Origin of the sequence: Bacillus sp. USDA818B3_A, assembly GCF_009928415.1 — a bacterium.
In the GTDB taxonomy this organism is placed as follows: domain Bacteria; phylum Bacillota; class Bacilli; order Bacillales; family Cytobacillaceae; genus Neobacillus.
Window position 1 is genome coordinate 1 of sequence record NZ_JAABNN010000023.1, and the last position, 55,916, is coordinate 55,916.

The window sequence follows — 55,916 nt, forward strand, 5'->3', positions numbered from 1 at the left end:
TAAGAAATGAATAATTATTGTTTGTTGACGTTTTTGTTTGTTTAGTTTTCAAAGAACAAGTTTATCTCCGTCGCTCAAAAGCGACTTTATTAATGTATCACCTTCAAACTATAAAGTCAATAACTTTTTCAAATTATTTTCTTAACGCAATCAGCGACGTTTATTAATATACCAAGGCTATTAGCAAATGTCAACGCATTTGATAAAAAAAATTAAGATTATCCTTTCTTTCGATCCTTCTTGCCTCTACGCATATATTTAAAGCACTCTTGGGGAGATGCCACTCTCTTAAATAAAGAAAATAGAATTTTATATCGTTCTTCCATTGATCTCTTTACAATATGGTCGATTCGATCATCTTTCAAATCAAATAATATTTCATCCATTTCTCTTTTAATAAGGTATTCCATTTCTTTTACTTCTTTTTCATTGATGAGAAGTCCAAACATTGAAAAACCTCCAGCGAAGTGTGTTGTATAGTAGTCTTTTCCAAATTTAGAAATTTTATAATTAAAAAGTTAATCATATTCTTAAATTTAAACGCATAGGTTGAGACAAGGATAGTTTGGACGAGGTGGGAAGGATGAATTTCTTTTTTGTATTAAACGGTAAGGCGTTAAAAAATGTATCACTTATTCTCATTGCGGCTTTTTTCACAGCATGGTTTCTCTACATGGAAAATCTAGTACAGATCCCTGTTTTTTCAACTAAAGACAGCTCTAATGCCATTTATCGAGGGGAAAAGGACTTAGCCCTCACGTTTAATATTGGCTGGGGGGATGAAAAGGCTGAACCTATTTTAGATGTGTTAAAGAAGGAAAATGTAAAATCCGCAACTTTCTTCCTGTCTGGTTCATGGGCCGAACGGCACCCAGATATTGTCAGCCGCATAGTAAAGGAAGGATATGAAATTGGTCTTCTTGGGTATGATTATGTCGAATACCTAGATGTAGAAGACGCTAAAATTGCTAGGGATATTTCAAAAGCACAAGAATCCTTTACTAAACTCAATCTTAAAAACATTAAGCTATTACGAGCACCGACTGGTCACTTCGATGAGCGTACATTAAAAATCGCTAAGCGATATGGTTATACGGTTGTACATTGGAAGGTAGATTCTAAGGATTGGCAAAACCCTGGTGTAGAAAAAATTGTTGAAAATGTTAGTAAAGTAGATAATGGGGATATAGTGCTGCTCCATGCTTCAGATGGAGCAAAACAAACAGCAAAGGCACTGCCACTTATTCTTGCTGAAATTCGACAAAAAGGATTAAAACTTGTTACTGTATCAGAAATGATTGCCAATGGCGAAGTACACTCTAAGGAAATTAATTAAATGTAATTTATTTTCAATAATCAAGCAAAAAACCGTCCTAAATGGACGGTTTTTTGTTCAGCTTTTTACTTTTATTAGTTGATTTAGGCTTGTCTTGTTTTGTCCGACTTTGTCTTTCCTGCACGGATTGAGCGTTCAATTTATGAAGGATTAATATTTGATAAGCATTACATGCTAATAATGAAATCATCATAAGGTAGAACCAGTTCATTTCATTCTCACGCAATACAGGAACCCATTCTACCAAAGTAGCCACAATCATAAAAAACATAGCAGGAATAAAGGCTCCGCCGTTTGTTTGTTTCACTTTATACCAAGCAACCACAAGTCCAGCAGCCAAAAGGATTACTGCAGGTCCAAAATACGGGAGAATCGATTCCCCTGGTTTAGCGAAGTTCTCATAACGCAGGTAGACTAAATCAAATAAACCAAAAAGAATGAGAACAACCTGAACAGAATTCCATAAAGATACTGATTTAAAAATTCCTAATCCAAAGCGGTGGATTGTTAAATAAGAAAAGAAACCCATCTGGCTAATGACACTAAAAAGAAAACCCATAACAATTAACCAAATTAATGTGGATAAAATATCAATAATCTTAAAATTAATAAAGTAGGGCTGAAATTCATCCCAACGGATGATAAAACCCACAATAGCTGTCGTGACCCCGCCAACTGCCAGTGTGGACATAAATAGTCTTACCCAATTACGGCTTGTCACACTTTAAACCCCCATAAATAAATCAAATCATTACCATTCTGATTTTACCAAGCAAGCCTCAAAAAATCCATTATTTCATTTATCTGCGAATAATCTGCGCTGACTTTCTTCATCCTAAAATTAAGGATTTTTATGTGAAAGGAGCTTAAAGAATGAAAGCTAAGAACATGGTGCTCCTCCTGCCCATCACGCTATTCCTTACAAGTTGCGGATCCTCAAGTGATTCAAGCGGCGGGGGGCAACTCGATTATGACCAAACCAAGAAAATGGTGGTGGATATACTTAAGACTGACGATGGTAAGAAAGCCATTCAGGATGTCATGACCTCGGATGCAATGAAAGAAAAACTCGTCATGGATCAAAAAGTTGTGGCCGACACCATTCAAACCACTCTTACATCCGATAAAGCCATTGATTTTTGGAAAAAAGCCTTTAGTGATCCTGCTTTTGCTCAGAGCGTAGCAAAAAACATGAAAAATGAACAAAAAACATTATTAAAGGAATTAATGAATGACCCTCAATACCGGACCATGATGGTTCAAGTGTTTAAAGAGCCTGAAATTCAAAAACAAATGACAGACACTCTAAAAAGCAAAGATTATCGGCAGCATCTTCAAGATGTTATTACAGAAACCCTTAATAGCCCTCTTTATAAAGCTAAAATACAAGAATTATTGTTAAAGGCAGCCGAAGAAGCAGCCGACAAGTAATTAACATGAAAAAAAAGCCTCTTCCAATTAAGGCAGAGGCTCCATTCTTATTTTTTCAAAAGGCTTGTTACTTTTTCAGCTATTTCTAAATAAATTTTGCCGATTTGATGATCTTCCTGATAAACAGATGGGGCAAAATCTTCCTCATTCCAATCAGGCTGATTAAGAGGCAAACGTCCGAGTAAAACCGTGTTTAATTCTTCAGCCAGCTTATCACCGCCGCCACGGCCAAACACATATTCCTTTTCACCTGTCAGCTTACTTTCAAAATAGGCCATATTTTCAATAACACCCAGTACTTCATGCTCTGTCTTTAACGCCATTGCACCCGCCCGTGCTGCTACAAATGCAGCCGTTGGATGCGGGGTCGTCACAATGATTTCCTTACAAGATGGCAGCATAGTATGAACGTCTAAAGCAACGTCTCCTGTACCTGGAGGCAAATCTAATAATAAATAATCAAGTTCTCCCCATTCAACTTCACTGAAGAAACTGTTAAGCATCTTTCCTAGCATTGGTCCGCGCCAGATAATAGGAGCATTGTCTTCAACAAAGAATCCCATTGAAATAACTTGAACCCCAAACCGTTCAACCGGGATAATCTTTTCGCCCCGAACTACAGGGCGATTTGTAATGCCCATCATATCAGGGACACTAAATCCGTAGATATCAGCGTCAATTAAGCCTACCTTTTTACCTAAACGCGCCAAAGCTACCGCAAGGTTTACAGAAACCGTAGATTTACCAACGCCGCCCTTTCCACTTGCAATGGCAATAAAGGTTGTATTCTTAGATTGAAGAAGGTTTTGGGCCTCTTGTTCCACATTACGATGTTGTGCCAATAGCTCTTCCGGCAGCTCAGAAAAACGAATTCCAACAGTCGCTGCACCAGCTTCTTTCAATTTATTAACGATTTGTGTTTGAAGTTGAAGCTGTTCGCTTGTACCTGTTTTAGCGATCAATACCTTAACACTAACATGGTTCTTTTCTTCTTTAATTTTTATTTCCTCGATGGCATCTAATTCTGCTAAAGTTTTATGTAAAAAAGGCTCTTTAAGGCCTCCCAGAACGTCACGAACTAATTTTTCTGTTAACATAGAATGCACCTCACCTAAGAATTCTTTTCCATTTTTAGTATACCATAATCAAAATAAGAAACAGTTATTTCAATCACACGTTAGCATAAATCTCATAAAAAAAAGCGGAAGATGCTGACATCCTCCTTAATCTGTTTCTTTTAATTCCTTTTCATTCGTAAAATAACGCAGGATCCCATGATTAATGGAGGCCGCTACTTTTTCCTGGTAGGACGCCTTTTTTAATAGTGCCTTTTCTCTTGGGTTGGAGAGAAAACCTACCTCGACGAGTACGCCAGGTTTCTTTGCATTTTCTAAAATATAGACATGATTAATTGGCTTGGCCTTCCGCTCTGTGTTTTCGAGATTTCTGCGGAGTTCTTCCTGGATAAACTTTGCTGCTCTCGCATTTTCCTCATGATGCGGAGCAAAAAAGGTTTGGGCACCGCTCCACCTAGAGGATGGAATAGCATTTAAATGAATACTGACAAATAGGTCAATATCAGTCTTATTGATCATTTTCAATCTCTTTTTGAGATCTTCAACCTTCCTGCGGCTATATCCTCGTGTATCAGAATCGGCTAAATCCTCATCTTTCTCTCTTGTCATAATGACTAGAGCTCCTTGCTCTTGGAGATAATCACGGACACTTTTAGTAATTTCTAGAGCAATATCCTTTTCGAGTGTTTCTCCTGTTCCTGCCCCGCCATCTGGTCCGCCATGCCCTGCATCCAATAAGATAATTTTTCCTGATAACGGGAGATTCCAGGTTTTCCAAGAATTATTTTCATTAAAATCATGTTGAAGTATAAAAAATAATACAATTAAACCTGTTATAAAGCTAATTATTTTTATATTTCGCTTAGTCACCCCTACCATCCTTCCCGCTCGTCCCTGTTCAGTTAACTATATGGGACAAGGGGAAGTTTTAGAACCGAAAAAGCACCCTTAAGCAATGCACTTGGATGCTCCGTCTCTTTTTAAAAAGGACTGGTGCATTAAGTACAATGCAGGATGCTTTAGGGTTTAATGTAATCTTAGCTTAAGTCGTCTCTGCCCCTTTTCAAACCCTTCATTCCACCAGACAAAGATATACTGTTCACAAAGATAGTATAGTGACTCACTCATAGTGCCTTCTTGTCCATGCCCCCAATAGAGCAAAAAGTTATAAAGTGTATCAATTAGATGTTTTTCTTCCCTGAGGCACCGTTTTCGTACTTCTTCGGGATTCTCACCATGATATCCAAATTTACTAAATTTCGCCCCCAAAAGGAAGGCCTCAAGGGCGACATCATAACATGCTTCTTCTATTCCTGAATTCATTACAAAGTTATTAGCAAGATTCGTGGATCCAAAATATTGTTTTACTCTTTCCTTCAATGTATTAATCGATAACTCCCTTAGTACGGAACGTTCATATTTAATCTGCTTTTCCCGTCGTTTTTCTTTGAAGGTTGTTATTACAGTCACTGCTTTTCACCTCTTAGAACTATTCTTTATCCCTTAGGTCTAAGAAATGCAAAGTCCTCATTTCCAATTTTTAATATCACCTTTTGAGTACAATTGCGGTCATAAAACAAGATTAGCCCGGAGTGAAATTTACTCCCTTTTGACAAAAAGTCACACTGCAGCCATATATTTATAAAGAACAGTAAAGTAGCAGCATTCTTGAAATTTGAACCAACGAGTCCATGGCCTTTATCCCGATGCAGCATCCCTGTAAAGGAGGGAAATTATGTTTGGATTTTTTTCTTTGCGTAAAAAACAAAAAGGAACAGAAAAGGCTGAAGAGATGAGAATCAACTCTCACATATTGAATAAATTGGATCAAATTATTGAGTTATTGGAGCAGCAGCAAAGGGACGGGAACAAGCGGCACATCCAATTCGAGAAGGTTCAAATCGAAAATATAGAAAATATCGTTTATCGTTTAGATAATATTGAAATCGACGAATTAAGCGGAAAGCTAATTATAGGCAATAATATAAGCACTTCAAATGATTTAGCTGAGTCCATTCAAATGCAATTGAATGGAGATAAAATGAAAAAGGAAACCATGGCTGACTCATCATCTGCTGATCAAGACAATATCATAAAGACTTCAAAAGGATTTCGTTTTCATTATGATTCCTAGACAGCATTGGTAACCCCAAAAGCACTTGATAGGTATGAATCATTCAAATCAGCGCTCTTTTTCAAGGCTGGCTATTTTTATGTCCCGGTCGTCAATAATGGCATCTATCATATCTTGATCATAATTTAAGTTCAGATTACTCACTTGTTGATTGTTTTTCCCCAATACGGCCCCCTGGATGGTATTTGACTTTTGGTTGGCGTCCATCCCATTTACACGGCCTTTACCAAGGAATATAGAACTGTTTTGCTCGATTCTATTGACATTAATGCCATCAAGGTTAATATTGGTTACTTTATTCTCATCACTTGGATTTTCAAAGGATAGGTTGATATCGCGGTCATCGATGGGTGTATCAATCAGGTCAGGATCATTTAAGATCGATATATTGTTAAGAAGGAGATTGGATTGACCGCTAATATTACCTATCACGCTATTCTCCTTACCATGTGAACTCCATCCAATAGCAACATTTTTCTCTCCTATAAATATGCCGGATTGCCTTTGCATCATTTGAATATGAATACCACCTGAAAGATTGAGATTTAAATACTTTACCATCTTTGTCACCACTTTTTTATCTTCATTTAGTTAGTTTACCTTATGTTAGTGATACAGGTCTGGTGCCGTATTAAAAATAACTGTGTCATCCGCCCATACATTGAATAGACTATTGTATTAAATGGAGTGCAACAATCCGAAAAATTGTAGTTAAATAACGATTAAGAAAGGTTAGCTCATTTATGATTAACTTAAAGTTAGGAAATATATTTGTAACCAGTATCGGTCAATCATCAGGATTTTTCATGGGTGGAACTAATACACATAAAAAGTTTCGTTCTAGTCAAGTTATGAATGAAGTGCTCGGAGTATTGTCCGGCGATGAAAATAAGGTCACCGAAAACAAGTGGCTGGAAAACACTCAAAAGGAACGGAGTGAATAGTTATGGGGTCTCCTATTCTTTCCCCAACCTTTCATATCGGTACAATTAAAATCGGTACCATTGAGGGTGCCTCCTGTTTCAGTATCGGAAACAATTTTATTGAGGATTTTAAAAACAGTAAACAACACAGCCAAGGCTTAGGCAATATTCATGGTGATCGAAATGACTTTGCACATATGACTGCCTCATTAACCAATCATGAAAAAGAGAGCCAAGGAAATTTAGAGCCTCAGGAAAGGCAAAAGCAAAAAACCCTTGACTAATCAGAGGGTTTTATTGTTTTTCTCTTATTCACTTAAATATTTCCCCCGCCCCCGATATTCGGCTTTAGGTCTTGGTCAAAAATAACTCCATCTAACATTTCAAAGCTGTCTGCAATATTGTTTACATTCCCTGCCGTTGCATTATTAAAACCGTAGACTCCCCCCATGTTTAGATTATATTTCCTGTTAGCATCCATACCATTTACAACACCTTCGCCAATAAAAATAGCCGAACTTGCTTGAGGCGAATTTACGTTAAAAACCCCTAGATTTATAACAGAAGGCATTCTAATTTCCTCCTATTCTCCCTTCAATGCGTACACTATTTTATGTATAAACTATAGTCTATGTGAGGAAATAACCTAAATGCAGGATTTATTAATCAATGTGACATTTTCCTCCTATGAACAGTCCAATTTGAAGTACCATTTTAATCAGGTAAAAAAGACCCCCAACCAAAGGGTTAGGCGTCTTCTGAAATATTGTGTTTAGTTCGTAACGAAAGTTTTTCCTAGCTGTGTAAACTCCCTTTTAGCCAGGCACGAGGATGGTATGGACCGGTCGGGATCTGAATCAGACTTGTTTTTTGCTTCGAATGGGTCCTGTAAAGTTCATCACATTGGTTCGCATCAAATCCTAATAGCGGATGCCCCCCCATCCCTAATGCGCTCGTTACCAAGAGCAGTCTTTGCAAAAGTATCCCGGTTTCCATTTGTTGAATGCGGTATCCTCTATATCCCAATTCCTTTTTTTGATGGTCCCTGTCCCCTACAATATGCAGTACTAGTGGAACTTGAAACAGATTTACAGTGGGCATTGTTAATCCATATTGTAAATACTCCCGAAAATCCCCCTTTGTTATTCCCCGAAGTGCATGCGCTCTTTCGTCATAAGCGTAAGCACCATTGGGAATTCCCTCCACATTATAAAAACTGCCATACAAACTGACACGATTCTCCGCATTCTCATGTGTGTCATCAAGGTCATTCTGATACGATGTAGAAAATGTTTCTTTTAACAATGTGGATAACTGCATCTGACTGATTTTACCTATCATAAAGTCAAAATTAGGGGAACGCCTCTCCCTGCAAACAGATGCAAAATCATACGTCAGTTGCTCGGTAAATGGAAGCATGATTGCCTCCATACCTAAGGAAGGTTTTACACGATTATCGTTTCTTCTTTTAAAAAATGAACTGGTTGTTTCCAGCATCGAGGCTTCATTCATTTTTCTCAGCAGCGGATAATCGATCACGCTCTTTGATCGATTATAGGTCTCATGGGAAAGAGAGGGAACTTCCTTGGACAATTGTGTATCAGAGACCATTTCTCCGCCATTATGATCTTTGTCAACATAATGGATAGATGAATGAATGGAGAGCGGAATCATCGCATATACGCTTTCATCCTGTTCTGTTAGTCCAAGTAAATGATTGATCGACCGATCAAGAAATTGATAGCAGACGCGTGAAGAGAATCCCATCTGATTAGCCGCTTCTAACGCTTGCCCTATTATCACACCAGCATCTAATCCTTGGAGCCTATAGGAGAAATTATTATATTTATAGAAGTTTTTCCAAAAAACAGTCGAGACAAAAACAGTACAGAAACAATCGGACAGATCATAACTATTTCCAAGACTTCTGGATAAGTAAGAATCATAATTTCCTTCTCGCAGCAAAAGAAGGCGGTGATGGGCCACATCGTAATGGTAAATTCCCGTCGGTACGTCTTCAAGCTTTATATACACGTATAATTCATTGGGGTACAATGCCCCACCAGAGGGAACAAATCTTCGTAATAACTGGGCATAGCTTACATCGGCTTTTTCACCGGTGTCCTCCATGAAGGCAGTCTGAGCATATTGAGTAATTCCATATACATACCATAAGAAATGGCCCAGTTCCTCTAGTGCAGGTTGTGCATGAGCTTCTTTTCCCTCAAGGGTTAACGGTACATCTCCGGATAGTGAGTACTCTTGCAGGCCGCGGTACAGTTTATAGGGAAGCGGTGCGTCCTCCCAATCCACTTGCCAATCTGGAGGAGCGCACTTTTCCGTATCAAAGTGAAGATGATGCAGGAAAGTTTCAAGATTCACTTTTACACCTCCTATTCTTCATTATGGGAATGGGTGAGGATATGGATTAAGCTGTTCATACGATAACGGCTGTTTGGTAAATCCTAGTTTCATCGGCACTTGAAGGACCCGCTCCAGCCCCCTGACACGAGTAAGGTGATGTCCGAATGTCATCGGCAGCATACCAGGGATTAACACCTTAACACAGAATAATCCATTCCGTTTGGTTATTGGAGTTGTTTGGTCCACCACAATGACCTCGAGGTCTAATTGTCGAAACCTATCAAGAATAGCCAGAAGATCATCCTTCAAATCGGTATTCTCCGGAGGCTGTTTGAATTCCTCCGCAAATGAGCGTAAAGGACGATTATCATCTAATAAAAAGTTCAACCGTTCCTCTGCTTCTGGCAGGCCGTAAAGCAGGCCATGATCCGCCATAGTACGGACCGCAAATGGGTCCTTTAGCATTTCTTCATATTTTTTCCGGTCTTCCTCCAATATTTTGTCATGCCTAACCATCATTCCGGCAAGCTCGTAAATCGCGCTTTTTACCGCTCTTACAGGATCCGGATTAGCGCCTGCTGCGCAAATAAGGTTCACACCCTTTGATTGTTTGTTTTTTGCCACTGCCCAAACACTGGGAATCCCATGTTCCATGGTCGAATTGTAAAAATGAACGTCATACCCCTGAACCTCACGTATCCTATCAACCATAAGCTCTAATTCTTTATCGTTTGCTGAATGGAGATCAAGAGGCGGGATAGGCAGCCGTGCATACCACGTTATCAAAAAGGAATCCCTCTCAACGATCTCCATAATGCCATGGAATATGGCTTCTTCCATACTTCCTCCTAATGCACATCCGTTGGAGGTTTCATAAACAAAGCCCTCCCCAGTAATGCCCAAACTGTAATAGGCGAGTAACTCAGGAACCAGAATAGGGCGCTCTTGTAAAAACGAATAACCCCAGACCCAATCCATTGGGGCATCAGGATGAAACGGTTTAAACGGAAAATGAGGTTTTACATATTGTTCCTGATCATGTAAACCAACTCTAGCCGGATTCAATGCGAAATCCTTTATATGTCGATAACTATCACGAACTTTCTTAGCTTTACCTTGAGGCTCAATTCCGCAATATCGCTCCAACCCCTCCAATATGGCGGTTAACTCACTCATTTCATAAGAATTAGTACGGCCAGCAACTCCCTCGTCAGCACCAAACAACGGCATGTTAATCAAAACATCGGCAAATGGCAGCCTGAAATCCGCCATTTTTCCATTCATGATGCCTGTACGTTCATCCAGATAGTCTTCGACCAGCACTGTTTTCAATTCATCCATCGAGCGGCAGCGATAACCAGTACCATTTAATTTAGGGCTGGACTCTAATCTAATTCGAGCCAATTCTGGCGTGTCTTCAGGTATTGGACTGCAAATCGAGCACAATGGATCAGGCAAGAAAACGTGACTAGAGATCGTTAACGTTCTCAGATTGGTAATGAACATCCTTTCTTCTAAGGAAGAGGGATCCCCTTGAAGAACTTTCTTCACTTCGTTACTGATGAAGGTTGCCATTTGCGATAGTCCCGTTCTAGAAGCCCATGCATCACGCTGGATACCCGCCCCTGCTGTCAATACCCTCTGAATCTCCCACATTTCGTAGCGATCAGGACCGGCTATCAAGCGCCGTTTGTCAGCACAGAGAGAACATCCTGGTTTGTCGTGCCGTACTAATGGACCAATGATCCCCTCACCTAACGAAACGAAACCTCGAAACCAAGGGATACCCGAGGTCCTAAATATCTCCTCCGCTTTTTGATGGATGGATGGATGCCAGGCATCGCTAAGTACCAGGGCTAATGCTGTTTCTTCAGGAATTCCTTCAAAAATGCCTTGACGTCTTACTAGATAGTTGGTGGACAATTGGTCACTGACATAATCCGCTAATAGGCCGTCTCCAGTAATGAGGATATGGGCAGTCATTAGGAATCCCCCTCTCGCACCTGCACACCATACACCCCTGCCAGCACTTGTTTTAAAAAAGGCTCGATCGAGAGGTCATAGACAACTAGCTTTTTGTTGTTTCTATTCAAGACCTGTATGGAGGATTGTAATAGCTCTAATTGTCTCATTTCATCATAAGAAGGGATTTCAAGTTTTACTCCCTTTTTTTCCAGATAAATCATCGACTCCGTCGGTTTCCTTTCTTCGGTTTTTATCTGGTTTTGAGCGTCCAAAAGTGCTTGCTGTAATGTACTTCGCAATGCCAAAGTTGTATTTAAACCAACCCCAGTGTACCAACACCCCTTCGACCTGACCCATACAACAGGGAAGCCTAATACATCCTCTTTTAAACCAATTGACGGTGATCCGTTCAAAGTGGTCAACGCACTTAAATAAAATCGGCATCGTTTATCTTCTATCGCTCCTATAGGCACACGAAATAGCGTATTCTGGTGATTCCCCTTACCATTTTTCGATTCTTCATCAAGATAGGCCTGCAGTCCGCGGCAGATGGCCTCAGCGATTGTTTCCCCTGATCCGATGCCCAGAAATCCCTCTGGAAGATTCGCACCCAGCTTCTCGGTTTGACCTTTGTATCCCTGGATAGGAGAATTTATCATTTTAGTCACATACATTTCAATGCCCTTTAAACCGGCATTCGTTCTTGCCTCTTCATGTGTCAGCCCCGAACAGATCACTTCCGGCAACAGTTTTGCTGGTCCCTCTGACACAGGGTCAACGGCCTGAACATAGCATTGGGGCATAGGGAGCTGTATCAAATCCCTTTCCTCCCAAGTATGGAAAATACCTAATTCTTTTGAAGTTAAGCGATCGAAATATTCCAAAAGCAATCCCTGCTGTTCATTCCTGTCTGATTCTTGTTTTAGTTTTAAATCAAGATCTTCAACCAGTTCAGGAGTAAGACTCATAGACATTTCCGATGGATGCGTGATGAATGAAAGCCAGTCTCCTTCCAACGTTTCAAGATCAAGCATGTAAATTTGATTACTTTGATTTGAATCTGCTATTCCTGTTACCTTCTTGAAAAATTCGAATGCAGAGACATTTGCCAAAATCGCTCCTGGGGTCGAAGAAAAGTCTAGAGACTGCCTATCTGCTTGTACGGAAGATTGATGAATCCTAAGCCATGCAGACTCGAAGCTTCCCTCTGAGTCTGGATGAGTTAACGGGCCAGAGAATCCAACCTCTTCTAAATAGATGGCGGGAAGAAATGCCTTTTTTTCTTCTTTGCAAATTTGATTCAGATTCCTTAATTCATTTACATTTCCATCCTGTGAGACATATAGAATCCAGTCATAGGGCTGAAGGACATCTTTCCAAACATTTTTCCCCTCCTCTTTAGGATAAGGTACTTCCACCACCTCGACATCGGAATCTATTTTCCTCGCATTCTGCACAAGCAAATTAAGCCGCTGCCTATTGGTTGGAACCGTATCTTTGATCATGATATTTAATTTGGGCAGCCCTGAATCCATTAATGAGGAAACCAACGATATAAGGAAAGGTCCAGAGCCTACAGCCAAGACGCTTGCCTGACGATACTTTTGAAAATGGTATGCACCTGATTCAACAAAGTTCTCGATAAATTCAATTTGTGAAGCATACTTTTCTAGAACTTGACGATTTAATTGATGGGGAATATCTTTACTTAAATCTCGAACAAATCCATTATTGTACAACGTTTCTCCGATTTCATATACCCTGTCACGGTACGGTCCCGTTAACCCCTGCGTCAAATCTCCCATGGTTTGCTCCCCATTGAACAATGGCAGCAATTTCTCAATCCATGGATAAATGGTTTTTCCCTCCATCCGGAAGGAATGAACGTTATTCCTAAAATAGACACCCCCCTTTTGATCTGGAAGAAAAAATGTATCCCTTTTGGCCTTCAATCGTGAGGACGAGGTAAGGTTTGTCATGCAGAGCCTCCTATTCCTTATCATTACAACTTATGCACTATAAGTTTATGTACGATTTTTTGTCCAATATGATAAATAGAATAAAGAAGTGCCCCCGCGGCACAAATAGTGCGGGAGCACCTCCTTCATAAAACAACTTCTCTTTTTGTAATTCACAATAGACAAGATTAAATAAAACCGATGCCAAAGCCAAAACAACTAAATCCAATGCCCACGCAACTAAAGCCGAAGCAGCCGCCACATCCGCCACAACCACCGCAGCCGAAACAACCGCCGCATCGGAAGCCGAAACCTCCACAACGACCGAAACCTCCACAACGACCAAACCCTCCACAACCATGGAAACAACCACCACAACGCCTAAACATGTGCTCATCCTGGAATTGCGGAGTATATGAAACTAACTCCCCAGTTTGGTAAGGGTCAAGTGTCAACCCTTGTAAATCATTATGAAAATTTTGCATATTTTTTTCCTCCCCTTTGTATTTAATCACCAGGTGAAACAGAAACCTGAAGAGAGCATAGGTTAATTTATCAAATTGTGTAAAAGAGGTTTCTCGTGGTGATGTACTCTCTTCAACAAAATATGGTTTTATCTGGGACGTTGTTACTAATGTAAAAGCCTATTTTACTTTTGGGGTAAATAATGAAGTTACAAGGATACAAATGATTGTTATTTGTAAAGTCATATAAAGGAAGTTCCTCTTTTGGGACATAAAAAAAACCCCCAACCAGATGGTTGAGAGTCTTTGTAGTCCTGCAAAAATTAACGTTTTGAGAACTGAGGCGCACGACGAGCACCTTTAAGACCGTATTTCTTACGCTCTTTCATACGTGCATCACGAGTTAATAAACCTGCGCGCTTTAATGTTGGACGGAATTCTGGATCAGCTTGAAGTAATGCACGAGCAATACCGTGGCGGATTGCGCCAGCTTGACCAGTGTATCCACCGCCGCTTACGTTTACAAGAACATCATAGCTGCCAACTGTTTCAGTTGCAACTAGAGGTTGTCTTACAACAACACGTAATGCTTCGAATGGGATATAATCTTCGATTTCACGACCATTAACTACAATTTTGCCTGTGCCAGGAACTAAGCGCACACGTGCGACAGAGCTCTTACGGCGACCAGTACCGATATATTGAACTTGTGCCATAGTTTTTGTCCCTCCCTCTTAATTAACCGCGAAGTTCGTAAACTTCAGGTTTTTGTGCTTGATGTGGATGCTCATTGCCAGCATACACGTGCAATTTTTTGAACATTTGACGACCAAGAGAATTCTTTGGAAGCATGCCTTTAACAGCAAGCTCGATCATTTTCTCAGCGTAGTTTGTACGCATTTCAAGAGCAGTTCTAGTTTTTAAACCACCTGGATGCATTGTGTGACGATAGTAGATCTTGTCAGTTAATTTCTTACCAGTTAGTTCTACTTTAGAAGCGTTAAGAATGATTACATTATCACCAGTGTCAACATGTGGTGTAAAAGTTGGTTTGTTTTTACCGCGTAAGATTGAAGCTACTTCAGAAGCAAGACGACCAAGAGTTTTGCCTTCTGCATCAATCACATACCATTTACGCTCGATATTGTTGGCATTTGCCATAAACGTTGAACGCATGAGTTTCCCTCCTATTAAATCCATGAAAGATTATTATTTTCGCACCTTTAAAGCTATCAGCGTTATATTCTGTTCCGGGAATAAACATCCTAAGCCCTTGTGCAGTTATTTTTCAAAATCATATATTTTCAATCACGATGAAGACTTTCCGGGGCTTTATCGTGGGATTAAAAACACGCACATCTAATATAATAAATTCTCCCAGTCTAAATGTCAAGAAAATGTTACACCAGGAAAAGTTGTTTTAGAAATTTTATTCATAAAATACTTTCATCAGATAAAGACCTTGAGCCGGGGCAGTTTTCCCAGCAAAACGCCGGTCCTTTTTTTCTAGAATATGAAGCATTTCCTCAGGTGTCCGCTTGCCTATCCCTACTTCTAAGAGAGTGCCTGTAAGGATTCGAACCATATTATATAAAAAGCCATTTCCAAAAAACTTGAGCGTCAAACTATTTTTATCGATAATAAAATCAATCTTTTCGATGGTTCGGACTCGGTCCTTTACCTCCGTTTTAGCTGAGCAAAAACTGGTAAAATCATGGGTGCCTAAGAAAAAGCGACTTGCCTCTTTCATTGCCTCGATATTTAATTCATATGGGTAATGACAAGCAAAGTACCGCATGAATGGATCTCTTATCTTAGAAAGCTGAAGGACATAGTGATATTCCTTTCCAATGGCGTCAAACCGGGCGTGAAACGATGAATTCACTTTAAGTACTGAAAGAACAGATAGGTCCTCCGGCAAAAGCGAATTCAGAGCATTTGCCCACTTTTCTTCTGAAATAGGCAGGGACGAATCAAAATGAATAACCTGACCCTTTGCATGAACGCCAGCATCCGTTCTGCCAGAGGCTGAAACTTTAATATGTTCACCCTTATGCATTTTGGTCAGCACTGCTTCGAGTTCAGATTGGACGGTTCGCTTATTGGGCTGTACTTGATATCCGGAAAATCCTGAGCCATCATAAGAAATAATACACTTATACCTTTTCATCGTTTCGCTCCATTATGAACGTAATAGGAATAGTAAAATAGTTAAAATAACTAATAAAAGGATTTGAAGGGTATCGACTTTACTCCAGCTAAGCTGGCGGAATTTGGTTCTCCCTTCGCCGCCGCGATATCCGCGTGCCTCCATTGCAATAGCAAGTTCCTCCGCCCGTTTAAAAGCACTGACAAATAAAGGAATCAATAAAGGAACAACCGCTTTTATCCGCTCTTTTAGCGGTCCGCTGTCAAACTCAACCCCACGGGCCATTTGTGCCTTCATAATCTTGTCCGTTTCCTGCATAAGAGTAGGAATAAAGCGTAAAGAAATAGACATCATGAGTGCCATCTCATGAACCGGAAACCGTACCTTTTTTAAAGGATTTAAAAGAGTTTCCATTCCATCCGTTATCTCAATAGGACTAGTCGTTAGTGTTAGTAAAGATGTCATAAGGATTAAAAAGAAGAATCTCAATGCAATATAAATCCCCTGTCTAACCCCTTCTTCATATATCTCTACTGGACCGAATTTAAAGAGAAGATCACCCTGTTTTGTAAAAAACAGCTGCATCACTAATGTAAACAATACAAGCCAAAGAACAGGCTTAAGCCCCCCATATAAAAAGCGGGCGGGAATCTTCGACATGCCTAGCATATAAAAAGTATAAATACCAATAAGTGCATAAGTAATCCAGTTATTAGCAAGAAAGATGATGCAGACAAAAAGAAAAATAATCAAAAGCTTCGATCGAGGATCCATTTTGTGAACAGTTGAATCTGCAGGAACATAACGTCCGAAGATCATTTTTTCCATCATGAGCGGACACCCCTGCTTATTACCTCTGTGACTTTCGATGATAACTCATCAATCGTGAGATAGATTTTATCTAATTTGATACCTGTTTCATTCTCCAATTTCAACTGAAAACGAACTACTTCTGGAACATCGAGACCCATTTGTAATAATTCTACTGGTGCAGAGAAAATCTCTTCAGGAGTCCCTTTTTTAGTAACTTTACCTTGCTGAAGGATGACAATTTCGTCAGCATACCTTGCTGCATCTTCCATACTATGTGTAACAAGAATCGTAGAAAGCCTTCTTTCCTTATGGAGGGAATAAAACATATCCATAATCTCTTTGCGGCCTCTCGGGTCTAAACCTGCAGTAGGTTCGTCCAAGACGATAACGTCTGGTTCCATCGCAAGCACACCAGCAATCGCCACACGTCTCATTTGGCCTCCTGAAAGGTCAAACGGTGATTTAACTAAAATCTCCTCTGCAAGACCCACATGTTTTAGGGCAAGATGGGCCCTCTCCTTTGCCTCAGTTTCGGAAACACCAAAATTCATCGGGCCAAAGATTATATCCTTTTCGACGGTTTCTTCAAATAACTGATGTTCAGGGAATTGAAACACAATCCCAACCTTTTGCCGCACAGGTTTTAACTGTTTATTTTTTTGTCCGGCTTTTACTTCATATTCACCAATCTTAACCGTTCCATTCGATGGCTGCAGGAGCGCATTTAAATGCTGCAGGACCGTTGATTTGCCCGAGCCTGTGTGACCAATAATCGCCAGGTATGTTCCCTCTGGGATATCAATGGAGACATCTTGGATAGCCAGCCGCTCAAAAGGAGTGTTTGCTTGATATTTGTAGTCTACATGTTGAAGCGAGATGTCCATAGCTCTGTCACCAACTCTTCTTCTGATAAATAATGCTTTGATAGTTTAATCCCATTTTGACGAAAGGCTTTGCTCATTTTCACAGAAAAAGGAATATCCAGTCCTAATTGTACCAATTGCTCATCCATTGTAAAAATCTCTTCAGGTGTTCCCTCCCGAAATACTTCTCCACGATTCATTACAATAATGCGATCTGCTTTCGCTGCCTCGTCCAGATCATGCGTAATGGAGATTACAGTTAACGCCTTTTCTTGTTTCAACAATCGGACTGTCTCCAATACCTCTTCACGTCCCCTGGGATCGAGCATAGAAGTTGCTTCATCAAGAATAATGATAGATGGCCTTAAAGCTAGTACACCTGCAATGGCTACACGCTGCTTCTGCCCGCCTGATAGATGGTGCGGCTCTTGATATAGAAATTGATTCATCTTTACTTTTCTTAAAGAATCCTCCACTCGCTGCACCATTTCTTCCCGAGGCACCCCATTATTTTCTAAACCAAAAGCCACATCATCCTGTACAGTTGTACCTACAAATTGGTTATCAGGATTTTGAAAAACCATCCCGACCCTTTTTCGGACGTCCCATATGGTTTCTTCACTCAAGCTTATGCTATCAATGATGATCTCACCTTCCATAGGAAACTGGAGACCGTTTAGTAATTTCGCCATTGTTGATTTACCAGAACCGTTATGACCAACAATAGCAAGCCATTCTCCCTCATAAATATCAAAGCTGACATTTTTAAGGGCATATCGTTCTTGGGTGTCATACTGATAAGATACTTCCTTAAGAGAAACAATCGACTTTTTCATTGTGCCATTCTCCCTAGCTAGACTATACTCTGCTCATTAATAAAATGTCTTAGATACAACAAAAAAAGCCCGCACCTCGTCCCTAGGCAGCATGTAGTTCACTGCAAGTAAGGATTTCTAAAGAGAAATGGGAGGAGGTGCATGAGCTAGACGAGTCGTGAAAGAGAAAACATATTTTCTGAACCGTTTTCAATTAAGGGATAAATTAAGCCCTTTAGGCTCCAAGTTTTGGAGTCACGCTCATCATAACACTCGTTTGGCTTGTGTCGGACTATTATAAAAATTTCCTTTACAGAACAAGGGCAAAGAACAAGTTTGATTGTAAACTGTCCAGCGCCCTTGTTGTCTGTAAAAGTGTATTAAACTAACTCGATAATAACCATTGGCGCAGCGTCACCGCGGCGAGGTCCAAGTTTCATAATACGAGTGTATCCACCTTGACGCTCTTGGTAACGTGGAGCGATATCAGCGAAAAGTTTTTGAACAGCATCTTGACCAGTTTCAGCATTAGCAACTTCATTACGAACGTAAGAAGCAGCTTGACGGCGAGCATGTAAATCTCCGCGCTTACCAAGTGTGATCATTTTTTCAACAGTTGAGCGAATTTCTTTCGCACGAGTTTCTGTTGTTTCGATGCGCTCGTTGATAATTAAATCTGTAGTTAAATCACGTAGCATAGCTTTACGCTGTGCGCTAGTGCGTCCTAACTTTCTGTATGCCATGAAGGGTTCCCTCCTTTGTTGAAGTCATAAAACAGATTAAAGTACGATTAGACTAGTCGTCCTTACGTAAACCTAATCCAAGCTCTTCTAGTTTTGCCTTCACTTCTTCGAGTGATTTACGGCCTAAGTTACGAACTTTCATCATATCTTCTTCAGTCTTATTTGCTAATTCCTGAACAGTGTTGATTCCAGCACGCTTTAAACAGTTGTAAGAACGAACAGAAAGGTCTAGTTCTTCAATAGTCATTTCAAGAACTTTTTCTTTTTGATCTTCTTCTTTTTCAATCATAATTTCAGCATTTTGAGCTTCGTCGGTTAAACCTACGAATATATTCAAATGCTCGGTCAAAATTTTCGAACCAAGAGCAATCGCTTCTTTTGGCCCAGTGCTTCCATCTGTCCAAACATCAAGCGTTAGCTTATCAAAATTTGATAATTGACCTACACGGGTGTTTTCTACCTGATAAGACACGCGGGAAACAGGCGTAAAAATAGAGTCGATAGGAATGACACCAATCGGTTGATCTTCTCTTTTGTTATTCTCAGCCGGTGTATATCCGCGACCACGTTTAGCCGTTAAACGCATACGAAGATGACCATTTGAAGCTAATGTAGCAATATGAAGGTCTGGATTTAAAATCTCAACATCACTGTCATGAGTAATATTACCCGCAGAAACAGGACCTTCACCCTGCAAATCAATTTCAAGGGTTTTTTCTTCATCAGAGTAAATTTTCAAAGCCAATTTTTTAATGTTTAAAATGATGGATGTTACATCCTCTACGACGCCTTCAATTGTTGAGAACTCATGAAGTACCCCATCGATTTGAATCGATGTAACAGCGGCACCTGGGAGTGAAGATAATAGGATACGACGTAAGGAGTTACCCAAAGTGGTACCATATCCACGCTCAAGTGGCTCTACGACGAACTTACCGTACTTGGCATCATCGTTGATCTCAATCGTTTCGATTTTTGGTTTTTCTATTTCGATCATCAAATAACCCTCCTTCAAAACGTCGAAACTTCATTAGGTATTCCTAACTGAAATTCCCCCATGTATACGTTCCCGTTTTGTGCACAACAACTGGAATAAATTCTCTTGTATAGTGCAAATAATTAATATCATATCCCATTATGGACATATGATACGAATTCTATACAGAAAAATTAAACACGACGACGTTTTGGTGGGCGGCATCCATTATGAGGAACAGGTGTAACGTCTTTAATAGCAGTTACTTCAAGACCAGCAGCTTGAAGAGCACGGATAGCAGCTTCACGGCCAGCACCAGGTCCCTTTACAGTAACTTCAAGAGTTTTCATACCATGTTCGATGGAAGTTTTAGCTGCAGTTTCAGCTGCCATTTGAGCTGCGAATGGAGTAGATTTACGAGAACCTCTAAATCCAAGCGCACCTGCACTTGACCAAGAAATTGCATTACCATGAACATCAGTGATAGTTACAATCGTATTGTTAAAAGTTGAACGAATATGAGCGATACCAGCTTCAATATTCTTTTTAACACGACGTTTACGTGTATTAGTTTTACGTGCCATTTAAATTAACCTCCTTTGCCGATTACTTCTTCTTGTTCGCAACAGTCTTACGAGGACCTTTGCGTGTACGAGCGTTGTTTTTCGTATTTTGTCCGCGAACCGGTAAACCACGACGATGACGTAATCCGCGGTAGCAGCCGATTTCCATTAATCGCTTAATGTTAAGAGAAATTTCACGGCGAAGATCACCTTCGACTTTTAATTTGTCGATGATTTCACGGATTTTATTTAATTCATCTTCAGTTAAATCACGTACACGAGTATTTTCTGAAACACCAGCTTCAGCTAATACTTTTTGTGCAGTAGCTTTACCAATACCATAAATGTAAGTCAAAGAGATAACTACACGCTTTTCACGTGGAATATCTACACCAGCAATACGTGCCATAATGAGCGCACCTCCTTAAAATTAACCTTGTTTTTGTTTGTGTTTAGGGTTTTCACAGATAACCATGACTTTTCCGCGTCTACGGATAACTTTGCACTTTTCGCAGATCGGTTTGACAGATGGTCTTACTTTCATTATCCTAACCTCCTTAATAGTACGGAGTGCAAGCAAGCAGTTTATTTGAAGCGGTAGGTAATTCTTCCGCGTGTTAAGTCATATGGAGAAAGCTCAACTGTTACTTTGTCACCAGGAAGAATTCGAATAAAATGCATACGAATTTTACCGGAAACATGAGCCAGCACTGTATGACCATTTTCTAATTCTACCTTAAACATCGCATTCGGCAAAGTTTCTAGTACTTTACCTTCAATTTCAATAACATCGTCTTTGGCCATTGTCTCGTCTCCCTTCTTATAATCAAAAATAGTGTTCGAAAATATCATGCAAACCTACTAATCGTACAACAATAGCAACCTTTTAATATTACCATATTGTTCGTCATCTGTCCTCAAGTTTTTTTACATAAGGAATTTTACCAATTTCTCATGTAAGTCTTGCCCAACTCTCGGTTCTACATACTCCGTATTATAGAAAAGCAATTTTCTAGCACATACTTTTGACATTTATTAAAGAGTTGTCGAGAGTCGCTCGCACGGTTTTACAAATGACCATTAACGTAAGCCTTCTAGTAACTGTTCGATGTCAGCAAATACTTTTCTAATATCCTGCTGTCCATCAATCGTGCGAAGATATCCTTTTGTTTCATAGAATGTTAATAATGGCTCTTGTTGTTTAATATTAACGTCTAAACGATTTTGAACCGTCTCAGCATTATCATCCGCTCTTTGGTACAGTTCTCCGCCACATTTGTCGCAGACACCCTCTTTTGCAGGAGGATTAAAGATTAAATGATAAGTTGAGCCGCATTCTTTACAAATCCGACGTCCTGTCAGACGATCCATAAGAATGCTCTTATCAACATTGATATTGATAACATAATCTATCTTTTTGTTTAATTCAGTGAGCAGATTTTCCAAAGCCTCAGCTTGAGGTACAGTTCTAGGGAAGCCGTCTAAAAGGAAACCCTTTTGACAATCATTCTTGCTAAGTCGCTCACGCACAATGCCGATTGTTACCTCATCTGGAACAAGTTCGCCTTTATCCATAAATGACTTTGCTTGTAAACCTAGTTCTGTTCCTTCTTTCATCGCAGCACGGAACATATCTCCAGTAGAGATATGAGGGATGCCGTATCCTTCGACGATTCTTTCGGCTTGTGTGCCTTTACCAGCACCTGGAAGCCCCATTAATACTAAATTCACACGTGTTCCCCCCTCGTGCAATAAGTGGGTTTTAAGGGGCTTTGAAGCTCCCTAAAACCTATTATTTTATAAAGCCTTTATAATGACGTTTAACCAATTGAGCCTCAAGCTGTTTGTACGTATCCAGTGCAACACCGACAACGATTAACAAACTTGTTCCACCTATTTGGGCAGATTGCGGTAGATTCGCCAATTTAATAAAAATGGTTGGAAGTATCGCAATAATGGTTAGGAATAAGGCACCGACAAAGGTTAATCGGTAAAGAACGCGAGTTAAATATTCCTGTGTGCTCTTTCCTGGGCGGATCCCAGGGATATAGCCGCTTTGCTTTTGTAAGTTTTCCGCCGCTTGTTCAGGGTTAACTTGTATGAAAGCATAAAAATAAGTAAACGCGATAATTAAAATAGCATATAGTGTCATCCCGATAGGATGAGTATAGTCAAGATATTTTGTAATCCAGAGCGTGACTTCATTTGTTGGAAAGAATGAAGCGATCGTTCTTGGAGTGACAATAAAGGACACCGCAAAGATAACTGGGATAACACCCGCAGCATTAACTTTTAACGGCATATGGGTGGACTGCCCGCCAACAGGATTACGTCCTACTGCCATGCGTTTTGCATATTGAATAGGTATTTTACGATTAGCTTGTTGAATGAAAATTACACCAACAACAATTGCAATTATCGCAATAACGATTAGGATAACCGTTACAATACGTAAGAATAATGCTTCACCGGCATTTTCAAATTGCTGAACATAGATCTGGTTAACCGTAGATGGGATACCAGAGGCAATTCCTGCAAAGATGATGATGGAAATACCATTTCCTACACCTTTTTCAGTAATTTGCTCGCCCAGCCACATCAAGAACGAAGTGCCCGCTGTAAGCGTAACAGCAATTAATAAATACGTACCAATACCAGGTTTCTCAATCAATTGTCCGCTGGCTAGGTTATTAAAACCATAGGACATGCCTAATGCTTGGATAAATCCAAGCACAACAGTAAAGTATCGTGTGAATTGAGCAATCTTACGACGGCCAGATTCACCTTGCTTGGACCATTCCGTAAATTTTGGAACAACGTCCATTTGTAAAAGCTGAATGATAATCGAAGCAGTAATATAAGGCATAATACCCATTGCAAAGATGGAGAATTGTTTTAATGCTCCACCTCCGAAGGTATTAAGGATACCGAATACACTTAGCTTATCTTGATTAGCAAGAACATCAGCATTTACGTTCGGTACTGGAATAAATGTACCTAGTCGAAAAACGACTAACATTAAAAGGGTGAATACTATTTTACGTCTTATCTCACCCACGCGCATAAAATTGGAGATTGTCTGGAACATTAGATCACCTCAGTAGTTCCACCAGCAGCTTCGATAGCTTCCTTAGCAGCAGAGGAGAATTTGTGAGCTTTAACAGTCAACTTTTTCTCTACGTTCCCTTTAGCAAGGATTTTGATCCCTGCTTTTTCGTTACTTACAACGCCTGTTTCGATAAGAAGTTCTGGAGTAACTTCTGTACCTTCTTCAAAGCGGTTTAAAGCATCAAGGTTAACAACTGCGTATTCTTTACGGCTGATATTGGTAAAACCACGTTTTGGTAAACGGCGATATAAAGGTGTTTGACCACCCTCGAATCCAACGCGTACACCGCCGCCAGAACGAGCATTTTGACCTTTATGACCTTTACCTGCTGTTTTACCTTGACCAGAACCGATACCACGACCTAGACGCTTGGTCTCTTTACGAGAACCTTCTGCAGGTTTTAATTCATGAAGTTTCATATTGGCACCTCCTTATGAAAGAAAACAATTGATTATTGTTCTTTTACTGTTACAAGGTGAGCAACTTTATTGATCATACCGCGGATCGCAGCATTATCTTGATGCTCAACTGTTTGATTTACTTTACGTAATCCTAATGCAGTTACTGTTGCACGTTGGTCTTCAGGGCGACCAATAACACTGCGGCTAAGGGTAACTAATAGTTTGTTCGCCATTTGAATTCCCCCCTTATCCTAACAGTTCTTCTACTGATTTACCGCGTAGTTTTGCTACGTCTTCAGCACGTTTTAATTGTTTTAAACCATCAATTGTTGCACGAACCATGTTAATTGGTGTGTTAGTTCCAAGTGATTTAGAAAGGATGTCAGCAACACCAGCTAATTCTAAAACAGCACGAACTGGACCACCAGCGATAACTCCAGTACCTTCAGAAGCAGGTTTTAATAGGATTTCGCCAGCACCAAAGCGTCCAAGTACTTGGTGAGGAACAGTAGTTCCAACCATTGGTACTTCCACTAAATTTTTCTTAGCATCTTCGATGGCTTTACGGATTGCATCTGGCACTTCTTGCGCTTTACCAGTTCCGAAACCTACATGACCGTTTTTATCCCCAACTACTACAAGAGCAGTGAAACGGAAACGACGTCCACCTTTAACAACTTTCGCAACACGGTTAACCGTAACTACGCGTTCTTCTAGTTCAAGTTTGTTTGGATCAATACGACGCATCTTTTTGTGTCCCTCCTTTGTCTATTAAAATTGTAAGCCGTTCTCACGAGCAGCATCAGCTAAAGCTTGCACACGTCCGTGATATAGGTATCCTCCACGGTCAAAGACAACAGCAGTGATACCTTTTTCAACCGCACGTTTAGCAACTAATTCACCGATCGCTTTTGCAGCTTCAATATTACTAGTCGATTCAAGACCGAAATCTTTTTCCATTGTTGAAGCACTTGCTAAAGTAACTCCATTCATGTCATCGATCAATTGAGCATAAATGTGTTTGTTTGAACGGAACACATTTAGACGTGGACGAGCAGAAGTACCGCTAAGTTTCGCACGAACACGAGCGTGTCTTTTCTTGCGAGTAGCGTTCTTATCTTGCTTCGTAATCATTTACGTCACTCCTTTCGTTTACTTATGCGGCATTACTTACCGGTTTTACCTTCTTTACGACGAACGAATTCGCCTTCGTAACGGATTCCTTTGCCTTTATAAGGCTCTGGAGGACGAACTTGACGGATGTTTGCTGCTAATGCACCAACACGTTCCTTGTCAGTACCTTTTACAATAACTTTAGTATTAGCAGGTACTTCGATTTCAAGGCCAGCTTCTGGTTCAATTTCAACTGGGTGTGAATAACCAACGTTTAATACAAGTTTGTTACCTTGCTTTTGGGCACGATAACCAACCCCGATTAACTCTAAGCCTCTAGTAAAGCCAGTAGATACACCTTCAACCATGTTTGCGATTACCGCACGAGTTGTACCGTGCAAAGCGCGGTGTTCTTTCACATCAGATGGACGAGAGATTGTAACAGTGTTTTCTTCTACGTTAATTGTGATATCAGGATTAAAAGTACGAGTAAGTTCGCCCTTAGGTCCTTTAACAGTAACTGTATTATTGTTTAATGTAACCGTAACTCCTGCTGGAATTTCGATTGGTTTTTTTCCTACGCGAGACATTTAGGTAGCACCTCCATTCATTCAAAAACTAATTACCAAACGTAAGCTAAAACTTCGCCGCCAATTTGTTTTGCGCGGGCTTCTTTATCTGTAACAACACCAGTCGATGTTGAAACTAATGCAATACCAAGTCCGTTTAGTACACGTGGTACCTCATTTGATTTTGCGTAAACACGTAGTCCAGGCTTACTAATGCGCTTTAGACCAGTAATAACACGTTCGTTATTTGCACCGTACTTAAGGAAGATACGGATAATACCTTGTTTGTTATCTTCGATAAACTCGACGTCGCGTACGAAACCTTCACGCTTTAGGATTTCAGCGATTTCTTTCTTTAAATTAGAAGCAGGCACTTCTAATTTTTCGTGACGTACCATGTTCGCATTACGAATGCGAGTAAGCATATCTGCAATTGGATCTGTCATGACCATTATTCTTACCTCCTTCCTAACTTCTAGTTTTACCAGCTAGCTTTTTTAACACCAGGAATTTGTCCTTTGTATGCTAATTCACGGAAACAAATACGGCAAAGCTTAAATTTACGGTATACAGAGTGTGGACGTCCACAACGTTCGCAGCGTGTGTACTCTTGTACTTTGAATTTAGGCGTGCGTTGTTGTTTCGCAATCATTGACTTTTTAGCCACGTTTTCGCCTCCCTTATTTATCGATTACTTTTGGAATGGCATTCCAAATTGAGTTAAAAGTTCACGTGATTCTTCATCAGTATTTGCAGTAGTTACGATAACGATATCCATACCACGAACTTTGCTTACTTTATCATAATCAATTTCAGGGAAGATTAATTGTTCTTTAATACCTAGTGTATAGTTACCGCGACCATCAAATGCTTTTTTAGAAACACCACGGAAGTCACGAACACGTGGTAAAGAAACGGAAACTAATTTATCCAAGAATTCGTACATGCGCTCACCGCGAAGAGTAACCTTTGCACCGATCGGCATACCTTCACGAAGACGGAAGCCTGCAATAGATTTTTTCGCACGAGTTACAACAGGTTTTTGACCAGTAATAGTCGCAAGCTCTTCAACAGCATTGTCAAGTGCTTTTGCATTAGCAACAGCGTCACCAACACCCATGTTGATTACGATCTTTTCAAGTTTAGGAACTTCCATGATTGATTTATAATTGAACTTGCTCATAAGAGCAGGAGTAACTTCTTTAACAAATTTTTCTTTTAGGCGGTTCATTCATTGTACCTCCCTTCTTTTATAAACTATTTATCTAATACTTCACCGGATTTTGCTACGCGTACTTTTTTGCCATCAACCGTTGTGTAACCTACACGAGTTGGGTTACCTGTTTTAGGATCGATAGGCATTACGTTTGATACATGGATAGGAGCCTCAAAGTTAATGATTCCGCCTTGTGGGTTCACTTGTGAAGGCTTAGAGTGTTTTTTCACAACATTAACACCTTCAACCACTACGCGGCTTTCTTTTGGATAGGCAGCTAGGATCACACCTGTCTTGCCTTTATCCTTACCAGAGATGACTCTTACTTTATCACCTTTTTTTACATGCATCTGTGCGCACCTCCTTAAAGGCAATTAATTTTGAAATTATAATACTTCTGGAGCTAATGAGACAATTTTCATAAAGTTGTTATCGCGAAGTTCACGGGCAACTGGTCCGAAGATACGAGTACCACGTGGGCTCTTATCATCTTTAATAATGACACAAGCATTTTCGTCAAAACGGATGTAAGAACCATCTGGACGACGTGCACCGCTCTTTGTACGAACAATAACAGCCTTAACAACGTCACCCTTTTTAACAACGCCACCAGGTGTTGCTTGTTTTACTGTACAAACGATCACATCACCAATACCAGCAGTTTTGCGACCTGAACCACCAAGAACTTTAATCGTAAGTACCTCACGAGCGCCAGAGTTGTCAGCAACTTTTAAACGTGATTCTTGTTGAATCATGTGTGTAACCTCCCTTCGGAAATGAAGAATATCCGAACAATTAAATAATAACTGCTTTTTCTACTACTTCAACTAAACGGAAGCGTTTAGTAGCTGAAAGTGGGCGAGTTTCCATGATGCGTACTACATCACCGATTTTAGCCTGGTTTTGCTCATCATGAGCCTTAAACTTTTTAGAGTACTTAACGCGTTTACCGTATAATGGATGCTTTTTATGTGTTTCAACAAGAACTGTAACGGTTTTATCCATCTTGTCAGAAACCACGCGTCCAGTGTAAACTTTGCGCTGGTTACGTTCACTCATTATGTGAACCTCCTCTCAGGTAATTACTTATTAACGCTGATTTCTCTTTCACGAACAACTGTCTTCATGCGAGCAATCGATTTGCGTACTTCACGAATACGAGCTGTGTTTTCAAGTTGTCCTGTCGCCAATTGAAAGCGAAGGTTGAAAAGCTCTTCTTTTAATGATTTAACTTTTTGTTCAATTTCAGCAGTGGTAAGTTCACGTAGTTCATTAGCTTTCACTTGATTCACCACCAATTTCTTCACGTTTTACAAACTTACATTTCACAGGAAGTTTGTGCATTGCAAGACGAAGTGCTTCACGAGCGATCTCTTCAGAAACGCCAGCGATTTCGAACATGATTTTTCCAGGCTTTACAACAGCTACCCAGCCTTCTGGTGCCCCTTTACCGGAACCCATCCGAACTTCTAAAGGCTTAGCAGTATAAGGCTTGTGAGGGAAAATTTTAATCCAAACTTTACCGCCACGTTTCATGTAACGTGTCATCGCAATACGAGCTGCTTCGATTTGACGGTTTGTGATCCATGAAGCTTCTAATGCTTGTAGGCCATACTCACCGAATGTTACTTCAGTACCGCCTTTAGCTTGACCGCGCATCTTTCCACGGTGTTGACGGCGATATTTTACGCGTTTTGGCAATAACATGATTATTTGCCTCCTTCCGCATTTTTCTTCTTAGTAGGAAGGACTTCTCCCTTATAGATCCACACTTTTACGCCAAGCTTACCATAAGTAGTATCAGCTTCAGCTGTAGCATAGTCGATATCAGCGCGAAGAGTATGAAGTGGTACAGTTCCTTCGCTGTAGTGTTCAGAACGAGCGATATCAGCTCCACCTAAACGACCAGATACCATTGTTTTGATACCTTTCGCACCAGCACGCATTGCACGTTGGATAACTTGCTTTTGCGCACGACGGAAAGATACACGGTTTTCTAATTGACGAGCAACATTTTCAGCAACTAATTTCGCATCAAGATCAGCTCTCTTGATTTCAAGGATATTGATGTGAACACGTTTGCCAGTAAGTTGATTTAATGCTTTACGAAGTGCTTCAACTTCAGTACCGCCCTTACCGATAACCATACCAGGCTTTGCTGTATGAACTGTTACATTCACACGGTTAGCAGCACGTTCGATTTCTACTTTAGAAACAGAAGCATCTTTTAAACGCTTCGTGATATACTCACGAACTTTAAGGTCTTCGTGTAAAAGATCAGCGAAGTCTTTACCTGCGTACCACTTAGATTCCCAATCACGGATGATTCCGATACGCAAACCGACTGGATTTACTTTTTGACCCACAGCTTATCCCTCCTTCTTTTCTGTTAAAACGATTGTAATGTGGCTTGTGCGCTTGTTAATTTGACTTGCACGGCCCATAGCACGAGGACGGAAACGTTTTAAAGTTGGTCCTTCGTCAACGAATGCTTGTGCAACAACTAGATTATTAACGTCCATCTCATAGTTGTGCTCAGCATTTGCCATAGCAGATTTTAATACTTTCTCTACGATTGGAGAAGCAGCCTTAGGAGTGAGATTTAAAATCGCCACCGCTTCACCAACTTGCTTACCTCGGATTAGATCAACGACTAAACGTGCTTTACGAGGAGCAATTCGAACTGTTCTTGCAACAGCTTTAGCTTGCATTTAAATGCCCTCCTCTCTTAACGTCTTGTTTTCTTGTCATCATTACCATGGCCTTTGTAAGCACGAGTTGGAGCGAATTCTCCAAGCTTGTGTCCTACCATGTCTTCAGTAACATATACAGGCACATGTTTGCGACCATCATAAACAGCGATAGTGTGGCCGATAAATTGTGGGAAAATCGTAGAACGTCGAGACCAAGTTTTAATAACTTGTTTACTCTCAGTTTCATTTAACTTTTCGACCTTAACCATTAAATGATCATCAACAAATGGTCCTTTTTTCAAGCTGCGACCCATGAAGGAACCTCCCTTCGTGACTGCTCTACGGTTCTTTCTTGAACCGTAGCACTAGTCCCGTTATTTTTTACGACGACGTACGATAAACTTATCTGACTTATTCTTCTTCTTACGAGTCTTGAATCCAAGAGTAGGTTTACCCCATGGAGACATTGGTGATTTACGTCCGATTGGTGAACGTCCTTCACCACCACCGTGTGGGTGATCGTTAGGGTTCATTACAGATCCACGTACAGTTGGACGTTTGCCTAACCAACGAGAACGACCTGCTTTACCAATGTTAATAAGTTCGTGTTGCTCGTTACCTACTTGACCGATAGATGCACGGCAGTCAGCTAGGATCATACGAGTTTCACCAGAAGTTAAACGTACAAGTACGTATTTACCTTCTTTACCAAGTACTTGAGCAGATGTTCCTGCAGAACGAACTAATTGTCCGCCTTTACCTGGTTTTAACTCGATGTTGTGTACTACTGTACCAACAGGAATGTTAGCTAATGGAAGGGCGTTACCTACTTTAATGTCAGCCTCAGGGCCAGACATGATTTCCATACCAACTTCTAAGTTCTTTGGAGCTAAGATATAACGCTTTTCTCCATCAACATAATTAATTAATGCGATATTCGCAGAACGATTTGGATCGTACTCAATTGTAGCAACGCGTCCTGGAATGCCATCTTTGTTACGTTTAAAATCAATTAAACGATATTGACGCTTATGGCCGCCACCTTGATGACGAACAGTTAACTTACCTTGGTTATTACGGCCGCCTTTGCTCTTTAATGGAGCTAATAGAGACTTTTCAGGAGTGCTAGTTGTGATTTCAGCGAAATCAGAAACTGTCATTCCGCGACGACCATTGGAGGTAGGTTTGTACTTTTTAATCGCCATAATATTTCCCTCCTCTTCTTGATAGCTTCTTACGCTTCAAAAATTTCGATTTCTTTACTATCAGCAGTTAATTTAACAATTGCTTTACGACGCTTGTTTGTGTAACCGCCAAATTTACCCATACGCTTAAACTTACCTTTATAGTTCATGATGTTTACTTTATCAACATCAACGCCAAAGATTTCTTCAATAGCATCTTTAACTTGAGTTTTGTTAGCTCTAACATCAACTTCAAACGTATATTTCTTTTCAGACATTAGGTCAGTAGACCGCTCAGTGATAACGGGGCGCTTAATGATATCGCGTGCATCCATTATGCAAGCACCTCCTCTACTTTTTCAACCGCTGCTTTAGTCATGATCAATTTATCATGATTTACAACGTCTAAAACGTTGATTCCATCAGCTGTTACAACTGTTACACCAGGGATGTTGCGAGCAGATAACGCTACGTTCTCATCTAGGTCAGCAGTAACGATTAGAGCTTTCTTCTCAACAGAAAGACCACCTAATACTGATTTGAATTCTTTAGTTTTTGGTGCTTCGAAAGTCAAGCTTTCAAGTACCAAGATATTTTCTTCTAACACTTTAGAAGAAAGTGCTGATTTAATTGCTAAGCGACGAACCTTTTTAGGTAATTTATAGCTGTAGCTGCGTGGTGTTGGACCGAATACAGTACCACCTCCGCGCCATTGTGGTGAACGGATTGACCCTTGACGAGCACGGCCAGTTCCTTTTTGTCTCCATGGCTTACGGCCACCGCCTGCTACTTCTGAACGAACTTTAGTTTTATGAGTTCCTTGACGTAAAGAAGCTCTTTGCATAATAATTGCTTCGAATAATACGTGTTGGTTAGGCTCAATACCAAAAACTGCTTCATTAAGTTCGATATCACCAACTTGTGAACCGTTTTGGTTTAATAATGCTACTTTAGGCATTCCTTTGTTCCTCCTTTCTTACAAAGTGAATTATGCTTTAACCGCACCTTTGATTTTTAATAATGCTTTTCTCGCACCTGGTACGTTTCCTTTGATTAAAAGTAAGTTACGCTCAGTGTCAACCTTAATGATTTCAAGGTTTTGAACAGTAACTTGATCTCCACCCATGCGTCCTGGTAATAATTTACCTTTGAATACGCGGTTTGGAGCAACAGGTCCCATTGAACCAGGACGACGATGGTAACGTGAACCGTGAGCCATTGGGCCGCGTGATTGTCCGTGGCGTTTGATAACACCTTGGAAACCTTTACCCTTTGAGATTCCTGTTACATCTACGATATCTCCTGCAGCGAAAATATCAACTTTGACTTCCTGACCAACCTCATATGCTGCTAAGTCGTCCCCGCGGAATTCGCGAATGAAGCGCTTAGGAGCAGTATTTGCTTTAGCAACATGTCCTTTTTCAGGTTTGTTAGATAACTTTTCACGTTTGTCTTCAAAACCTACTTGAACAGCAACATATCCATCGCTGTCAACTGATTTCTTTTGAAGTACAACGTTTGGAGCTACCTCAACAACAGTTACCGGAATTAAGTTTCCGTTTTCTGCAAATACTTGAGTCATACCAATTTTTCTTCCTAAGATTCCTTTGGTCATGTAAGTCACACCTCCTAAATTTGTAATAGTTTATTTGATTAAAGTTTAATTTCGATATCAACACCAGATGGTAAATCTAAACGCATTAACGCATCAACTGTTTGTGGAGTTGGGTTAACGATGTCGATTAGACGCTTATGTGTCCGCATTTCGAACTGTTCGCGAGAATCTTTATACTTATGAACCGCACGAAGAATTGTGTAAACAGACTTTTCAGTTGGAAGTGGGATTGGACCCGATACTGCCGCACCTGAACGTTTAGCTGTTTCAACGATTTTTTCTGCAGATTGATCAAGGATTCTGTGATCATACGCTTTTAGACGGATACGAATTTTTTGTTTTGCCATTATTTTCCCTCCTTTATTCGCCTATTTTCAAAATAGACATTCTCAGTGAAAATTTCCCACACACTCGCCATGGCAAAGCGGCCGGGTGTGTCAGCAACCTTCCACATCATCGCAGTCAAAGACCAACATTGTCTATTATACATAAAACATAAAGCAAACGCAACATTTTATTACAACTTTTCTTTATGTCTCTGTCTTGAACACTTTTTCTATTATAAAGGGTGTTAATGTGTTTTTCAACTGTTAATCTTAATCTCCAAAAATATCCTAATTAATTCTTTTGATTTTAATATATTTTTGGCAGTGTTTTGCGCCCCAAGTGTCCTAGATGCTAATACGTATTAGTGCGGTGTGATGTTTTTTTAATTATCTAACTAATATAATAGAAAGAACATGGTATTTTTAAAAAATAAGGTTTGTTTTTTTCGGTGGAATTGTTAGTAGGTTGGTAATCAGCATGGCGAATGCGGCGGCATCGGTATACTTACCTTCTTCTTTAAAAGGGGCACTGTCTTAACCTAATCAAACATCGGACTGCTTCTCTCAATTTCGACGGTGCACTGTCTGAACCTAACCATTAGCAAACTTACCCCTTCACTTTGAAGGATATAGTTCCACCAGGAGATAATTAAGTATGTATTAATCAAATAAAAAAAGCAGATGGATCGTCATCCATCTGCTTTTATATAGAGATTACTCAGAAATAGTTGTGATTGAACCTGAACCAACTGTACGTCCGCCTTCACGAATAGAGAACTTAGTTCCTTCTTCGATCGCAACTGGAGCGATTAGTTCAACAGTCATTTCGATGTGGTCACCAGGCATTACCATTTCAGTACCTTCTGGTAGGTTACAAATACCAGTAATATCAGAAGTACGGAAATAGAATTGTGGACGATAGTTTGTGAAGAATGGAGTATGACGTCCACCTTCTTCTTTAGATAAAACGTAAACTTGTGCTTTGAACTTTGTGTGTGGAGTGATTGATTTTGGCTTAGCCAAAACTTGTCCACGCTCGATATCTTCACGAGCTACACCACGAAGAAGGGCACCAATGTTGTCACCAGCTTCAGCGAAATCAAGAAGCTTACGGAACATTTCTACACCTGTTACAGTTGTAGATTTTGGCTCTTCAGTGAAACCAACGATTTCAACTACGTCACCAACTTTAACTACACCACGCTCAACACGTCCTGTAGCAACAGTACCACGACCAGTGATTGAGAATACATCCTCAACTGGCATCATGAAAGGTTTATCAGTGTCACGAGTTGGAGTTGGGATGAACTCATCAACTGCTGCCATTAATTCAATAACTTTCTCTTCCCATGCAGCTTCGCCTTCTAATGCTTTAAGAGCAGAACCTTTGATAACTGGAGTGTCATCGCCAGGGAAATCATATTCAGTTAATAGATCACGAATTTCCATTTCTACTAACTCAAGTAATTCTTCGTCATCAACCATATCACACTTGTTCATGAATACAACAAGGTAAGGTACGCCTACCTGACGAGAAAGAAGAATGTGCTCACGAGTTTGTGGCATTGGACCATCAGTTGCAGATACAACTAGGATACCGCCGTCCATTTGAGCAGCACCAGTGATCATGTTTTTAACATAGTCAGCGTGTCCTGGGCAGTCAACGTGTGCGTAGTGACGGTTATCAGTTTCATACTCAACGTGTGCAGTAGAGATTGTGATACCACGTTCTCTTTCTTCTGGAGCACCGTCAATTTGATCGTATGCACGAGCTTCAGCTTTACCTGATTTAGCAAGTACTGAAGTGATTGCAGCTGTTAAAGTAGTTTTACCATGGTCAACGTGTCCGATTGTACCAATGTTAACGTGTGGCTTAGAACGGTCGAATTTAGCTTTTGCCATTAGAAAAATCCTCCTTTGGATTATAAGGTTTTAAGTATATTTTTAGGCGGAAACTATTAATTGGTTTCCCAAATCAACAGTTTCCTTACTTACATAAGTAGTTATACTTTATATAAAGGTGAAAATCAATTATTCACCTTTATTTTTTTTAATGATTTCTTCAGAGATTGATTTAGGAACTTCTTCGTAGTGGTCAAAGTGCATAGAGAATACTCCGCGACCTTGTGTACTTGAACGAAGTGCAGTTGCATAACCAAACATTTCTGAAAGTGGAACCATTGAACGTACAACTTGTGCATTACCACGAGCTTCCATACCTTCAACACGGCCACGACGAGCAGTAATTTGTCCCATGATATCACCTAGGTAATCTTCAGGAATTACAACTTCTACTCTCATAACAGGTTCAAGGATAACCGGCTGACACTTAGAAGCAGCGTTTTTAAGTGCCATAGAGGCAGCAATTTTGAACGCCATTTCAGAGGAGTCAACATCATGGTAAGAACCGTCGAACAATCTTGCTTTAATATCAACTAATGGATATCCAGCAAGAACACCACGATCTAATGCATCTTCAAGACCAGCTTGTACAGCAGGAATGTATTCACGTGGAACTACACCACCGACGATACCGTTTACGAATTCAAATCCTTTACCCTCATCATTAGGGCCGAATTCGATCCAAACGTGTCCGTATTGTCCACGACCACCTGATTGGCGGGCAAACTTACCTTCGACTTGTGCAGATCCACGGAAAGTCTCACGGTAGGCTACCTGTGGAGCACCTACGTTAGCTTCAACTTTAAATTCACGGCGCATACGGTCAACGATGATGTCAAGGTGTAATTCACCCATACCAGCAATGATGACTTGTCCAGTTTCCTGATCTGTATGTGCACGGAAAGTTGGGTCTTCTTCTTGAAGTTTTTGTAAAGCAGTTGTCATTTTGTCTTGGTCTGCTTTTGATTTTGGTTCAACAGAAAGTTGAATAACTGGCTCAGGGAATTGCATAGACTCTAGGATAACAAGGTTTTTCTCATCACATAGAGTATCGCCAGTTGTTGTATCTTTCAAACCTACAGCAGCAGCAATATCACCAGCAAAAACCTTAGAGATTTCTTGACGGCTGTTTGCGTGCATTTGAAGGATACGTCCGATACGCTCACGCTTGCCTTTAGTTGAGTTCTGGACATATGATCCAGCCTCTAAAGTACCTGAGTAAACGCGGAAGAACGTTAGTTTACCAACATAAGGGTCTGTCATAACTTTGAATGCAAGAGCTGAGAATGGCTCTTCATCGCTTGAGTGACGCTCAAGAACTTCTTCTTCATCATCCACAGCATGACCTTTGATTGCAGGTACATCTAGTGGAGATGGAAGATAATCGATAACTGCATCCAACATTAATTGAACACCTTTGTTTTTGAATGCTGAACCACAGATTACAGGGTAGAATTCAACATTAACAGTACCTTTACGAATAGCTGCTTTAAGCTCTTCTTTAGTGATCTCTTCACCACCAAGGTATTTTTCCATTAACTCTTCATCTAATTCTGCTACTGCTTCAACAAGCTTCTCACGATATTCTTCAGCTTGATCCATATATTCAGCAGGAATGTCACGTACTTCAATATCAGTACCTAAGTCATTACCGTAGAATACAGCATTCATTTCAACAAGGTCAATGATTGCTTCAAACTGATCTTCAGCACCGATTGGCAACTGAATTGGGTGTGCATTCGCTTGTAGACGATCGTGAATGGTTCCTACAGAATATAAGAAGTCCGCTCCGATTTTATCCATCTTGTTAACGAAAACAACACGCGGTACACCATAAGTAGTTGCTTGGCGCCAAACTGTTTCAGTTTGCGGTTCAACTCCAGATTGTGCATCAAGTACTGCTACTGCACCATCAAGTACACGAAGTGAACGTTCAACTTCAACAGTGAAGTCTACGTGTCCTGGTGTATCAATGATATTTACGCGGTGACCTTTCCACGAAGCAGTTGTAGCTGCAGACGTGATTGTAATACCGCGTTCTTGTTCCTGCTCCATCCAGTCCATCTGAGATGCACCTTCATGTGTTTCACCAATCTTATGAATACGACCAGTGTAATAAAGAACACGCTCAGTGGTAGTCGTTTTACCGGCATCGATGTGAGCCATGATACCGATATTACGAGTATTTTCTAAGGAGAACTCTCTTGCCATTGGGTCTTTCTCCTTCCTAGTATGAAAGTTTTTATATTGAAGGTTAAATTACCAACGATAGTGAGCAAACGCTTTGTTTGCTTCTGCCATTTTGTGTGTATCTTCACGTTTCTTAACAGATGCACCAGTGTTGTTAGCTGCATCCATGATTTCGTTTGCTAAACGCTCTTCCATCGTTTTTTCACCGCGAAGACGCGCATAGTTCACTAACCAGCGAAGACCTAAAGTTGTACGGCGGTCAGGGCGCACCTCAACTGGTACTTGGTAGTTCGCACCACCTACACGGCGAGCTCTAACTTCTAATACAGGCATGATGTTTTTCATAGCTGCTTCAAAAGTTTCCATCGGCTCTTTGCCAGTACGTTCGCGAATTGTATCGAACGCAGAATAAAGAATTTCTTGAGATTTACCTCTTTTACCATCGATCATCATTTTATTGATAAGACGGGTAACTAATTTAGAATTATAAAGTGGATCAGGTAACACGTCTCTTTTTGCTACAGGACCTTTACGTGGCATTATATTTCCTCCTTTCAACAAAGCTTCTATTTAGTATGATTATTTCTTAGCTGCTTTTGGTCTCTTAGTACCATATTTAGAACGACCTTGCATACGGTTGTTTACACCAGCTGTATCAAGCGCTCCACGTACGATGTGATAACGTACCCCCGGTAAGTCCTTTACACGTCCTCCGCGGATAAGAACAACACTGTGCTCTTGAAGGTTGTGGCCGATACCAGGAATGTATGCAGTCACCTCGATACCATTTGTCAAACGTACACGAGCATATTTACGTAACGCTGAGTTTGGTTTCTTTGGAGTCATTGTACCAACACGAGTACATACACCGCGTTTTTGTGGTGAAGATACATTTGTTTGAGATTTCTTGAAGCTGTTGTAACCTTTATTAAGTGCTGGTGACTTTGATTTTTCCTCTTTTGTTTGACGAGGCTTGCGCACTAATTGGTTAATAGTAGGCATGATTTTTTCCTCCCTTCGTTATTTGTAAACCCACACATCCAGGTGGTTCATTTTTTTGCAAAAAACAAAGTTCTTGCAGATTAATCTATCTACAAAAACAGTTTTTAACGAATAATCGCAACAGTTGTTGCACCAACATCTATCCCACATACTTTTCCGAGTTTTTTCATCGAATCAACATAGTGGACAGGGATCTGTATCAAATTCGCTTCTTGAACGACCTTTGCTGTCAACTTTTGATCAGCGTCGCTTGCAACGAGAAGTTCTTGTACATTTCCTTCTTTCAGTGCTTTCACTGTTTGTTTAGTACCTATAACAATTGTGTGTGCTTTTAATACTTTTTCATAAGACATAAAGTACATCCTCCAAAGTATCCGTTAATAGGAGCACCTTTGATATAGTATCATCTTACCAAAAAGATGTCAACTATAGTTCTATATTTTTTATTCAATAATTCATTTGGTAAATATTTTCATAAATACGGTACCTGCAAAGATGCAGGTACCATAGTTTATTTAATCAATTGCAACGGTTTCTTCGGAAGTTGTATCACGCAGTACTGGCTCTGCTTTACGGTAACGCGGCATTCCTGTACCAGCAGGCACAAGTTTACCGATGATAACATTTTCTTTCAAGCCAAGTAACTCATCACGCTTACCCTTGATCGCGGCATCAGTAAGAACTCTTGTTGTTTCTTGGAATGATGCTGCAGACAAGAATGAATCAGTTTCAAGTGATGCTTTGGTGATACCAAGTAAGACCGGACGTCCCGTTGCAGGCAGTTTACCTTCAAGTAATGCCTTCTCGTTTGCATCAGTAAACTGATGAATATCAAGAAGTGTACCTGGAAGTACATCTGTTTCCCCCGCATCGCTGACGCGTATTTTACGCAGCATCTGACGAACCATTACCTCGACGTGTTTATCGCCAATTTCAACCCCTTGCATACGGTAAACCTTCTGTACCTCACGCAACAGGTATTCTTGAACAGATGTAACGTCTTTTACTTTGATTAACTCTTTCGGGTCAATTGAACCTTCAGTTAATTCTTGACCACGGGCAACTTGGTCATTGATAGCTACCTTTAAACGTGCAGTATATGGAGCATTGTAAGTACGGGATTCTACTTCACCTTGAACCACGATTTCATGCTGGCGGTCACGGCCTTCATTAATACCTACAACCACACCATCGATTTCAGAGATAACTGCTTGACCTTTCGGATTACGCGCTTCGAAGATCTCTTGGATACGCGGTAAACCTTGGGTAATATCGTCGCCGGCAACCCCACCGGTATGGAATGTACGCATCGTTAACTGTGTTCCTGGCTCACCGATGGATTGGGCAGCGATAATACCTACTGCTTCGCCCACTTCGACCTCTTGACCTGTTGCCAGGTTGCGGCCATAACACTTCTTACATACACCATGACGGGTATTACATGTAAAGGCCGATCTAATTTTCACTTCTTCAATTCCTGCATTAACGATTACTTCAGCTAAGTCCTCTGTAATCAAGCCATTTTCAGGAACAAGGACTTCTTTTGTTTCAGGATGTCTAATTGGTGTACGAGCGTAACGGCCGATCAGACGTTCATCTAGACCTTCGATGGTTTCAGTTCCATCTTTTAGGGCACTAATTAGGAAGCCGCGGTCAGTTCCGCAATCATCTTCACGAACGATAACGTCTTGGGCTACGTCAACTAGACGACGTGTTAAGTAACCAGAGTCAGCTGTTTTAAGGGCTGTATCCGCAAGACCTTTACGAGCACCGTGAGTCGAGATAAAGTACTCTAATACGGTTAAACCTTCACGGAAACTTGATTTAATCGGTAACTCAATGATACGTCCAGCCGGGTTGGCCATCAGTCCACGCATACCAGCAAGCTGCGTGAAGTTAGAGGCGTTACCACGGGCACCGGAATCACTCATCATAAAGATTGGGTTCGTTTTATTCAAGGACTTCATTAGTTTTCCTTGAATGGTGTCTTTCGCCGCACTCCAGATTGCAATGACACGGTCATAACGTTCATCTTCAGTAATAAGACCACGTCTGAATTGCTTCAATACGTTATCAACTTTTTCTTGAGCTTCATGGAGAATTTGCGGTTTTTCAGGAAGTACGACAATATCGGCCACACCAACTGTTAAACCAGCTTTAGTTGAATGCTTGAAACCTAAATCCTTCATGCGGTCAAGCATTTTTGATGTTTCGGTAATTTTGAATCGTTTAAAGACCTCAGCAATGATATTTCCAAGAATTTTCTTTTTAAATGGATCAATCAACGGCATTTCTTTAATTCTAGCTTTTACGTCTTCACCTTTTTCAATAAAATACTTTGCAGGTGTTTCGACCTCTAAATTATGTCTGGTTGGTTCATTAATATATGGGAATGATTTTGGAAGAATTTCATTAAAAATAAGTTTACCAACCGTTGAAATTAGCAACTTATTATTTTGTTCTTCTGTAAACGTTTCATTTCCTAATGATCCAGCATGAACAGCGACACGTGTATGATAGTGAACATAACCGTTCTGATAGGCAAGGATCGCTTCACTTGTATCTTTGAATACCATCCCTTCACCAACTGTACCTTCACGTTCTAGCGTTAAGTAATAGTTACCTAATACCATATCCTGAGACGGGGTAACAACTGGCTTACCATCTTTAGGGTTCAAGATATTTTGAGCAGCTAGCATCAATAGACGAGCTTCTGCTTGCGCTTCAGATGATAATGGTACGTGAACAGCCATTTGGTCACCGTCGAAGTCGGCATTGTATGCCGTACATACTAGTGGATGCAGACGAATTGCCCGTCCTTCTACAAGTGTTGGTTCAAATGCCTGAATACCTAATCTATGCAATGTAGGGGCACGGTTAAGTAAAACTGGGTGCTCCTTAATTACGTCTTCTAGTACATCCCAGACATCTGGAGATACACGTTCAATTTTACGTTTAGCTGATTTAATGTTGTGTGCTAAACCTTTTTCAACTAGCTCCTTCATTACAAATGGCTTAAAGAGCTCTAGAGCCATCTCTCTTGGAAGACCACATTGATACATTTTTAGGTTTGGACCTACAACGATTACGGAACGGCCAGAATAGTCAACACGTTTACCTAGTAAGTTTTGACGGAAACGTCCTTGTTTACCTTTAAGCATATGAGAAAGTGATTTTAAAGGACGGTTACCAGGACCAGTAACTGGTCGGCCGCGGCGTCCGTTATCAATTAAAGCATCCACTGCTTCTTGTAGCATACGCTTTTCATTCTGAACGATAATGCTAGGAGCACCAAGATCTAATAAACGCTTTAAGCGATTATTACGGTTAATAACTCGACGATACAAATCGTTTAAGTCAGATGTTGCAAAGCGCCCGCCATCCAATTGAACCATCGGACGAAGTTCCGGTGGAATAACTGGAAGTACATCAAGGATCATCCATGATGGTTCATTTCCTGAATTACGGAAAGCCTCCAACACTTCAAGACGCTTAATCGCACGTGTACGGCGCTGCCCTTGAGCTGTTTTAAGTTCTTCCTTCAAGATGTCTACTTCTTTATTTAAGTCGATATCAGAAAGAAGCTTTTTAATCGCTTCTGCGCCCATAGCAGCTTGGAATTTGTTTCCATACTTTTCGCGATAGGCACGGTATTCTTTCTCAGATAAAAGATGTTTTTTATCAAGTGGTGTATCACCTGTTTCTGTCACCACATACGAAGCAAAGTAAATCACTTCTTCTAATGCACGAGGGGACATGTCTAAAACAAGACCCATTCGGCTAGGAATTCCTTTAAAATACCAAATATGTGAAACAGGTGCTGCTAATTCGATGTGACCCATACGCTCACGACGAACTTTTGCACGTGTTACTTCAACTCCGCAACGGTCACAAACAACGCCCTTATATCGGACACGCTTATATTTTCCACAGTGACATTCCCAGTCCTTTGTTGGACCAAAGATCCGCTCGCAGAATAAGCCGTCTTTTTCAGGTTTTAACGTACGATAGTTAATGGTTTCTGGCTTCTTTACTTCTCCGAATGACCATGAACGGATTTTATCCGGTGAAGCAAGACCAATTTTCATATACTCAAAATTATTAACGTCCAGCAAGGGGCCTACCTCCCTTTAAAGTATCTAGGCTTTACCCTTATTGCCCATGAAAACCGAGCGCACGGCACTGCGTGCGCCACAGTTTAAATAATTACTCTTTAGAGCCAACTTTTTCAGATTCAAAGTTTGCAGTTTCAGGCACGATGTTCAATGTGTCAACTTGCTGTAAGTCTTCCTCATCTTCCGTATCGCGCATTTCAATTTCTTTTTCATCACCAGAAAGAATTTTTACATCCATACCTAAGCTTTGAAGTTCTTTAATTAATACTTTAAATGATTCAGGAACACCCGGCTCCGGAACATTTTCACCTTTTACAATTGCCTCATATGTTTTCACACGACCAACTACGTCGTCAGATTTAACGGTTAAGATTTCTTGAAGTGTATAGGCTGCACCGTACGCTTCAAGCGCCCAAACCTCCATCTCACCAAAACGCTGACCGCCAAATTGCGCTTTACCGCCAAGTGGCTGCTGCGTAACAAGTGAGTATGGTCCTGTCGAACGGGCATGGAGTTTATCATCAACCATGTGTGCCAGTTTAATCATATACATGACACCGACTGATACACGATTATCAAACGGTTCTCCTGAACGGCCATCGTACAGAACAGTTTTGGCATCACGAGCCATACCTGCTTCTTCAATCGTACCCCAAACATCTTCTTCACGCGCACCGTCAAATACTGGTGTTGCCACATGAATGTTAAGGTATCTTGCTGCCATACCTAAATGGAGCTCAAGTACCTGACCGATATTCATACGAGATGGTACCCCTAATGGGTTTAACATGATATCTACTGGTGTACCGTCTGGTAAGTAAGGCATATCTTCTTCTGGAAGAATCCGTGATATAACCCCTTTGTTACCGTGACGGCCGGCCATCTTATCACCTTGGTGGATCTTACGTTTTTGAACGATATAAACACGAACCAGTTGATTTACACCTGGTGGCAGTTCATCGCCATCTTCACGATTAAAGACTTTGACATCATGAACGATACCGCCGCCGCCGTGTGGGACTCTTAGTGATGTATCTCGGACTTCACGAGCTTTTTCACCAAAAATCGCATGGAGAAGACGTTCTTCAGCTGTTAACTCAGTTACACCTTTTGGCGTTACTTTACCAACAAGCAAGTCACCATCTTTTACTTCCGCACCTGTACGGATAATTCCACGTTCATCCAAATTACGCAGAGCATCTTCCCCTACGTTTGGAATATCACGGGTAATTTCCTCAGGTCCTAATTTTGTATCACGAGATTCTGATTCATATTCTTCAATATGAATAGAAGTATAGACATCATCTTTTACAAGACGTTCGCTCATAATAATGGCATCTTCATAGTTATATCCATCCCATGTCATGAAGGCTACGAGAACATTACGTCCTAGTGCAAGCTCTCCTAATTCCATGGACGGACCGTCTGCTAAAATTTCACCCTTTTTCACACGGTTGCCAACGGCTACGATTGGACGCTGGTTATAACAAGTACCTTGGTTAGAACGGATGAATTTCAATAAACGATATTTTCTAAGATCGCCCTTAACTTCTTGGCCATCTACTTCTTTGATTGCACGAACCCATACCTCACGTGCCTCAACATGCTCGACAATACCTTCTTCTTTACAAATAACAGCTGCCCCTGAGTCTTTTCCTGATACATATTCCATACCAGTTCCAACCCTAGGTGCCTCTGGCTGCATTAAAGGCACAGCTTGACGCTGCATGTTCGCACCCATCAAGGCACGGTTTGAGTCATCATTTTCTAGGAACGGAATACACGCTGTTGCTGCTGATACTACCTGTTTTGGTGATACGTCCATGTAGTCGATTCGTTCACGTTTTACAACTGTGTTCTCACCGCGGAAACGAGCTACTACCTCTTCATCGAGGAAGGCACCGTCATCACCAAGGCGAGAGTTCGCCTGTGCCACTACATAGAGATCCTCTTCATCCGCTGTCAGGTAATCAATTCGGCTAGTCACCTTGCCTGTATCTGGATCAACACGGCGATATGGTGTTTCAATAAAACCAAAGCGGTTGACCTTTGCATAGGATGACAAGGAGTTAATCAAACCGATGTTTGGACCCTCTGGCGTTTCAATTGGACACATACGACCGTAGTGAGAGTAGTGTACGTCACGTACTTCCATCCCTGCACGTTCACGTGTTAAACCACCAGGTCCTAATGCAGATAGACGGCGCTTGTGTGTTAATTCAGCAAGCGGGTTAGTTTGGTCCATGAACTGTGATAATTGCGAGCTGCCGAAGAACTCTTTAATAGATGCAATCACAGGACGAATATTAATTAATTGCTGTGGTGTAATGGTTGCAGTGTCTTGAATGGACATTCTCTCACGAACAACACGTTCCATCCGGGATAACCCAATCCGGAATTGGTTCTGCAATAATTCACCTACAGAGCGAAGACGTCTGTTACCTAAGTGGTCGATATCATCTGTATCACCTACTCCGTGCAATAAATTGAAGAAGTAGCTAATCGATGCAATGATATCAGCCGGTGTAATATTTTTAATTGGCTCTTCTACATAAGCATTGCCAAGTACATTAATTACTTTTTCATTTTCATCACCTGGTGCATAAATCTTAATGCCTTGAAGGATAATCTCTTCCTCTACTACACCGCCAACAGGATTATGGCCTCTGAAATTAATATTTTTTTCAAGTGCAGGAATAATTCTGTCTAGGTTTCGTCTATCAAGTAGAGTTCCTTTTTCAGCAATAATTTCTCCTGTTTCCGGATCAGCCAGCGTTTCCGCTAACCGTTGATTGAATAAGCGATTCTTAATATGAAGCTTTTTATTAATCTTGTAACGACCAACGTTTGCAAGATCATAACGCTTAGGATCAAAGAAACGAGACACTAATAAACTCTTAGCATTATCTACAGTAGGCGGTTCGCCTGGACGAAGACGCTCATAGATCTCTAATAGTGCTTTGTCAACACCCTCTGTATTGTCCTTCTCAAGGGTATTGCGGATGTACTCGTTATCTCCAACCAATTCAATGATTTCCTGATCAGAGCCGAAGCCTAATGCACGCAAAAGAACCGTAACGGGCAGTTTCCGAGTACGATCTATTCTTACATAAACCACATCTTTGGCATCTGTTTCATACTCCAGCCAAGCGCCGCGGTTCGGAATTACTGTGGCAGTAAAACCCTTCTTGCCATTTTTATCTAGTTTTCCACTAAAGTAAACGCTCGGTGAACGCACTAACTGTGATACAATAACGCGTTCTGCCCCATTAATGACAAATGTACCTGTTTCTGTCATTAGCGGGAAATCACCCATAAATACATCTTGGTCTTTTACTTCACCAGTTTCTTTGTTTACAAGACGTACTTTTACACGTAACGGAGCAGAATATGTAACGTCCCGTTCTTTAGATTCTTCTACAGAATACTTTGGATCGCCAAGGCTGTAATCAATAAATTCCAGTGATAGGTTACCAGTAAAGTCCTCAATTGGTGAAATATCCTGAAACATTTCACGTAATCCCTCATCCAAGAACCATTGATAAGAAGAGGTTTGGATTTCAATGAGATTTGGTAATTCTAATACTTCACTGATTCGTGCGTAACTTCTACGTTGGCGGTGTCGTCCATACTGAACTAGTTGACCTGTCAACTGATTCACCCCTCAAATCAAGCGTTTTTTAATAAATCTATTACGTCTAATAGCAGAACCATAGGAGCTGCCAATTAGACAAAAAGAAAAAGGGTTTTTTACTCAAAAACCACATTTTCACATTTTGATTATTATTTTGTCATCATTTCCTTCTTATGCCGTTTTTATACTTAAAAATAAGTATTTTTTAAGGAATAATTCGGAAATTATTATGATGGCATTTTATAATGCTACCACAACGACAAATGCGAGTCAACTACTTTGTTGCTTTAAAAATAAAATAACCTTTGGATTTATCGACAGTCTCGACATTGGAAAATAGGGTTGTTAATTTTTCAAGCGCAGACGGAGCTCCTTGTTTCTTTTGGATAACGACCCATAACTCGCCACTTGAAACAAGATGCTGATAGCTTTGTTCAAAAATATCATGTACTGTTTGTTTACCGGCCCTGATCGGCGGATTTGTTAATACAGCTGCGAAATGATCACCTTTCACATTTAACAAACGGTCACTCTCATAAATATCGACATTTGTAATATGATTGATTGAGGCATTTTCTTTCGCTAACTCGATGGCCCGCTGATTTACATCGATCATATGTACTATACGGTTACCAAAATCTTTAGCAATTGATAAACCAATCGGTCCATAGCCACAGCCCACATCTAGAACATGCCCTTCAACGTCTGGCATTATAAAAGACTCTATGAGTAAACGTGAGCCAAAATCTACTTCTCGTTTTGAAAATACACCGTTATCGGTCTTGAAGCGAAATGAGTGATTCCGTAATGGAAAATCCCAATACTTCGGATCACTTTCAACTTTTTGAGATCGAGTATAGTAGTGTTCGGACAATAGACTCACCTCCGGAGATCATTATTATGAAGAAAAGTGAGGAATAGCTCGTTTTCGCCCTATGTTTGAATACCTTGAAAAATTGGGAGCTACTAGCTCGCGCAACTAATTAAATAGCCGCCTCCGCTTTTAAAATAGCCAAAAAAAGCCCGCTTATGCAGCGAGCTTTTTTATAGTAAAATTACTTAACTTCAACGTTAGCTCCAACTTCATCAAGCTTAGCTTTGATTGCTTCAGCTTCTTCTTTAGCAATACCTTCTTTAAGTGCTTTTGGAGTGTTGTCAACAAGATCTTTTGCTTCTTTAAGACCAAGACCAGTGATTTCACGAACAACTTTGATAACCTTGATTTTTTGGTCTCCAGCGCCAGCTAGAATTACGTCGAATTCTGTTTTTTCTTCAGCAGCAGCTGCACCAGCTCCACCAACAACAGCTACAGGAGCTGCAGCAGTTACGCCGAATTCTTCTTCGATTGCTTTTACAAGATCGTTAAGTTCTAAAACAGTCATAGTTTTAACTGCTTCAATGATTTGTTCTTTAGTCATGATTAAGTTTCCTCCTTAAATTTGGTTACGATTTATTTTTTTAGGCTGTTAGTATTAACTTACGCGCCTTGTTCTTCTTTTTGATCTGCCACTGCTTTTGCAGCAAGAGCAAGATTGCGAATTGGAGCTTGTAGTACGCTGAGTAGCATAGAAAGCAAGCCTTCGCGTGATGGTAGATCAGCAAGAGCTTTGATTTCTTCAGCAGTTGCTACGTTACCTTCGATTACACCCGCTTTAAGTTCAAGCGCCTCGTGCTTTTTAGCAAAATCATTCAAGATTTTAGCTGGTGCTACTACATCTTCAGTACTGAATGCAATTGCATTCGGACCTGTTAATGCTTCGTTTAAGCTAGAAAGTTCAGCTGCATCAGCTGCACGGCGTACCATAGAGTTTTTGTAAACTTTAAATTCTACGCCTGCTTCACGAAGTTGTTTACGAAGTTCAGTTACTTCTGCAACTGTAAGACCACGATAATCAACAACGACAGTTGAAACACTCGCTTTTAACTTATCAGTAATTTCGTCTACTAATTGTTTTTTTACTTCGATTACACTGCTCATCTTTACACCTCCTGTAGAATATCTACATTTATACCAGGCAAGTAAATGCCTCCATATCGAGCAAGACATGGAGGCAGCATTCAAAAGCTGAATAATCAGCTTAATCTATTCGCTCTACCTCGGCAGGAAATTAAGCATTAAAGCACCTGCTGTCTACAGTACAAATGTTTTATTTTAAACAACAAAATAGATTATATAAAATATACTCTAGATTGTCAATTGGTAATAAATTACTTCGCCGCAGCAGTAGAAGGATCTACTTTTACACCAGGTCCCATTGTAGAAGAAACAGTTACGTTCTTCATGTAAGTACCTTTTGCAGCTGATGGTTTTGCTTTTAACATAGTTTCGAAAATAGTGTTGAAGTTTTCAACAAGCTTTTCGTTTTCGAAAGATGATTTACCGATAGGAACATGAATGTTACCAGACTTATCAACACGGTATTCAACTTTACCAGCTTTGATTTCATTGATGGCTCTTGTTACATCAAATGTAACTGTACCAGTTTTAGGGTTTGGCATTAAGCCTTTAGGTCCTAATGTACGACCAAGTTTACCAACTTCACCCATCATGTCTGGAGTTGCTACGATTACATCAAAATCAAACCAACCTTGTTGGATTTTGTTGATGTATTCAGAATCTCCAACATAATCAGCGCCAGCTGCTTCTGCTTCTTTCACTTTTTCACCCTTAGCGAATACTAATACGCGTTGAGTTTTACCAGTTCCGTTTGGAAGCACAACTGCACCACGGATTTGTTGGTCAGCTTTCTTAGGATCTACGCCTAAACGGAATGCTACTTCAAGAGTCGCATCAAATTTAGTGAAGTTTGTTTTCTTAGCAAGATCAATTGCTTCTGCAATTGGGTATGCTTTTAAGCTATCTACAAGCTTTGCAGCTTCTAAATACTTTTTACCTTTTTTAGCCATTTTTATTTCCTCCTAGATTGTGGTTTTAGCGAATTATTCTCCCACTCTGAATAGCGGAGGCGCCTTAACCGCCCCGACTGGCATATGACCTTTGGGGCTAGACGCCGCAGCTAGACAGAACAAAGGTTGCGAGTACATTTAAACGTCGCAACCTTATCATTACACTAAGCAATAGTTACATGGATTAGTCTTCGATAACGATACCCATGCTGCGTGCAGTACCTTCAACCATGCGCATTGCTGCTTCAACGCTAGCCGCGTTCAGGTCAGGCATTTTTTGTTCCGCAATCTCGCGTACTTTATCACGCTTTACTGTTGCTACTTTATTACGGTTTGGTTCACCTGAACCAGACTGAATTCCAGCTGCTACTTTTAAAAGAACGGCAGCAGGAGGAGTTTTCGTAATAAATGTAAATGAACGGTCTTCAAATACCGTAATTTCAACAGGAATGATTAATCCAGCTTGATCTGCTGTACGAGCGTTAAATTCCTTACAGAATCCCATGATATTAACACCTGCTTGACCTAGTGCAGGACCAACTGGTGGCGCTGGGTTTGCTTTACCAGCAGGAATTTGTAATTTAACGACTTTAATTACTTTTTTAGCCACGAGACACACCTCCTTAAAGTCCGTGATGTGGTAATAGGGACTACTTTAGACCCTCCCACTCATCATATGTCTTTATATAAAAATCATAAAGAACTTAAAACATTAGTCTTGTCTCACATTGGAGACATACTGACCTATGAAATATTAACATTTTTTAAATATGATTTCAAGTTTTTTTACAATATCTGATTATTTTTCTTTCACTTTTAATTATTTATAGCTTATCAATTTGTGTAAAATCTAGTTCCACCGGGGTGTCACGACCAAACATATTAACAAGTACTTTAAGTTTGGCGCGGTCTTTATCCATTTCTTCAACAGATCCTGTAAAGTTGGCAAAAGGACCTTCTTTAACGCGGACAGTTTCACCAATTTCATAATCGACGTCCACTCGTTTTTCTTCCACGCCCATACGTTTAAGTAAAACAGTTACTTCTTCAGGAAGTAATGGCGTCGGTTTTGAACCGGAACCGGCAGAGCCGACAAATCCCGTTACCCCCGGCGTGTTACGTACAACATACCAAGAGTCATCAGTCATGACTAGTTCAACTAATACATAACCAGGAAAAACCTTTCGTTTAACAACCTTCGTTTTTCCGTTTTTGATTTCTGTTTCTTCTTCTTCAGGTACAACCACACGGAATATTTTATCCGACATGCCCATTGATTCTACCCTTTTTTCTAAATTGGCTTTTACTTTATTTTCATAGCCAGAGTAAGTATGAACAACATACCAATTCTTTTCCATTTAAGAGGACTAGATCGTCCGTCCCTCCCTCATTTTTGTAGAAATTTTAACCCCTTGTTCTGCAATCTATGGCTTTTAACCCATTCCCTTGCGCTTTTCAAGACAAATTAAAAAACCCGTTTATACGGGCTTTTAGATAAAAATTCCTTTATTATTTTCCATTATACCATGAATGCTGGCTTATTATTCAAGAATTAAACGAATCAATTTTGAAATTCCTAAATCTAAAACGGCAAAAAACGCTGCAAAAAAGACTACAGTTGTTAGTACTGTAACAGTTGAACGTACTAATTCGCTGCGTTTGGGCCAGCTGACTTTTCTCATTTCACGAAAAACATCACTGAAGAACTTCGTTATGCGCTGCATTATTTCGTAACCCCCAAAAATCTCAAGTAGGCAATTCTAGTATCTATTTTTATTTTGTTTCCCGGTGCATCGTATGGGTTGCACAAGTCTTACAAAACTTTTTAAGTTCTAATCGTTCTGTCTGTGTTTCCTTGCCGGCTGTCGAATAATTTCTCGAGCCGCACTCAACACAGGCTAGGATGACTTTTTTACTCATTATCGATCACCTGAATATTATGTCGTATTTCACTAAGAATGTATCATGACCCCTATTTTATGTCAATAACCTCTAAATCAGATTAATAATATTGACATTTTTGCCAAAAATTATCCTTACAATGAAAACTCGCGAATCTCTAGATAGCGTTCAAGTTTCCTTTTTACTCTCTGCAGGGCATTATCAATGGATTTCACATGACGATTCAGCTCTTCAGAAATCTCCTGATAGGATTGGCCGTCTAAATAAAGTGCCAATACTTTACGCTCTAAGTCGCTTAAGAGTTCGGTCATTTTTACTTCAATATGGTCAAATTCTTCTTGATTGATAATTAGCTCTTCCGGATCCAAAACCTTTGCACCTGATAAAACATCCATTAAGGTTCGATCAGATTCTTCATCATATATAGGCTTGTCCAAAGAAACATAAGAATTTAACGGAATATGCTTTTGCCGTGTGGCCGTCTTAATGGCAGTAATGATTTGACGGGTAATACAGAGTTCCGCAAACGCTTTAAAAGAAGTCAGCTTGTCCTCACGGAAATCACGAATCGCCTTATATAAGCCAATCATTCCTTCCTGGACAATATCTTCTTTATCTGCTCCAATTAAAAAATAGGATCTTGCTTTTGCACGTACAAAATTACGATACTTGTGAATTAAATAATCCAATGCTTCACTTTCACCTTGATGCACCAAGTCGACAATTTCTTCATCTTCCATTACGAAAAAACGCTCGTTAATCTTTGTTCCGAAGTCCGTACTCAAGTAGATCCCCTCCACCGAACATGCATAGATATTAATAGTATACATTAGAAATATTTTGAAGTCGAGGGCTCATTTTTTACCTCTGCGCCATTTTTCAAAAATTTCTGCCATTTCTGCACTAATCGGTATTTTTGAGAATGGTTTTTTTTCTTGGATTTTTTTAACCTTTTTCTCTATCCCCTTTTCAATGGAGGACATTTCAATTAACAGTTCCCGGGCGGATTTCCTCAATGCCCCTTGTCCGAAAATAGCCCATTGCTCCGTGAAATCAGAGGTGGCCACATGAATTTGCGTTCTTCGATTACTTAAACTGATCGCCATTTTCTCAATTCGTTCATCAGCCGTTTCATTTTCCTTTGTAAAGATCACTTCTACTTTATGGTTTTTATATTTCTTCTCTATTCCTTGTACATAGTAGGCATCGAAAACAACAATGACCCGATAACCGGAAAAGGCCTGATACTCTGCCATTTTCTCAATCAAACGATCCCTTGCTGCTGGTAAATCTCGATCCTTTAATACCTTTAGTTCAGGCCAGGTCCCAATTATGTTGTATCCGTCGACAATCAAGATGTCCATATCTTACCTGCCAAGCGGATGACGTTTGCGATAGACCTCATACATGAGTAGTGATGCAGCAACAGACGCATTCAACGAGGTTACTTTGCCAACCATCGGTAAATGAATAAGAAAATCACACTTATCACGGATTAACCGTCCCATTCCTTTTCCTTCACTGCCTATTACCAGGCCAAGCGGCAGGGCACCATCCATTTGGCGATAATCCTCTTTCCCCTTCGCGTCAGTTCCGGCAATCCATACGCCCCGCTCTTTCAATTCGTCAATCGTACGGGCCATATTTGTCACCCGAACAACTGGTATATACTCAATTGCGCCCGTAGAGGCTTTGGCAACCGTTGCTGTTAACCCCACTGCCCTTCGCTTCGGGATGATAATCCCGTGTGCTCCGACCGCATCAGCAGTCCGCATGATTGATCCAAGGTTATGTGGATCCTCAATTTCATCCAGCAATAAAAAGAAAGGTGCCTCACTTTTCTTCTCCGCTGCAGCAAACAAATCATCCATTTCTGCATATTGGTAAGCAGCCACATAGGCAAGCACACCCTGGTGATTTTCTTCTGCAATTTGGTCTAGCTTCTTTTTGGGAACAAATTGTACAAGGACATTTGCTTCCTTTGCCAATTGTGTAATCTGCTGCATCTGCCCCCGCTGCGAACCTTCGGCTATTAATATTTTATTAATATCCCTCTCAGATTTAAGTGCTTCTATAACCGGATTTTTCCCAACAATATATTCTTGACTCATCTAATGCTCCTCCTTTCGAAAAAGTTCAATCTCTGTTACTATCGGTTTCGATATAATTAAAGGATTTTTCCACTAACTCCTCGAGCCGTTCTAATCTTCCTTCTAAAAATAGAAAACCGATTAATGCTTCAAATGCTGTACTATAGCGATAGGTTTGTACATCTGTATTTTTAGGAACTGATCCCGATTTTGCATTGCGCCCGCGCAAAACAACTGCAGACTCCTCTTCATTTAGAAGTTTTTCATCCATAAACCTAAATAGAATCCGGCACTGTGCTTTAGCGGAAACATATCTTGTCGCTGTGCGGTGCAATTGATGGGGCCTCACCTTACCGCTATAGAGGAGGTGCCGCCTGACATAAGATTCAAAAACGGCATCTCCCATATAGGCAAGAGCAAGACCATTCAATTGTTTGGCATCAACGTTATTCTCATGATCAAGCATGAATCAGCCTCTTTTCCACCTTGTACCTTGCGGTGTGTCCTCTAATATAATATTCATTTCCTTTAATTGATCCCTAATTTGATCAGACAATTGGAAGTTCCGATCTCTTCGCGCCTGGTTACGCTTTTCGATTAACGCATCAATATCTTCATCCAGCATTTCTTCGCTGCCCAGCGTTAATCCCAATACACTGAATAACTCTTCAAACTTGTCAGTAAAGGCCTCAATGACTTCTACAGCTGTATTTTTCTCCAAGAGATAATAATTCGCTAATTTGGATAACTCAAATAGGACAGAAATAGCCAAGGCTGTATTAAAGTCATCATCCATTGCCTCTATGAATTGGTCATGAAGATGGTTGATCTTATCCAGCCACTCTTGATTATGGTCGGTTAAATCTGTACTTGCCTCTTTGCGGTGCTGTAAATTTTGATAAGAAGTGGTTAAACGATCGAACGCCGCTCTGGTACTTTCTAATAATTCCTCACTATAATTAATTGGATTACGATAATGGACGGATAGCATAAAGAATCTTAATACTTGCGGATTATGTCTTTGGATAATGTCATGCACAAGGACAAAGTTTCCAAGTGACTTAGACATTTTTTCATTGTCGATATTGATATACCCATTATGCATCCAATACCTAGAAAATAGTTTGCCTGAAAGTGCTTCTGATTGAGCAATCTCATTTTCATGGTGCGGGAAGGTTAAATCCTGGCCGCCCGCATGGATATCAATTGTATCACCAAGATACTTTTTCGCCATTGCTGAGCATTCAATATGCCAGCCAGGGCGTCCAAGTCCCCAAGGACTCTCCCAATAAATTTCTCCTTCTTTTGCCGCTTTCCAAAGAGCAAAATCTAAATCATCTTCCTTTTTATTGCCTACTTCAATTCTAGCCCCTACTTGGAGGTCATCAATAGATTGATGAGAAAGCTTTCCGTACTCATCAAAGCCTCTTGTATGGAAGTAAACATCCCCTTCTGATTCATATGCAAAGCCCTTTTCTATTAACTGGCTAATGAAATCAATAATAATGTCCATATTTTCCATTACCCGCGGATGAACATCTGCCTTTTGGCACCCTAAAGCCGAAACATCTTCAAAGTATGCATTGATAAAGCGGTTTGCAATGGTCGGAACATCCTCCCCAAGCTGATTAGCCGCACGAATTAATTTATCATCGACATCTGTGAAGTTTGAAACATATTTAACATCATAACCACGGTATTGCAGATAACGTCGTACTGTATCAAATACAATGGCCGGACGGGCATTTCCTATATGAATATAATTATAGACAGTTGGACCGCAGACATACATTTTTACCTTGCCTTCTTCGAGAGGCACAAAGGTTTCTTTTTTCCTAGTTAATGTATTATAAATTTGAATGGCCATTTACTTTTATCCTTTCATCTTTTAATTCTTGAAGCGCTTGTCTTAACTGATATACTTCACTTTCCATTTCACGAAAGCGGTCAGCGATTGGGTCAGGAAGATCACAATGGTTTAAATCTTTTGCTGTTGGTATCCGGACGCCATCTTGAATGACCACCCTGCCTGGTATCCCGACTACTGTTGAGTTAGGTGGTACTTCCTTTAAAACAACTGAACCTCCGCCGATTTTTGAATTTTCACCGACCGTGATTGAGCCAAGTACCTTTGCTCCTGTAGCAATAAGAACATTATCTTTAATGGTCGGATGGCGTTTTCCTTTTTCTTTCCCTGTTCCGCCAAGTGTAACACCTTGGTATATAGTTACATTATCCCCAATTTCACAGGTTTCCCCTATGACAACACCCATACCATGGTCAATAAAAAATCTCCTGCCTATTTTTGCCCCTGGATGTATTTCAATTCCAGTAAAGAAACGGCTTGCTTGTGAAATCACCCGGGCCGGGAAATATAATTTCCGCTTGAAGAGTGCATGTGCAATCCGATGTGACCAAATGGCATGCACACCTGAATAGGTCAAAACGACTTCTAAAATGCTCCGCGCAGCCGGATCTTGTTCAAAAACAACTTCAATGTCCTCTTTCATCCTTTTGAACACCGCTCTTCCCCCTTTGTCTCCCTATATATAAAAAACGCCCCTGTCGCAATCGACAGAGACGCTTAAATACGTGGTTCCACTCTGATTAGGTCTATTAAACAAACTCCCCACTTAATAGGAAGTTCAGGTAAACATGACCTCACTCTACTTGTTAACGGATGGCTCCGCCCATATCTACTCGAGTTGACTCCTTTCGAAATGGGGCTCAGAGGTGCATTTCAAAAAATGAGGGGCCTAAACCACTTACAGCCGGTGATGGTTCTCTCTTTAAAGCATCATTCTTTTACTTTTCCTCTTCTTCGCTTTATCAATTATAAAATTCTTTCCTATTACTATATTACATTTTTCCCTTATTGTTAACTAATAATTTTATTAATTCTGTTTTGGACCTTAGCTTTACCTAATAATTCGATTGCCTGCGGCAAATCCGGACCATGTGTTTGCCCTGTTACAGCCGCACGAATCGGCATAAACAGGTTTTTCCCTTTTTGACCGGTTGATTTTTGGACAGCCTTCATGGCTGCTTTAATTCCATCAGCCCGGAAAGCTTCCAGCTGGTCAAGTTCATGAGAAAATGCCTTTAACACTTCAGGGACTGTTTCACCCGCTAAGATTTCCTTCGTATCTTCTTCATAAACGGCATCATCCTGGAAGAACATATCGGATAATTCTACGATTTCAGCACCAAAGCTCATTTTTTCTTGTAAAAGAGCCACTAGGCCTCGTGCCCACTCATGTTCCTCATCTGTTAATCTCTCACTTAGGCGTCCCACTTTAATAAGGTGCGGCAGAGCCAGCTCTAATAAACGGTCAACCTCAATCTTTTTCATATATTGGTTGTTCATCCATGTTA

At 40.4% G+C, this 55,916-nt stretch carries 73 protein-coding genes and 2 other annotated features (1 of these 75 running past the window's edge); of the genes, 5 read left to right on the forward strand and 68 right to left on the reverse strand.

Features of this window, described 5'->3' with window-relative positions:
* Positions 1–218: 218 nt before the first annotated feature.
* On the reverse strand, positions 219–449 hold the full coding sequence (locus GXK58_RS23045; protein ID WP_160725538.1) for a hypothetical protein: 231 nt from the start codon (positions 447–449) through the stop codon (positions 219–221).
* A gap of 134 nt (positions 450–583) precedes the next feature.
* On the opposite strand from GXK58_RS23045, the gene pdaB reads away from it, so the two are divergent.
* Complete coding sequence (gene pdaB, locus GXK58_RS23050; RefSeq protein WP_160725539.1) at positions 584–1,336, forward strand: polysaccharide deacetylase family sporulation protein PdaB; 753 nt, start codon at positions 584–586, stop codon at positions 1,334–1,336.
* Between the two features lie 37 nt (positions 1,337–1,373).
* Here the strand turns inward: pdaB and GXK58_RS23055 are convergent, their stop codons facing one another.
* Positions 1,374–2,057 (reverse strand): KinB-signaling pathway activation protein, encoded by a 684-nt coding sequence (locus tag GXK58_RS23055; protein WP_160725540.1) that lies wholly within the window; start codon positions 2,055–2,057, stop codon positions 1,374–1,376.
* A gap of 152 nt (positions 2,058–2,209) precedes the next feature.
* On the opposite strand from GXK58_RS23055, the gene gerD reads away from it, so the two are divergent.
* The gene (gene gerD / locus GXK58_RS23060; protein WP_160725541.1) at positions 2,210–2,767 is read left to right on the forward strand and encodes a spore germination lipoprotein GerD; all 558 of its coding nucleotides are present in this window, start codon (positions 2,210–2,212) and stop codon (positions 2,765–2,767) included.
* Between the two features lie 47 nt (positions 2,768–2,814).
* Here the strand turns inward: gerD and GXK58_RS23065 are convergent, their stop codons facing one another.
* The 3 genes from GXK58_RS23065 to GXK58_RS23075 form a co-directional block, all read right to left on the reverse strand.
* Complete coding sequence (locus GXK58_RS23065; protein WP_160725542.1) at positions 2,815–3,864, reverse strand: Mrp/NBP35 family ATP-binding protein; 1,050 nt, start codon at positions 3,862–3,864, stop codon at positions 2,815–2,817.
* A gap of 126 nt (positions 3,865–3,990) precedes the next feature.
* On the reverse strand, positions 3,991–4,713 hold the full coding sequence (gene cwlD / locus GXK58_RS23070; RefSeq protein WP_272928177.1) for an N-acetylmuramoyl-L-alanine amidase CwlD: 723 nt from the start codon (positions 4,711–4,713) through the stop codon (positions 3,991–3,993).
* Positions 4,714–4,869: 156 nt separating this feature from the next.
* The gene (locus GXK58_RS23075) at positions 4,870–5,313 is read right to left on the reverse strand and encodes a YbaK family protein (protein WP_160725544.1); all 444 of its coding nucleotides are present in this window, start codon (positions 5,311–5,313) and stop codon (positions 4,870–4,872) included.
* Between the two features lie 265 nt (positions 5,314–5,578).
* On the opposite strand from GXK58_RS23075, the gene GXK58_RS23080 reads away from it, so the two are divergent.
* Positions 5,579–5,977: a hypothetical protein gene (locus GXK58_RS23080; protein WP_160725545.1), complete on the forward strand. Its 399-nt coding sequence runs from the start codon at positions 5,579–5,581 to the stop codon at positions 5,975–5,977.
* Between the two features lie 48 nt (positions 5,978–6,025).
* Here GXK58_RS23080 and GXK58_RS23085 read toward each other — a convergent pair whose 3' ends face one another.
* The gene (locus tag GXK58_RS23085) at positions 6,026–6,538 is read right to left on the reverse strand and encodes a hypothetical protein (protein ID WP_160725546.1); all 513 of its coding nucleotides are present in this window, start codon (positions 6,536–6,538) and stop codon (positions 6,026–6,028) included.
* A 182-nt stretch (positions 6,539–6,720) separates the two neighbouring features.
* Here GXK58_RS23085 and GXK58_RS23090 point away from each other — a divergent pair, with 182 nt between their 5' ends.
* Together GXK58_RS23090 and GXK58_RS23095 are read left to right on the forward strand one after the other, a co-directional pair.
* Positions 6,721–6,921, forward strand: a complete 201-nt coding sequence (locus GXK58_RS23090) for a hypothetical protein (protein WP_160725547.1) — start codon at positions 6,721–6,723, stop codon at positions 6,919–6,921.
* Positions 6,922–6,923: 2 nt separating this feature from the next.
* Positions 6,924–7,184 carry a hypothetical protein gene (locus tag GXK58_RS23095; protein WP_160725548.1) on the forward strand — a complete coding sequence of 87 codons (261 nt, stop codon included), beginning with the start codon at positions 6,924–6,926 and terminating at the stop codon, positions 7,182–7,184.
* Positions 7,185–7,216: 32 nt separating this feature from the next.
* Here the strand turns inward: GXK58_RS23095 and GXK58_RS23100 are convergent, their stop codons facing one another.
* The 62 genes from GXK58_RS23100 to gltX form a co-directional block, all read right to left on the reverse strand.
* Positions 7,217–7,471 carry a hypothetical protein gene (locus GXK58_RS23100; protein ID WP_160725549.1) on the reverse strand — a complete coding sequence of 85 codons (255 nt, stop codon included), beginning with the start codon at positions 7,469–7,471 and terminating at the stop codon, positions 7,217–7,219.
* Between the two features lie 224 nt (positions 7,472–7,695).
* Positions 7,696–9,282, reverse strand: coding sequence for a SagB family peptide dehydrogenase (locus GXK58_RS23105; RefSeq protein WP_160725550.1), 1,587 nt, complete (start codon positions 9,280–9,282; stop codon positions 7,696–7,698).
* A 21-nt stretch (positions 9,283–9,303) separates the two neighbouring features.
* On the reverse strand, positions 9,304–11,247 hold the full coding sequence (locus tag GXK58_RS23110; protein ID WP_160725551.1) for a TOMM precursor leader peptide-binding protein: 1,944 nt from the start codon (positions 11,245–11,247) through the stop codon (positions 9,304–9,306).
* Positions 11,247–13,208 (reverse strand): putative thiazole-containing bacteriocin maturation protein, encoded by a 1,962-nt coding sequence (locus GXK58_RS23115; protein WP_160725552.1) that lies wholly within the window; start codon positions 13,206–13,208, stop codon positions 11,247–11,249. The genes GXK58_RS23110 and GXK58_RS23115 overlap by 1 nt, the downstream gene beginning before the upstream one ends.
* Positions 13,209–13,375: 167 nt before the next feature.
* A complete protein-coding gene (locus GXK58_RS23120) occupies positions 13,376–13,672 on the reverse strand; it encodes a heterocycloanthracin/sonorensin family bacteriocin (RefSeq protein WP_160725553.1) in 297 nt (98 codons plus the stop codon).
* Between the two features lie 302 nt (positions 13,673–13,974).
* Positions 13,975–14,367 (reverse strand): 30S ribosomal protein S9, encoded by a 393-nt coding sequence (gene rpsI / locus GXK58_RS23125; protein ID WP_098533175.1) that lies wholly within the window; start codon positions 14,365–14,367, stop codon positions 13,975–13,977.
* A gap of 22 nt (positions 14,368–14,389) precedes the next feature.
* Positions 14,390–14,827, reverse strand: coding sequence for a 50S ribosomal protein L13 (gene rplM, locus GXK58_RS23130; protein ID WP_160725554.1), 438 nt, complete (start codon positions 14,825–14,827; stop codon positions 14,390–14,392).
* A 253-nt stretch (positions 14,828–15,080) separates the two neighbouring features.
* Positions 15,081–15,821, reverse strand: coding sequence for a tRNA pseudouridine(38-40) synthase TruA (gene truA / locus GXK58_RS23135; protein ID WP_160725555.1), 741 nt, complete (start codon positions 15,819–15,821; stop codon positions 15,081–15,083).
* A gap of 12 nt (positions 15,822–15,833) precedes the next feature.
* Entirely contained in the window at positions 15,834–16,631 is a 798-nt protein-coding gene (locus tag GXK58_RS23140; RefSeq protein WP_160725556.1) for an energy-coupling factor transporter transmembrane component T family protein, read from the reverse strand.
* Positions 16,628–17,497, reverse strand: coding sequence for an energy-coupling factor ABC transporter ATP-binding protein (locus GXK58_RS23145; RefSeq protein WP_160725557.1), 870 nt, complete (start codon positions 17,495–17,497; stop codon positions 16,628–16,630). Before GXK58_RS23145 ends, GXK58_RS23140 begins: the two co-directional genes overlap by 4 nt.
* Complete coding sequence (locus GXK58_RS23150; protein ID WP_160725558.1) at positions 17,473–18,312, reverse strand: energy-coupling factor ABC transporter ATP-binding protein; 840 nt, start codon at positions 18,310–18,312, stop codon at positions 17,473–17,475. Before GXK58_RS23150 ends, GXK58_RS23145 begins: the two co-directional genes overlap by 25 nt.
* 359 nt (positions 18,313–18,671) lie before the next feature.
* On the reverse strand, positions 18,672–19,034 hold the full coding sequence (gene rplQ / locus GXK58_RS23155; protein ID WP_160725559.1) for a 50S ribosomal protein L17: 363 nt from the start codon (positions 19,032–19,034) through the stop codon (positions 18,672–18,674).
* 52 nt (positions 19,035–19,086) lie between these two features.
* The gene (locus tag GXK58_RS23160; RefSeq protein WP_160725560.1) at positions 19,087–20,031 is read right to left on the reverse strand and encodes a DNA-directed RNA polymerase subunit alpha; all 945 of its coding nucleotides are present in this window, start codon (positions 20,029–20,031) and stop codon (positions 19,087–19,089) included.
* 173 nt (positions 20,032–20,204) lie between these two features.
* Positions 20,205–20,594: a 30S ribosomal protein S11 gene (gene rpsK, locus GXK58_RS23165; RefSeq protein WP_075689916.1), complete on the reverse strand. Its 390-nt coding sequence runs from the start codon at positions 20,592–20,594 to the stop codon at positions 20,205–20,207.
* A gap of 22 nt (positions 20,595–20,616) precedes the next feature.
* Entirely contained in the window at positions 20,617–20,982 is a 366-nt protein-coding gene (gene rpsM / locus GXK58_RS23170) for a 30S ribosomal protein S13 (RefSeq protein WP_160725561.1), read from the reverse strand.
* 21 nt (positions 20,983–21,003) lie between these two features.
* Positions 21,004–21,117: a 50S ribosomal protein L36 gene (rpmJ, locus tag GXK58_RS23175; protein ID WP_000868344.1), complete on the reverse strand. Its 114-nt coding sequence runs from the start codon at positions 21,115–21,117 to the stop codon at positions 21,004–21,006.
* Between the two features lie 41 nt (positions 21,118–21,158).
* Positions 21,159–21,377, reverse strand: coding sequence for a translation initiation factor IF-1 (gene infA / locus GXK58_RS23180; RefSeq protein WP_034676129.1), 219 nt, complete (start codon positions 21,375–21,377; stop codon positions 21,159–21,161).
* 276 nt (positions 21,378–21,653) lie between these two features.
* Positions 21,654–22,304 (reverse strand): adenylate kinase, encoded by a 651-nt coding sequence (locus tag GXK58_RS23185; protein WP_160725562.1) that lies wholly within the window; start codon positions 22,302–22,304, stop codon positions 21,654–21,656.
* Between the two features lie 61 nt (positions 22,305–22,365).
* A complete protein-coding gene (gene secY, locus GXK58_RS23190; RefSeq protein WP_160725563.1) occupies positions 22,366–23,661 on the reverse strand; it encodes a preprotein translocase subunit SecY in 1,296 nt (431 codons plus the stop codon).
* Entirely contained in the window at positions 23,661–24,101 is a 441-nt protein-coding gene (gene rplO / locus GXK58_RS23195; RefSeq protein ID WP_160725564.1) for a 50S ribosomal protein L15, read from the reverse strand. The genes secY and rplO overlap by 1 nt, the downstream gene beginning before the upstream one ends.
* 32 nt (positions 24,102–24,133) lie before the next feature.
* On the reverse strand, positions 24,134–24,316 hold the full coding sequence (gene rpmD / locus GXK58_RS23200; protein WP_101645946.1) for a 50S ribosomal protein L30: 183 nt from the start codon (positions 24,314–24,316) through the stop codon (positions 24,134–24,136).
* Between the two features lie 13 nt (positions 24,317–24,329).
* Positions 24,330–24,830, reverse strand: coding sequence for a 30S ribosomal protein S5 (rpsE, locus tag GXK58_RS23205; RefSeq protein ID WP_160725565.1), 501 nt, complete (start codon positions 24,828–24,830; stop codon positions 24,330–24,332).
* 24 nt (positions 24,831–24,854) lie between these two features.
* On the reverse strand, positions 24,855–25,217 hold the full coding sequence (gene rplR, locus GXK58_RS23210) for a 50S ribosomal protein L18 (RefSeq protein WP_160725566.1): 363 nt from the start codon (positions 25,215–25,217) through the stop codon (positions 24,855–24,857).
* Between the two features lie 32 nt (positions 25,218–25,249).
* A complete protein-coding gene (gene rplF, locus GXK58_RS23215) occupies positions 25,250–25,786 on the reverse strand; it encodes a 50S ribosomal protein L6 (protein WP_160725567.1) in 537 nt (178 codons plus the stop codon).
* Between the two features lie 32 nt (positions 25,787–25,818).
* A complete protein-coding gene (gene rpsH / locus GXK58_RS23220) occupies positions 25,819–26,217 on the reverse strand; it encodes a 30S ribosomal protein S8 (protein WP_098533206.1) in 399 nt (132 codons plus the stop codon).
* A 29-nt stretch (positions 26,218–26,246) separates the two neighbouring features.
* Positions 26,247–26,432, reverse strand: coding sequence for a 30S ribosomal protein S14 (rpsN, locus tag GXK58_RS23225; RefSeq protein ID WP_007085277.1), 186 nt, complete (start codon positions 26,430–26,432; stop codon positions 26,247–26,249).
* 24 nt (positions 26,433–26,456) lie between these two features.
* On the reverse strand, positions 26,457–26,996 hold the full coding sequence (rplE, locus tag GXK58_RS23230) for a 50S ribosomal protein L5 (protein ID WP_160725568.1): 540 nt from the start codon (positions 26,994–26,996) through the stop codon (positions 26,457–26,459).
* 26 nt (positions 26,997–27,022) lie between these two features.
* Positions 27,023–27,331: a 50S ribosomal protein L24 gene (gene rplX, locus GXK58_RS23235; protein WP_160725569.1), complete on the reverse strand. Its 309-nt coding sequence runs from the start codon at positions 27,329–27,331 to the stop codon at positions 27,023–27,025.
* A 36-nt stretch (positions 27,332–27,367) separates the two neighbouring features.
* Positions 27,368–27,736: a 50S ribosomal protein L14 gene (gene rplN, locus GXK58_RS23240; RefSeq protein WP_034676100.1), complete on the reverse strand. Its 369-nt coding sequence runs from the start codon at positions 27,734–27,736 to the stop codon at positions 27,368–27,370.
* A gap of 40 nt (positions 27,737–27,776) precedes the next feature.
* Positions 27,777–28,040, reverse strand: a complete 264-nt coding sequence (gene rpsQ, locus GXK58_RS23245) for a 30S ribosomal protein S17 (protein ID WP_066207109.1) — start codon at positions 28,038–28,040, stop codon at positions 27,777–27,779.
* Between the two features lie 23 nt (positions 28,041–28,063).
* A complete protein-coding gene (gene rpmC, locus GXK58_RS23250) occupies positions 28,064–28,264 on the reverse strand; it encodes a 50S ribosomal protein L29 (RefSeq protein ID WP_098533209.1) in 201 nt (66 codons plus the stop codon).
* The gene (rplP, locus tag GXK58_RS23255; RefSeq protein ID WP_098533210.1) at positions 28,254–28,688 is read right to left on the reverse strand and encodes a 50S ribosomal protein L16; all 435 of its coding nucleotides are present in this window, start codon (positions 28,686–28,688) and stop codon (positions 28,254–28,256) included. The genes rpmC and rplP overlap by 11 nt, the downstream gene beginning before the upstream one ends.
* Before the next feature lie 2 nt (positions 28,689–28,690).
* On the reverse strand, positions 28,691–29,347 hold the full coding sequence (gene rpsC, locus GXK58_RS23260) for a 30S ribosomal protein S3 (protein ID WP_160725570.1): 657 nt from the start codon (positions 29,345–29,347) through the stop codon (positions 28,691–28,693).
* Positions 29,348–29,350: 3 nt separating this feature from the next.
* The gene (rplV, locus tag GXK58_RS23265; protein ID WP_098533214.1) at positions 29,351–29,692 is read right to left on the reverse strand and encodes a 50S ribosomal protein L22; all 342 of its coding nucleotides are present in this window, start codon (positions 29,690–29,692) and stop codon (positions 29,351–29,353) included.
* A gap of 17 nt (positions 29,693–29,709) precedes the next feature.
* Complete coding sequence (gene rpsS, locus GXK58_RS23270) at positions 29,710–29,988, reverse strand: 30S ribosomal protein S19 (protein ID WP_026565526.1); 279 nt, start codon at positions 29,986–29,988, stop codon at positions 29,710–29,712.
* Positions 29,989–30,048: 60 nt separating this feature from the next.
* Entirely contained in the window at positions 30,049–30,879 is an 831-nt protein-coding gene (gene rplB, locus GXK58_RS23275; RefSeq protein WP_160725571.1) for a 50S ribosomal protein L2, read from the reverse strand.
* A gap of 29 nt (positions 30,880–30,908) precedes the next feature.
* Positions 30,909–31,196 (reverse strand): 50S ribosomal protein L23, encoded by a 288-nt coding sequence (gene rplW / locus GXK58_RS23280; RefSeq protein ID WP_176541446.1) that lies wholly within the window; start codon positions 31,194–31,196, stop codon positions 30,909–30,911.
* Positions 31,193–31,816, reverse strand: a complete 624-nt coding sequence (rplD, locus tag GXK58_RS23285) for a 50S ribosomal protein L4 (protein ID WP_160725572.1) — start codon at positions 31,814–31,816, stop codon at positions 31,193–31,195. The genes rplW and rplD overlap by 4 nt, the downstream gene beginning before the upstream one ends.
* A gap of 30 nt (positions 31,817–31,846) precedes the next feature.
* Positions 31,847–32,473, reverse strand: a complete 627-nt coding sequence (gene rplC / locus GXK58_RS23290; protein ID WP_160725573.1) for a 50S ribosomal protein L3 — start codon at positions 32,471–32,473, stop codon at positions 31,847–31,849.
* Between the two features lie 38 nt (positions 32,474–32,511).
* Positions 32,512–32,820, reverse strand: a complete 309-nt coding sequence (gene rpsJ / locus GXK58_RS23295) for a 30S ribosomal protein S10 (RefSeq protein ID WP_007085291.1) — start codon at positions 32,818–32,820, stop codon at positions 32,512–32,514.
* 693 nt (positions 32,821–33,513) lie between these two features.
* Positions 33,514–34,701, reverse strand: coding sequence for an elongation factor Tu (tuf, locus tag GXK58_RS23300; protein WP_160725574.1), 1,188 nt, complete (start codon positions 34,699–34,701; stop codon positions 33,514–33,516).
* Between the two features lie 129 nt (positions 34,702–34,830).
* The gene (gene fusA, locus GXK58_RS23305; RefSeq protein ID WP_160725575.1) at positions 34,831–36,912 is read right to left on the reverse strand and encodes an elongation factor G; all 2,082 of its coding nucleotides are present in this window, start codon (positions 36,910–36,912) and stop codon (positions 34,831–34,833) included.
* Between the two features lie 48 nt (positions 36,913–36,960).
* Positions 36,961–37,431, reverse strand: a complete 471-nt coding sequence (gene rpsG, locus GXK58_RS23310; protein ID WP_160725576.1) for a 30S ribosomal protein S7 — start codon at positions 37,429–37,431, stop codon at positions 36,961–36,963.
* A 39-nt stretch (positions 37,432–37,470) separates the two neighbouring features.
* Positions 37,471–37,893 carry a 30S ribosomal protein S12 gene (rpsL, locus tag GXK58_RS23315; protein WP_027322663.1) on the reverse strand — a complete coding sequence of 141 codons (423 nt, stop codon included), beginning with the start codon at positions 37,891–37,893 and terminating at the stop codon, positions 37,471–37,473.
* A gap of 104 nt (positions 37,894–37,997) precedes the next feature.
* The gene (locus GXK58_RS23320) at positions 37,998–38,246 is read right to left on the reverse strand and encodes a 50S ribosomal protein L7ae-like protein (protein WP_160725577.1); all 249 of its coding nucleotides are present in this window, start codon (positions 38,244–38,246) and stop codon (positions 37,998–38,000) included.
* A 162-nt stretch (positions 38,247–38,408) separates the two neighbouring features.
* Positions 38,409–42,008, reverse strand: a complete 3,600-nt coding sequence (gene rpoC, locus GXK58_RS23325; protein ID WP_160725578.1) for a DNA-directed RNA polymerase subunit beta' — start codon at positions 42,006–42,008, stop codon at positions 38,409–38,411.
* 91 nt (positions 42,009–42,099) lie between these two features.
* Complete coding sequence (gene rpoB, locus GXK58_RS23330) at positions 42,100–45,660, reverse strand: DNA-directed RNA polymerase subunit beta (protein ID WP_160725579.1); 3,561 nt, start codon at positions 45,658–45,660, stop codon at positions 42,100–42,102.
* A gap of 256 nt (positions 45,661–45,916) precedes the next feature.
* Positions 45,917–46,516, reverse strand: a complete 600-nt coding sequence (locus GXK58_RS23335; protein WP_160725580.1) for a class I SAM-dependent methyltransferase — start codon at positions 46,514–46,516, stop codon at positions 45,917–45,919.
* Between the two features lie 181 nt (positions 46,517–46,697).
* Positions 46,698–47,060, reverse strand: coding sequence for a 50S ribosomal protein L7/L12 (gene rplL / locus GXK58_RS23340; RefSeq protein WP_160725581.1), 363 nt, complete (start codon positions 47,058–47,060; stop codon positions 46,698–46,700).
* 59 nt (positions 47,061–47,119) lie between these two features.
* Entirely contained in the window at positions 47,120–47,620 is a 501-nt protein-coding gene (gene rplJ, locus GXK58_RS23345) for a 50S ribosomal protein L10 (protein ID WP_160725582.1), read from the reverse strand.
* A gap of 33 nt (positions 47,621–47,653) precedes the next feature.
* Positions 47,654–47,797, reverse strand: a sequence feature (ribosomal protein L10 leader region).
* Positions 47,798–47,850: 53 nt separating this feature from the next.
* Complete coding sequence (gene rplA / locus GXK58_RS23350; protein WP_160725583.1) at positions 47,851–48,549, reverse strand: 50S ribosomal protein L1; 699 nt, start codon at positions 48,547–48,549, stop codon at positions 47,851–47,853.
* Between the two features lie 184 nt (positions 48,550–48,733).
* The gene (rplK, locus tag GXK58_RS23355) at positions 48,734–49,159 is read right to left on the reverse strand and encodes a 50S ribosomal protein L11 (RefSeq protein ID WP_141561102.1); all 426 of its coding nucleotides are present in this window, start codon (positions 49,157–49,159) and stop codon (positions 48,734–48,736) included.
* A gap of 214 nt (positions 49,160–49,373) precedes the next feature.
* Positions 49,374–49,907: a transcription termination/antitermination protein NusG gene (nusG, locus tag GXK58_RS23360; protein ID WP_160725584.1), complete on the reverse strand. Its 534-nt coding sequence runs from the start codon at positions 49,905–49,907 to the stop codon at positions 49,374–49,376.
* Between the two features lie 183 nt (positions 49,908–50,090).
* Positions 50,091–50,273 carry a preprotein translocase subunit SecE gene (secE, locus tag GXK58_RS23365; RefSeq protein ID WP_101645921.1) on the reverse strand — a complete coding sequence of 61 codons (183 nt, stop codon included), beginning with the start codon at positions 50,271–50,273 and terminating at the stop codon, positions 50,091–50,093.
* A 49-nt stretch (positions 50,274–50,322) separates the two neighbouring features.
* Positions 50,323–50,469 carry a 50S ribosomal protein L33 gene (rpmG, locus tag GXK58_RS23370; RefSeq protein ID WP_160725585.1) on the reverse strand — a complete coding sequence of 49 codons (147 nt, stop codon included), beginning with the start codon at positions 50,467–50,469 and terminating at the stop codon, positions 50,323–50,325.
* Between the two features lie 116 nt (positions 50,470–50,585).
* Positions 50,586–51,236, reverse strand: coding sequence for an RNA polymerase sporulation sigma factor SigH (gene sigH, locus GXK58_RS23375; protein ID WP_160725586.1), 651 nt, complete (start codon positions 51,234–51,236; stop codon positions 50,586–50,588).
* Between the two features lie 69 nt (positions 51,237–51,305).
* Complete coding sequence (locus GXK58_RS23380; protein ID WP_160725587.1) at positions 51,306–51,815, reverse strand: NYN domain-containing protein; 510 nt, start codon at positions 51,813–51,815, stop codon at positions 51,306–51,308.
* 3 nt (positions 51,816–51,818) lie between these two features.
* Positions 51,819–52,562, reverse strand: a complete 744-nt coding sequence (rlmB, locus tag GXK58_RS23385) for a 23S rRNA (guanosine(2251)-2'-O)-methyltransferase RlmB (protein ID WP_160725588.1) — start codon at positions 52,560–52,562, stop codon at positions 51,819–51,821.
* Between the two features lie 25 nt (positions 52,563–52,587).
* On the reverse strand, positions 52,588–53,007 hold the full coding sequence (locus tag GXK58_RS23390) for a Mini-ribonuclease 3 (RefSeq protein WP_160725589.1): 420 nt from the start codon (positions 53,005–53,007) through the stop codon (positions 52,588–52,590).
* Between the two features lie 3 nt (positions 53,008–53,010).
* The gene (cysS, locus tag GXK58_RS23395) at positions 53,011–54,408 is read right to left on the reverse strand and encodes a cysteine--tRNA ligase (protein WP_160725590.1); all 1,398 of its coding nucleotides are present in this window, start codon (positions 54,406–54,408) and stop codon (positions 53,011–53,013) included.
* A complete protein-coding gene (cysE, locus tag GXK58_RS23400) occupies positions 54,389–55,051 on the reverse strand; it encodes a serine O-acetyltransferase (RefSeq protein ID WP_202171442.1) in 663 nt (220 codons plus the stop codon). Before cysE ends, cysS begins: the two co-directional genes overlap by 20 nt.
* Before the next feature lie 63 nt (positions 55,052–55,114).
* Positions 55,115–55,372, reverse strand: a binding site (T-box leader).
* A 47-nt stretch (positions 55,373–55,419) separates the two neighbouring features.
* Positions 55,420–55,916, reverse strand: the end of a protein-coding gene (gene gltX / locus GXK58_RS23405; RefSeq protein ID WP_160725592.1) for a glutamate--tRNA ligase. The gene runs 961 nt beyond the window's last position; the window shows 497 of its 1,458 coding nt (coding positions 962–1,458); the start codon falls outside the window, past its right edge; its stop codon occupies positions 55,420–55,422.

Excerpts from the sequence above, each read along its gene's own strand:
- cysE (WP_202171442.1), bottom strand. The coding sequence starts at position 55,051 with ATGAAAGAGGACATTGAAGTTGTTTTTGAACAAGATCCGGCTGCGCGG.
- rplF (WP_160725567.1), bottom strand. The coding sequence starts at position 25,786 with ATGTCTCGCGTAGGAAAAAAACCAATCGAAATTCCAGCAGGAGTTACG.
- GXK58_RS23065 (WP_160725542.1), bottom strand. The coding sequence starts at position 3,864 with ATGTTAACAGAAAAATTAGTTCGTGACGTTCTGGGAGGCCTTAAAGAG.
- secY (WP_160725563.1), bottom strand. The coding sequence starts at position 23,661 with ATGTTCCAGACAATCTCCAATTTTATGCGCGTGGGTGAGATAAGACGT.
- GXK58_RS23090 (WP_160725547.1), top strand. The coding sequence starts at position 6,721 with ATGATTAACTTAAAGTTAGGAAATATATTTGTAACCAGTATCGGTCAA.
- rplC (WP_160725573.1), bottom strand. The coding sequence starts at position 32,473 with ATGACCAAAGGAATCTTAGGAAGAAAAATTGGTATGACTCAAGTATTT.
- GXK58_RS23145 (WP_160725557.1), bottom strand. The coding sequence starts at position 17,497 with ATGGACATCTCGCTTCAACATGTAGACTACAAATATCAAGCAAACACT.
- infA (WP_034676129.1), bottom strand. The coding sequence starts at position 21,377 with ATGGCCAAAGACGATGTTATTGAAATTGAAGGTAAAGTACTAGAAACT.
- GXK58_RS23110 (WP_160725551.1), bottom strand. The coding sequence starts at position 11,247 with ATGACTGCCCATATCCTCATTACTGGAGACGGCCTATTAGCGGATTAT.
- rplD (WP_160725572.1), bottom strand. The coding sequence starts at position 31,816 with ATGCCTAAAGTAGCATTATTAAACCAAAACGGTTCACAAGTTGGTGAT.
- rpsH (WP_098533206.1), bottom strand. The coding sequence starts at position 26,217 with ATGGTCATGACAGATCCAATTGCAGATATGCTTACTCGCATTCGTAAT.
- rplB (WP_160725571.1), bottom strand. The coding sequence starts at position 30,879 with ATGGCGATTAAAAAGTACAAACCTACCTCCAATGGTCGTCGCGGAATG.
- rpsI (WP_098533175.1), bottom strand. The coding sequence starts at position 14,367 with ATGGCACAAGTTCAATATATCGGTACTGGTCGCCGTAAGAGCTCTGTC.
- rpmD (WP_101645946.1), bottom strand. The coding sequence starts at position 24,316 with ATGGCGAACAAACTATTAGTTACCCTTAGCCGCAGTGTTATTGGTCGC.
- GXK58_RS23095 (WP_160725548.1), top strand. The coding sequence starts at position 6,924 with ATGGGGTCTCCTATTCTTTCCCCAACCTTTCATATCGGTACAATTAAA.
- rplN (WP_034676100.1), bottom strand. The coding sequence starts at position 27,736 with ATGATTCAACAAGAATCACGTTTAAAAGTTGCTGACAACTCTGGCGCT.
- GXK58_RS23140 (WP_160725556.1), bottom strand. The coding sequence starts at position 16,631 with ATGATGGAAAAAATGATCTTCGGACGTTATGTTCCTGCAGATTCAACT.
- rplP (WP_098533210.1), bottom strand. The coding sequence starts at position 28,688 with ATGTTATTGCCAAAACGCGTAAAATATCGCCGTCAACACCGTGGAAAG.
- GXK58_RS23045 (WP_160725538.1), bottom strand. The coding sequence starts at position 449 with ATGTTTGGACTTCTCATCAATGAAAAAGAAGTAAAAGAAATGGAATAC.
- rpsM (WP_160725561.1), bottom strand. The coding sequence starts at position 20,982 with ATGGCACGTATTGCTGGTGTAGATATTCCACGTGAAAAGCGTGTAGTT.
- gerD (WP_160725541.1), top strand. The coding sequence starts at position 2,210 with ATGAAAGCTAAGAACATGGTGCTCCTCCTGCCCATCACGCTATTCCTT.
- rpsG (WP_160725576.1), bottom strand. The coding sequence starts at position 37,431 with ATGCCACGTAAAGGTCCTGTAGCAAAAAGAGACGTGTTACCTGATCCA.
- pdaB (WP_160725539.1), top strand. The coding sequence starts at position 584 with ATGAATTTCTTTTTTGTATTAAACGGTAAGGCGTTAAAAAATGTATCA.
- rpsJ (WP_007085291.1), bottom strand. The coding sequence starts at position 32,820 with ATGGCAAAACAAAAAATTCGTATCCGTCTAAAAGCGTATGATCACAGA.
- rlmB (WP_160725588.1), bottom strand. The coding sequence starts at position 52,562 with ATGAGTCAAGAATATATTGTTGGGAAAAATCCGGTTATAGAAGCACTT.
- rplX (WP_160725569.1), bottom strand. The coding sequence starts at position 27,331 with ATGCATGTAAAAAAAGGTGATAAAGTAAGAGTCATCTCTGGTAAGGAT.
- rplL (WP_160725581.1), bottom strand. The coding sequence starts at position 47,060 with ATGACTAAAGAACAAATCATTGAAGCAGTTAAAACTATGACTGTTTTA.
- rpsS (WP_026565526.1), bottom strand. The coding sequence starts at position 29,988 with ATGGGTCGCAGCTTGAAAAAAGGACCATTTGTTGATGATCATTTAATG.
- rplA (WP_160725583.1), bottom strand. The coding sequence starts at position 48,549 with ATGGCTAAAAAAGGTAAAAAGTATTTAGAAGCTGCAAAGCTTGTAGAT.
- truA (WP_160725555.1), bottom strand. The coding sequence starts at position 15,821 with ATGAAAAGGTATAAGTGTATTATTTCTTATGATGGCTCAGGATTTTCC.
- GXK58_RS23150 (WP_160725558.1), bottom strand. The coding sequence starts at position 18,312 with ATGAAAAAGTCGATTGTTTCTCTTAAGGAAGTATCTTATCAGTATGAC.
- secE (WP_101645921.1), bottom strand. The coding sequence starts at position 50,273 with ATGCAGCGCATAACGAAGTTCTTCAGTGATGTTTTTCGTGAAATGAGA.
- tuf (WP_160725574.1), bottom strand. The coding sequence starts at position 34,701 with ATGGCAAAAGCTAAATTCGACCGTTCTAAGCCACACGTTAACATTGGT.
- rplJ (WP_160725582.1), bottom strand. The coding sequence starts at position 47,620 with ATGAGCAGTGTAATCGAAGTAAAAAAACAATTAGTAGACGAAATTACT.
- GXK58_RS23120 (WP_160725553.1), bottom strand. The coding sequence starts at position 13,672 with ATGCAAAATTTTCATAATGATTTACAAGGGTTGACACTTGACCCTTAC.
- rplQ (WP_160725559.1), bottom strand. The coding sequence starts at position 19,034 with ATGGCATACAGAAAGTTAGGACGCACTAGCGCACAGCGTAAAGCTATG.
- rplR (WP_160725566.1), bottom strand. The coding sequence starts at position 25,217 with ATGATTACGAAGCAAGATAAGAACGCTACTCGCAAGAAAAGACACGCT.
- fusA (WP_160725575.1), bottom strand. The coding sequence starts at position 36,912 with ATGGCAAGAGAGTTCTCCTTAGAAAATACTCGTAATATCGGTATCATG.
- rpsE (WP_160725565.1), bottom strand. The coding sequence starts at position 24,830 with ATGCGTCGTATTGATCCAAACAAACTTGAACTAGAAGAACGCGTAGTT.
- rpsQ (WP_066207109.1), bottom strand. The coding sequence starts at position 28,040 with ATGAGTGAACGTAACCAGCGCAAAGTTTACACTGGACGCGTGGTTTCT.
- GXK58_RS23390 (WP_160725589.1), bottom strand. The coding sequence starts at position 53,007 with ATGCTTGATCATGAGAATAACGTTGATGCCAAACAATTGAATGGTCTT.
- nusG (WP_160725584.1), bottom strand. The coding sequence starts at position 49,907 with ATGGAAAAGAATTGGTATGTTGTTCATACTTACTCTGGCTATGAAAAT.
- rplO (WP_160725564.1), bottom strand. The coding sequence starts at position 24,101 with ATGAAACTTCATGAATTAAAACCTGCAGAAGGTTCTCGTAAAGAGACC.
- GXK58_RS23085 (WP_160725546.1), bottom strand. The coding sequence starts at position 6,538 with ATGGTAAAGTATTTAAATCTCAATCTTTCAGGTGGTATTCATATTCAA.
- rplE (WP_160725568.1), bottom strand. The coding sequence starts at position 26,996 with ATGAACCGCCTAAAAGAAAAATTTGTTAAAGAAGTTACTCCTGCTCTT.
- GXK58_RS23160 (WP_160725560.1), bottom strand. The coding sequence starts at position 20,031 with ATGATCGAAATAGAAAAACCAAAAATCGAAACGATTGAGATCAACGAT.
- GXK58_RS23380 (WP_160725587.1), bottom strand. The coding sequence starts at position 51,815 with ATGGACATCTTGATTGTCGACGGATACAACATAATTGGGACCTGGCCT.
- rpsL (WP_027322663.1), bottom strand. The coding sequence starts at position 37,893 with ATGCCTACTATTAACCAATTAGTGCGCAAGCCTCGTCAAACAAAAGAG.
- GXK58_RS23115 (WP_160725552.1), bottom strand. The coding sequence starts at position 13,208 with ATGACAAACCTTACCTCGTCCTCACGATTGAAGGCCAAAAGGGATACA.
- GXK58_RS23100 (WP_160725549.1), bottom strand. The coding sequence starts at position 7,471 with ATGCCTTCTGTTATAAATCTAGGGGTTTTTAACGTAAATTCGCCTCAA.
- rplM (WP_160725554.1), bottom strand. The coding sequence starts at position 14,827 with ATGCGTTCAACGTTTATGGCAAATGCCAACAATATCGAGCGTAAATGG.
- rplV (WP_098533214.1), bottom strand. The coding sequence starts at position 29,692 with ATGCAAGCTAAAGCTGTTGCAAGAACAGTTCGAATTGCTCCTCGTAAA.
- GXK58_RS23320 (WP_160725577.1), bottom strand. The coding sequence starts at position 38,246 with ATGTCTTATGAAAAAGTATTAAAAGCACACACAATTGTTATAGGTACT.
- GXK58_RS23080 (WP_160725545.1), top strand. The coding sequence starts at position 5,579 with ATGTTTGGATTTTTTTCTTTGCGTAAAAAACAAAAAGGAACAGAAAAG.
- rpmJ (WP_000868344.1), bottom strand. The coding sequence starts at position 21,117 with ATGAAAGTAAGACCATCTGTCAAACCGATCTGCGAAAAGTGCAAAGTT.
- rpmG (WP_160725585.1), bottom strand. The coding sequence starts at position 50,469 with ATGAGTAAAAAAGTCATCCTAGCCTGTGTTGAGTGCGGCTCGAGAAAT.
- rpsK (WP_075689916.1), bottom strand. The coding sequence starts at position 20,594 with ATGGCACGTAAAACTAATACACGTAAACGTCGTGTTAAAAAGAATATT.
- cysS (WP_160725590.1), bottom strand. The coding sequence starts at position 54,408 with ATGGCCATTCAAATTTATAATACATTAACTAGGAAAAAAGAAACCTTT.